The following is a 52,829-nucleotide window of genomic DNA, read 5'->3' on the forward strand; positions in this document are numbered from 1 at the left end:
ACAAGGCGTTCGAGATTTCCGCAGATGGCCTGCCGATCTTCATGGGGGGCGATCATGTGATGGCGGCGGCAAGCGTTGCCGGTCTTTCACGTCGGGCGCAGGAAGAGGGCCGACCGCTTTTCGTGCTTTGGCTCGATGCCCATACGGATTTCCACACGCTCGATACCACCGACAGCGGCAATCTGCACGGCACGCCGGCCGCCTATTTCACCGGCCAGCCGGGTTTCGAGGGTGTGTTTCCGCCGCTCGCCGCGCCGGTCGATCCGAAAAACGTCTGCATGATCGGCATCCGCAGCGTCGATCCGGCCGAACGCGCGACGATCCGCAATGCGGGCGTTACGGTGCATGATATGCGCGCCATCGACGAGAACGGCATTGCCGGGCTGCTGACGGCATTCCTGGAAAAAGTCGAGGCCGAAAACGGCATGCTGCATGTCAGCTTCGACGTCGATTTCCTCGACCCGACGGTCGCGCCGGGGGTCGGCACCACCGTGCCGGGCGGGGCAACCTTCCGCGAGGCGCATCTGGTGATGGAAATACTGCATGACAGCGGTCTCGTGACCAGCCTCGATCTGGTCGAGCTCAATCCGTTTCTCGATGAACGCGGCAAGGCGGCGATCCTGATGACCGAACTGACCGCCAGCCTGTTCGGCAGGCGCGTCATGGACCGCCCGACCCGCAGCTACGGCTGAGGCCGTCCGCAGCACAAAGGCCAAGCCGGTCGCCCCGCCTCAGCCGCTGCCGATGATCATGCCGGCCGCCAGCACCAGGCCGCCGCCGAGCACGACCTGGAAGGCGGCGCGCATGAACGGGGTTTCCATATATTTGTTCTGGATGAAGGCGATCGCCCAGAGTTCGAAGAACACGACGACAATGGCGATGATCGTCGCGGTCCAGAAGTCCGGAATCAGATAGGGCAGCGCGTGGCCGAGCCCGCCAAGCATGGTCATCACGCCGGAGGCGAAGCCGCGCTTGATCGGCGAGCCGCGGCCGGAGAGCTTGCCGTCGTCATGGGCCGCCTCGGTGAAGCCCATGGAAATGCCGGCGCCGACGGCGGCGGAGAGACCGATCAGGAAGGTCTGCCAGGTGTCCTGCGTGGCGAAGGCGGCGGCGAAGATCGGGGCAAGCGTCGAGACCGAGCCGTCCATCAGCCCGGCGAGGCCCGGCTGCACCCAGGTCAGCAGGAACTGGCGGTGTTCCTTGGCGGCCTCTTCGTCGCGCACGTCTTCCGGCGCGTGTTTTTCGGTCAGCGTCTCGGCGAGTTCCTCATGCGCCTCCTCGGCGATGGCGAGATCGCCGAGCAGCTTGCGGGTGTCGGCATCCGAAACCTCGTTCATGGCGGCGCGGTAGAAACGCTGGGCCTGCTCCTCCATCAGCACCGCCTGACGGCGAATCTTCTCCAGCGACAGCGTCTTCATCAGCCAGTCGGGGCGGCGCTCGAGGAAGCCGCGCACATGCTCGCGCCGGACCAGCGGTATGTCATCGCCGAAGCGGCGCTTGAACATGTCGATCAGCATGCGCCGGTGACTGTCCTCAACCTCGGCCATGTCATCGAAAATCCGGGCGCTGTCGGGATATTCGCCGCGCAGATGGGCGGCATAGGCCTTGTAGATGCGCGCATCGTCCTCCTCGGAGGAGATCGCAAGCGCCAGCATTTCGGCTTCGCTCAGGGACGAGAAGTCGCGCTTGGCGCGACCAAAAAGGGGCAGGACCATGGGACTGATTCCGGTTTTAGTTTAGAATAATTCTAAATCTAAATTCGCCGAAGGTCAAATGTGGAATCAGGTTTTCCTGCCAAGGAGCCCCGCAACGAAATCGGGCACGACGGTCGCGGCCGATCCGACGCGACATTCGCCGAAGAGGCTGTTGCCGGTGGCGGCGAGATTGATTTCCACGGCATGTGCGCCGGCAGACGTCGCCGCCGCCACGAAGCCGGCGGCGGGATAGACCGTGCCGGAGGTTCCGATCGCCACGAACAGGGCCGCGTTTTCCAGCGCGACCTCGATCGCGTCCATATCGTAGGGCATCTCGCCGAACCAGACGATATCGGGGCGCAGCGACGGGCGGCTGCAGCTTGAGCAGAAACAGTCCCGATCGAGATCGCCCTCCCAGTGCTGGTGACTGCCGCATTCGTAGCAAAGCGCGGAATCGAGCCGGCCATGCATGTGCAGCATCCGCTTCGAGCCGGCCCGTTCATGCAGGTCGTCGACATTCTGGGTAATCAGCAGGAAATCGCCATCCCAGGCGTTTTCCAGCGCGGCAAGCGCGTTATGGGCGGCATTGGGAGACGCCTTGGCAGCCTCGCGGCGGCGCATATTGTAGAAATCATACACCAGATCGGGATTTCTGTGAAAGCCTTCGGGGGTCGCGACATCCTCGATGCTGTGCCCCTCCCAGAGCCCGCCCTGATCGCGGAATGTCGCAAGGCCCGATTCCGCCGAAATGCCGGCGCCGGTCAGGACAACGATCGGGGAGGAGGTGTCAATCTTCATGTGTCACGCCTTCTCGGGCCCCGGGCGCGCCTCGCCCGAGGTTGATGTCAACGCAACGAGGCGACCGGCAGATCGGTTCCGGTTTCGACCTTGACCCAGCGACCGCTATCGAAGGAGGCCTGACGCTTGAGGAAGGTATAGGGCGTATCCGACCAGGCGAGCACGTCGTCGTTCAGATTGTCGAGGATGAAATCGCCATCATTGGTGCGCAGCGTCAGCACCGCGTGGCCCTCGCCATTGGGCTTGCGGACCACGGTGATGAGAAGATCGGAGGCGGCGATGCCGGCTTGCATCAGGCGGCGGCGCTTTTCCAGCACGAAGTCCTCGCAATCGCCGGCGCCGCTCACGGGATAGGCCCAGACTTCCTCGCGGCCGTAAAGCTCCTCATCGGTCATCGGCTCGATTTCGGCATTGACGGCGGCGTTGATCGAAACCACCGTCTTCCAGCCGAAATTCGTCAGCCGGGCGGCGACCGTGCTTGCATTGTGGGGCGCGCAATCGCGGCGGTGCTGCTCGCAGAACTCGAAATGGCCGATCGGCTGGGAGGTGACCCCGCCAACCGGCATCGCCGATGCGGCAAGCGCCGGCGTCGAAAAGCCGAGGCCCATAATGGCGCAGAAAGCCGAGATGATCAGTCTATCCAAACGAGGCACGCTATACCCATCCGCCCTTGAATTCTTAACAAAGAGTTAAGGAGAAATAGGGCGGTGAGTCAATCAGCGTAGGGGGCCGGCGGACCGAGATCTTAAGAAATGGTTAACCGGCGCGGTGTTCGGCAGCCGTCTCCAGAAGGCCGGAAAGCGCGGTCAGCATGCGGGCAATGTCCTCAGGCCGCGAAAGCCGGTGGTCGCCATCCTGCACCAGTGTCAGCACGACATCGTCGGCCGGCAAATGCGACATCAGCTTCAGCGCGTGCTTATAGGGCACGTCCGGGTCCTGCTTGCCCTGGATGATGTGCACCGGGCAACCGGTCTCGATGATGCCGGTCAGCACCATATTGCGTCGTCCGTCATCGAGAAGGGCCGCGGTATAGATGGTCGGTTCCGGCCCGTAGATCGACTGTTCCTCGAAATAGCCGTTCTCGGCCAGCGCCTTGCACTGGGCGTCCGTCAGGTCCGGCTCGATCAGCTCGCTGGTGAAGTCGGGCGCGGGCGCGAGCAGCAGAAGCCCGTCGATCGCCGGCGCGCCGGCTTTGCCCTTCAGCTCCTGCACCGCGCGAAGCGCCAGCCAGCCGCCCATGGACGAGCCGATGATGATGACCCGTTCGGGCGCGGCATGGGCGATGGCCTTGAGCGCATCGGCGAGCCAGCGGGAAATGGTGCCGTCCTTGAACGCGCCCTCGCTCTCGCCGTGGCCTGTATAGTCGAAGCGCAGCATGGAAAGCCCGTTTTCGCCGGCATAGGCGTCGAGCGCTTCCGCCTTGGAGCCCAGCATGTCGGAGCCGTAGCCGGAGAACCAGACGAGGGTGGGCGCGTCGTCCCGTCCCTTGCGAAGGCGCATGGCGATCTTGAGCGGCCCGTCGCCGTGGTCGATTTCGGTATAGGTCAGCTGGCTCTCGTCGTTCATCGTGCTCTCCATCCTGGTCCCGGGCGCCACCGCGACCCTCAAAACGCCTGCAAATGCGCGCTTTTGGCGATCGGCAGGTGATTTTCTTTTTCCGCTGTGTTATTGACACATCGGCTGTAACAACCATTTGTGTCCAACACGTGCAAGTTTTTGTGCAGTTGGCGCTTACGCAGCCGAATTTCAACAAGTCGTCGAATTTCAACAATTTGAGGAGACAACGACCATTCGCAGACCCCATAGAGCCGCTCCCCCGACCAAAGAAGGTCCCCGCGCCAACCGTGACATCCGCATTCGCGAAGTCCAGTTGATTACCGAGGACGGGGAGAACCAGGGCGTCGTACTGACTGAAGATGCGTTGAGAATGGCTGAGGAAGCCGGGCTTGATCTCGTCGAGATCGCCCCCAACTCGACGCCGCCCGTTTGCAAGATTCTCGATCTGGGCAAGCTGAAATACGCCAACCAGAAGCGCGCCGCCGAGGCACGCAAGAAGCAGAAGATCGTCGAAGTCAAAGAAATCAAGATGCGTCCCAACATCGACACCCATGACTATCAGGTGAAGATGAAGGCGATGAACAAGTTCTTCGAGGAAGGCGACAAGGTGAAGGTCACGCTTCGCTTCCGCGGGCGCGAAATGGCGCACCAGGAACTGGGTATGAAGCTTCTGTCCCAGGTCAAGGAAGACACCGCCGAAATCGCCAAGGTGGAAGCCGAGCCGAAGCTCGAGGGCCGTCAGATGCTGATGGTGCTTGCGCCGAAATAAGCTTTTCGCTGTCGACGAATGATGACGGACCGTCCGGGAATTCCGCCCGCGACGGTCGCTGTCTTTTTGTCGCGACGGAGAGGTTGCACAATAAGGGCAAAGCGCGTATACACGCGCCGTCCGAGCGGGCCGGCAGGGCATGCCGTGTCCGCTCCAAATGCGAAGCCGGGGTTCGTCTCCCGGCGCAATCAATAAAACGGAGTAGCAAAATGCCCAAGATGAAGACGAAATCGTCGGTCAAGAAGCGGTTCAAGGTTACCGCGACCGGCAAGGTGAAGTCGGCAGCCGCCGGCAAGCGCCATGGAATGATCAAGCGTTCCAACAAGTTTATCCGTGATGCGCGCGGCACGATGGTTCTGTCCGATCCGGACGCGAAAATCGTCAAGCAGTTCATGCCTTACAGCAAGTAACGCCCGTAAACACTGCACACAGATAGATTTAAGGAGATCATGATATGGCTCGCGTAAAACGTGGCGTTACCGCACACGCCAAGCACAAGAAGGTCATCAAGAAAGCCAAGGGCTTTTATGGCCGTCGCAAGAACACCATCCGCACGGCCAAGGCCGCTGTCGACAAGTCCATGCAGTACGCCTATCGCGACCGCAAGGTGAACAAGCGCAATTTCCGCGCTCTGTGGGTCCAGCGCATCAACGCCGCCGTGCGTGAACACGGCCTGACCTATGGCCGCTTCATCGACGGTCTGAACAAGGCCGGCATCGAAGTCGACCGCAAGGTTCTGTCCGACATGGCGATCCATGAGCCGGAAGCATTTGCAGCGCTTGTTGCCGCTGCGAAGAAGGGCCTGGAGTACCTCAAGAAGGAAGGTACCGCCAACGAGTTTGAAAGCGCTGTAGCTTAAGCCAGCGCTTCCCGACCTATACGACATTTGGGAAACCCGCGCTGGCAGGACCAGTGCGGGTTTTTCGCATTCAGACGATCACAATTACGGACCGTTATCGGTCCAGGCGGCAGCAGGAAGACGAGAACATGTCCGATCTTGATGATCTGAAGACAAAGCTGATGGACGAGATCGCGGCGGCCTCCGACGAGGCGGCGATCGAGACGGTGCGCGTCAACGCCATCGGCAAGAAGGGCTCGGTGTCGGAGCTTCTGAAGACGCTCGGCAAGATGGACCCGGAGGAGCGCAAGACCCGGGGTGCTGCCATCAACGCGTTGAAGACCGAGGTTTCTGACGCGATTGCTGCCCGCAAGGCCGAACTGAAGGATGCCGCGATCGCTGCCCGGCTTGCCGCCGAGACGGTGGACGTGACCCTGCCGGTGCGCCCCTCGCCCTCGCTTTCCGGCCGCATTCACCCCGTAAGCCAGGTGATCGACGAAATCACCGCCATTTTTGGCGACATGGGCTTTTCGATTGCCGAGGGGCCGGAGATCGAGACCGACTACTACAATTTCACCGCGCTGAATTTCCCGGAAGGCCATCCGGCCCGCGAGATGCACGACACGTTCTTCTTCAATCCGGACGAAAACGGCGAGCGCAAGGTGCTTCGAACCCACACCTCGCCGGTGCAGATCCGCTCGATGGAGAGCCAGGAGCCGCCGATCCGCATCGTCGCGCCCGGCAAGACCTACCGTCAGGACAGCGACGCTACCCACTCGCCGATGTTCCATCAGCTTGAAGGTCTCGTCATCGACAAGACCACCCATGTCGGCCATCTGCGCTGGACGCTGGAGGAATTCTGCAAGGCGTTCTTCGAGGTCGACAGCGTGACGATGCGCTTCCGCCCGTCCTTCTTCCCGTTCACCGAACCGTCCTTCGAGGTCGACATCCAGTGCGACCGCTCCGGCGACCAGGTGAAGTTCGGAACCGGCACCGACTGGATGGAAATTCTCGGCTGCGGCATGGTGCACCCGAACGTGCTGCGTCATTGCGGCCTCGACCCGGATGTCTATCAGGGCTTTGCCTGGGGCATGGGTCTCGACCGCATCGCCATGCTGAAATACGGCATGCCCGATCTCCGCGACTTCTTCGCCGCAGACGAGCGCTGGACCGCGCATTACGGCTTCCGCCCGCTGGATATCCCGACGCTGTTCGGTGGGTTGTCGTCATGACGGAACTTCCGGAACGCTACAGGGATGCCGTCCAGTTCGCGTTCGGCGATACGCCGGCGCTGAAGGACGAGCTTCTGGCGCTGGTGCTTGCCGGCAAGAAGAAGGCGACCTGCACCGCGCTCAGGGATGTGAAGGACGCGCAGGAGCCGATGCCCGAGGTCGGCCGCCGCGACGTGGTGCTCGACGGCGCCGACAAGCCCGCTGCCGTCATCGAGACGACCGAGGTGACGGTGCGCCGGTTTGACGAGGTCGACGAGGATTTCGCACGGGACGAGGGCGAGGGCGACCTGTCGCTCGAATACTGGCGCGAAGGCCATGAGGCCTATTTCGCCCGCAATGGCGGCTTCGAGCCGGACATGGAGCTGATCTGCGAGCGGTTCCGGCTGGTGGAGACGCTGGGTGAATACAAGCGCGGGGCGGAGTCGTGAGGAAGGGATGCCGACGCTCCTGATCTGGCATGGCTACAAGTTTCGGTTTTATGCTCTCGATCAGGGCGAGCCGGCGTATGTTCATGTCGTGAAGGATGGCAAGTCGCTTAAGGTCTGGCTGGAGACAATGGCCGTTGCCCGTAACATTGGGTACAATGAACGCGAGATCGAAAGGCTACGGGCGGTCATCGCCGAACACCAAAACGAGTGGATCGGAGTGTGGAATGACTTCTTTGGAATTTGAGACCGAGGCAATGCGTCCCGTGAAGGCATGGTGCACGAATGGTGAGGTTCATGTGACCCTCGCCGACGGCCGCACCATATCCGCCCCTCTCTGGTGGTATCCGTTTCTGAACGGGCTTGACGCGGATGGACTGAACGATATCGAGCTCATGTATGAGGGTATCTGGTGGACGCGGGTCGATGAGGGGATTTCGGTGAAGAGTATGTTTCTTGGGCAGAAAATGCCGGGAGCCAAGGAACCGGAAGGGGTGGCGTAGGAATGCGATGCCCACGGTTCTTCGAAAATACGGAATTCGTTTCCACTTCTACGGTTCGGACATGGGCGAGCTGCCCCACATTCATGCGTCCGGTCAGGGAGGCAAGGCCAAGGTCTGGCTCCATTCCGGCGAGATGGCGGAATGCAAAGGCTTCAATACCGTCGATGTGAAGCGTATTCTGTCCGTGGTTGAAGAACACAAGGTCGAGTTTTTGGAGGCATGGGATGACTTCTTCGGATCCATATCCTGAACATGAGCGACCGGTCGCAGCATGGTGCGATCCGGCCCACGTTCATGTGCGCCTTGCTGATGATCGCGAAGTGGTGACGCCGCTCTGGTGGTATCCCCGCCTTCTGGCCGCAAGCCCGGCCGAGCGGAACAATGTCGAGCTGATGCTGGATGGCGTTCACTGGCCGGATGTGGATGAAGACCTGTCCGTTCGCGGGATGCTGAGTGGGTGGAAGTATCCGAACGCGGTTGAGCCGAGGGAAGTGGCCTGATGAAATACCACTTGCGTCATGCTCGGGCTTGACCCGAGCATCCAATCACCTCCGAGGCGAGCGGAGGTTGCGGGTCTGGCGCAAACGCCTGGATCCTCGGGTCAAGCCCGAGGATGACGCCCAGAGTGGGGTGAGGTCAGGGAATGAACCGGCCGAGCAACCGTCCGGTAGCGATGTTGTGAGCATATGAGCCTGGGGATGGTCCGGGCGGAATAACAGGAAGACGACAATGAAATTCACACTGTCCTGGTTGAAGGACCATCTGGAGACCGAGGCCTCGCTTGCGGAGATCTGCGAGCGGCTGACGACGATCGGGCTTGAGGTTGAAGACGTCGACGACAAGGCGGCCTACCGGCCGTTCACCATCGCCAAGGTCATCGAGGCGAAGCAGCATCCCGATGCCGACCGGCTGCGGGTGCTGACGGTTGACGGCGGGCCGGCGGTCAATGGCGGCAAGCCGCTTCAGATCGTCTGCGGCGCGCCGAATGCGCGTACCGGGCTTGTGGGTGCGCTGGCGCTTCCGGGGACCTATGTGCCGGGCATCGATGTCACGCTGTCAGTCGGCAAGATCCGCGGCGTCGAAAGCCACGGCATGATGTGCTCGGAAAAAGAGCTCGACATGTCGGACAATCACGATGGCATTATCGACCTGCCGGAGGATGCGCCGGTGGGCGCAAGTTTCGCAGAATATGCCGGGCTCGACGATCCGGTCATCGAGATCAATCTGACGCCGAACCGCCCGGATTGCACCAGCATTTTCGGCATCGCTCGCGATCTGGCCGCTTCCGGCCTCGGCACGCTGAAGACGCGGCCCGCGCCGTCGTTCAAAACCGAGGGTGAAACCCCGGTCGGCCTCAAACTCGATTTCACGGCGGAAGACAGGCATCTCTGCCCCGGCTTCGCGCTGCGTCTGGTGCGCGGCGTCAGGAACGGGCCGAGCCCGAAATGGATGCAGCAGCGCCTGATCGCGATCGGTCTTCGCCCCATCAACGCGCTGGTCGACATCACCAACTACATGACCTTCGATCAGGGCCGGCCGATGCATGTCTTCGACGCCGCCAAGGTCAAGGGCGGGCTCGTGGTGCGCCGTGCGAAGGCGGGGGAGACGCTGCTGGCGCTTGATGAGCGTGACTATGAATTGAATCATGACAATGTCGTGATCGCCGATGACAATGGCGTCGAATCGATCGGCGGCGTCATGGGCGGCGAGCATTCCGGCTGCGACGAGAACACCACCGACGTGCTGATCGAATCGGCGCTGTGGGATCCGATGAACATCGCCCGCACGGGCCGCGACCTCGGCATCATCACCGATGCCCGCTATCGCTTCGAGCGCGGCGTCGATCCGGAATATATGGTGCCGGGGCTGGAGCGCACCACCGAACTGGTGCTGGAGCTGTGCGGCGGCACGGCTGCGGAAAAGAAGGTCGAGGGCTATGAAGGCTACACCGCGAAGGTGATCGACTATCCGTTCTCCGAGGTGAAGCGCCTGAGCGGGCTCGATGTCTCGCCGCGCGAGAGCAGCGATATCCTGACCCGCCTTGGTTTCACCGTCGATGGCGCGGGCGAGCGCGTGTTCGTCACGGTGCCGTCATGGCGGCCGGATATCGAGGGCAAGGCCGATCTGGTGGAAGAGGTCATGCGCATCCATGGCGTCGACAACATCAGACCGGAGCCGTTGCCGTCCGCTGGCGCTGTCAACGAAAAGATCCTGACCCCGCTGCAGATCCGCTCGCGCGCCGCGCGCCGCGAGCTGGCCGCGCGCGGCATGCTGGAGGCGGTCACCTGGTCGTTCATTCCGGAAGATCAGGCGAGGCTTTTCGGCGGCGGCGCGCCTTCGCTGAAGCTCTCGAACCCGATTGCCGCCGACATGTCCGACATGCGGCCCTCACTGTTGCCGGGCCTGCTTTCCGCCGCCCGCCGCAATGCCGCGATTGGCCATGGCGATGTCGCCCTGTTCGAGGTCGCCGCCACCTATGAGAACGACGCGCCGGAAGGCCAGCGCCGGGTCGCGGGCGGCATCCGCCGCGGCACGGCCACGCTTTCGGGCTCCGGCCGGATGTGGTCGAATGCCGAAACGGGCGCCGGTCGCGCGGTCGGCGTGTTCGACGCCAAGGCCGATGCGCTGGCCGTGATCGAGGCCTGCGGCGTGCCGATGGGCAATGTCCAGATCGTTGCCGGCGGGCCGGACTGGTACCATCCCGGCCGTTCCGGCACCATCAAGATGGGACCGAAGATCGTGCTCGGCCATTTTGGCGAATTTCATCCGAAGGCACTGGAAGCGCTGGACGTCTCGGGCAAGCTGGCCGGCTTCGAGATATTCATCGACGCTATGCCGGAGCCGAAGAAGAAGGCGACCCGCACCAAGCCGGCGCTGACGCTGTCGCCGTTCCAGACGGTCACCCGCGACTTCGCCTTCGTGGTCGACCGCACGGTGGAGGCCGGCGCGATCGAGCGCGCGGCGGCCGGCGCCGACCGCAAGCTGATCACCGGCGTCACCGTCTTCGATATTTTCGAGGGCGCATCGCTGGGCGAGGGCAAGAAGTCTGTCGCCATCGAAGTCGCGATCCAGCCGGCCGAGCGCACGTTGACGGATGAGGATTTCGAGGCGCTGACGAAAAAGATCGTCGCCAATGTCGGAAAATCGACGGGCGGCGTGATCCGGGCGTAAGAGGCTGAAATCAGCCCCGTGCGGGAGGCAGGTGCGCGCATCTGTCTTCCGTCAGCACCTTGCCGCATCGCCCCCTCGCCCCTATAACCTTGGGAAACAATCCTGGAGAGACCGATGACCGAGGCTGCCGGCAAGACGACGATCGATGACGCACAGGTCGAGTGGTTCTCGAAGATGGCGGCGGAGTGGTGGAACCCGCACGGCAAGTTCAAGCCGCTGCACAAGTTCAATCCGGTGCGCATCAGCTATATCCGCGAAAAGGCCTGCGGTCATTTCGGCCGCGACGAGAAGCTGGCCCGCCCGCTGGAGGGGCTGCGCGTGCTCGATGTCGGCTGCGGCGGCGGGCTGCTGTCGGAGCCGATGGCGCGCATGGGCGCAAGCGTCGTGGGCATTGACCCCGCGGAAAAGAATATCGGCATCGCCAGGACCCATGCCGCCGAAAGCGGCGCGCCGGTGGATTACCGCGCCGTCACGGCGGAAAAGCTTGCCGAGGAGGGCGAGAGCTTCGATATCGTGCTCAACATGGAAGTGGTCGAGCATGTCGCCGATGTCGATTTCTTCCTCACGACCTGCGCGTCGCTGGTGAAGCCGGGCGGCATGATGTTCGTCGCCACCATCAACCGCACGCTGAAGGCAGGCGCGCTGGCGATTTTCGCCGCCGAGCGGGTGCTGCGCTGGCTGCCGCCCGGCACCCACCAGTATGAGAAGCTGGTCCGCCCGGAGGAGATCGAGACGCCGCTGAAGGCGTCCGGCATGACGCCCGTGGAGCGGCAGGGCGTGTTCTACAGCCCGCTGACCGATAGCTGGAACCGCTCGAAGGATACCGACGTCAACTACATGGTGCTGGCGGTAAAGCCGGAGGCCTGACCGGGCCAGACGGGTTTGCGCCGCGTCAGTTGAAAACTTCGTTCGGATAGACGCCCCAGATATCCTTCTGGTGCATATAGCCCTTGACGCCCTTGACCGAGAGCTCGCACCAGGTACCGTCGCATTCTTCAAGATTCACGATCACGCCGGGTTCCACGCTCGCGACATCGCGCGCCGAATCATCCTTGCCGGCCTTCAGCGCCAGAAAGTTCTTGTCGTCCGCATTGCCGTCGCGCAGCCAGGGCGCGATCATGGCGTTGCGCTGGGAGGAGAGCACGGAGACATGCATCCAGCCCTCGGTGCCGTCGGCATCGCGCACCTGCCGCCAGACGCTGTATTCCTCGGTGATTTCGACGGGAAGGCCGGGACGCTTGTAGATCCATTTGGTGGCGTAGTTGAAGCCGGGACCGACGCGCATGCGGGCGCGATCCGGCTTGATCATGGCAAAACGCGGCAGCGGCCCGCCCGAAGCGCCCTTGCGCTCGGTCTGCGCCATCGCCGGCTCCAGCATGGCGAAGACAAGCAATGTGCAGATCAGCAATCTTGCCAGACGACGCATATGACCTCTTCGAATGCCGTTTTCCCGGCCTTGGTTGTTTGTTTGCGCGGGTTTGCGGCCACACGCCTGCCCTTTCAGCGAGGGATTTACGTGTCCGAAGCGGTTTTCATCACGGGAAGAACCGCTTCAGGTGGAAAAGCGCCCTCATTATGTGCATTATCGCCCGACATGATTAATGAGCTGTTAACCGATGAATAACCCCAGAAAGCCCGTCGTCGTCGTCACCCGCAAGCTGCCCGCTTCGGTGGAGGCGCGGATGGGGGAGCTGTTCAGCGTCGAGCTGAACCATGACGACCGGCCCTTTTCGCGCGAAAGGCTCGCCGAGGCCATGGCCCGCGCCGACGTGCTGGTGCCGACGCTGACCGACACGATCGACGCCCAGCTGATCGAAAAGGCCGGTCCGAGCCTGAAGCTGATCGCGAGCTTTTCCAACGGCATCGACAATGTCGATGTCGATGCCGCCGCCCGCAAGGGCATCACCGTCACCAATACGCCGAATGTGCTGACCGAGGACACCGCCGACATGACCATGGCGCTGGTGCTGGCGGTGCCGCGCAGGCTGGCAGAGGGGGCGCGGCTGCTCGCCGGAAACGCGCCGGACAGCTGGCAGGGCTGGAGCCCGACATGGATGCTCGGACGGCGCATCTGGGGCAAGCGGCTCGGCATTGTCGGCATGGGACGCATCGGCACGGCGGTTGCGCGCCGGGCCAAGGCCTTCGGGCTTTCGGTGAACTACCACAACCGCAACCGCGTCAATCCGCAGACGGAGGCGGAGCTGGAGGCGACCTATTGGGACAGCCTCGACCAGATGCTTGCAAGGGTCGATATCGTGTCGGTCAACTGCCCGTCGACGCCGGCGACCTATCACCTAATCTCGGCCCGCCGGCTGGCGCTGCTGAGGCCCGAGGCCTACATCGTCAACACCGCGCGCGGCGACGTCATCGACGAGGCGGCGATGATCCGCTGCCTGGAAGAGGACCGCATAGCCGGCGCCGGGCTCGATGTGTTCGAGAACGAGCCGGCGATCAATCCGCGGCTTCTTGAGCTGGCCAAGGCCGGTAAGGCCGTGCTGCTGCCGCATATGGGCTCGGCCACGCTCGAAAGCCGGATCGACATGGGCGACAAGGTGATCATCAATATTCGCACCTTCTTCGACGGCCATCGTCCGCCCAACCGGGTGCTGCCGGGGCGTATCTGAGCCACTTCAGCCCATGACCCTCAGCGGCGTACCCGCCCTCAGATGAGGCAGCAACACGCGCATTGCCGCCGGGGCGATCGCCACGCATCCGGCGGTCGGCGAGAAATCCGGGCGGGCGAGGTGGAAGAACACCGCAGAGCCGCGATTGCGGGCACGCGAGCGCATGTTCCAGTCCATCACGATCACGAGGTCGTAAATGCCGTCGTCGCGCTGCAGGCGTTCATGGCGCGCGGCGAAAGGCAGGCGGACGGGGCGGTTGTAATTCGGCGAAGCGGGCGCGTCGCACCAGCCGTCTTCGGCTTTCGTTGCCCTGATGCGAAGACCTGAATGCGGCCAGCGCTGCCGATGCCGGGCGTCGCGATAGCCGTAGAGCAGCGCCATCGCGGCAATCGGAGTCTTGCCGTCGCCCTCGCGCTTCACGGCCGTCATCCCGTTCCGGCCGATCGCCGCGCGGAAGCGGAGCGGCCCGAAGGCAAGGATCGCGTTGTGGGCGGCCCCCGGCGCGCGGCGCACCGTGATCGTACCCCGTTTCTTCGCGGAACGGCTGGTTTTCTTCACTTTTTTTTGCTTTGTGCGTGAAATCATATAGTTTCATAGCAATACGCCCGGCCATGGCGTATCGCAATGGTCTTCGGGGATGCGAGACAGAGGGCAGGTGCGGATGACAGAGCGGACGATACTTCTCGTCGATGACGACGCGGATTTGCGCGAGACGCTGGTGGAACAGCTCGAGCTCTACGACGAGTTCATCCTTCGCTCCGCTGATTGCGCGGCCAAATCGCTGAAGATGCTGCGCGAGGAACAGATCGATCTTCTGATCATGGATGTCGGCCTGCCGGATATGGATGGCCGCGAGGCGGTGAAGATCGCGCGCAAGAACGGCTACAAGGCGCCGATCATCATGCTGACCGGCCACGATACCGACAGCGACACCATTTTAGGGCTCGAGGCGGGCGCCAACGACTATGTCACCAAGCCGTTCCGCTTCGCCGTGCTTCTGGCGCGCATCCGCGCCCAGCTTCGCCAGCACGAGCAGAGCGAGGACGCCACCTTCAATGTCGGGCCCTATGTGTTCAAGCCGGGCCAGAAGCTGTTTCATACCGCAGACGGCCAGAAGATCAGGCTCACCGAAAAGGAAGCCTCGATCATCCGCTATCTTTACCGCGCCGGCCAGAAGGTGGTAACTCGCGACATGCTTCTGGAAGAGGTCTGGGGCTATAATTCCGGGGTCACGACGCACACGCTCGAAACCCACGTCTACCGCCTGCGCCAGAAGATCGAGGAAGACCCGTCGAACGCGCGTATTCTGGTGACCGAAAACGGCGGCTACAAGCTGGTGCCCTGATAGGGCTTTGCCGGTTCGGGGGCAACGCGTTCGGGCGAGGGGGACGATAATAATGGCACTGTCTGACGACATCGCGACGCTGCGCCGCGCGGAGCTTTTTTCCGGTCTTTCGGCCGAGCAACTTCGCCTCATCGCCTTCACCATCGCACGGCTTTCACTTGATGCAGGCGACAGGCTGTTTGACGAGGATCAGGACAGCGCCGGCGCCTATATGCTCGAAAGCGGTCATCTCGATCTTCAGGCGGGCGGGCGCTCCGCCGGCATTGCCGGGCCCGGCAGTCTGCTGGCAGAGGCAGCGCTGATCAGCCCCGTGCCCCATCGTTTCGCCGCCCGCGCCAGCGCGCCATCGGAACTCCTGCTGATCCGCCGCGAGCAATTCCTGCGCCTGATCGAGGAATATCCCGATATCGGCCGGGAAATGGAAAACCGCCTGCGCCAGAGCTTCGCCGACATGGTCGGCGCGCTGAATGCGGTGAAGACGCGGCTTTCTGATTTTTAGGCTTCGTTCCGAAGGCTTCTACACCGGTTCGACGACCAGCTTGCCGCCGTCATTGCCGGTGATGCGCACCGTGGCGCCCTGAGCCGCGTCCGGCCCTTCCGCCGTCCATGTCGTGTCGTCCAGTTTGATGCGGCCCCGACCGTTGACGATCGCCTCGCTGACGATCGCGGTGCGGCCGATGAGGCTCGCCGCGCGCTGGTTCAGCAGCGGCTGGTCGGAGGTCGTGTCCCGGCGCGACAGCACCCGTCGCCCGACAAGGATGCTGACGAAGGCGAGCACGGCAAAGAGCACAAGCTGCAACTGCCACACCCAGAAGCCGAAGCCCTGGAAGGGCAGCGACAACAGGCCGAGGATCAGGGCCGCGATGCCAACCCAGATCAGGAACACGCCCGGCACGATCAGTTCGGCCACCAGCAGCAAGAGGCCGACGATGAACCAGCCCCAGGGACCGGACTCGGCGAAGAAGACGAGCAGCTCCATCGCCGTCAGCTTTCCTTGCTGGAGCGCGGCGGACGCACAGATGGGGTCGAGCGGGGCGCCGGCGGCGTTGCTGCCGCCTTGCCGCCGTCATCGCCGCCGAAGACTTCCTTGGCGATCTGGCCGATGCCGCCCAGCGAACCGATGAGGGAGGAAGCCTCCATCGGCATCAGCACGATCTTGGAATTCGTCGACGTGCCGATGGCTGCCATGGCTTCGGTATATTTCTGCGCCACGAAGTAGTTGATCGCGGTGACGTCCCCTTCGGCGATCGCGGTGGAGACCGAGCGGGTCGCGTTGGCCTCGGCCTCGGCCAGCCGTTCGCGGGCCTCTGCCTCGCGGTAGGCGGCCTCGCGTTCGCCCTCGGCTTCCAGAATGGCGGATTGCTTGGAGCCTTCCGCGCGGAGAATCTGGGCGGCGCGGTGTCCCTCGGCGTCGAGGATCTGCGCGCGCTTTTCGCGCTCGGCCTTCATCTGCCGGCCCATCGCCTCGACCAGATCGGCCGGCGGGCGGATATCCTTGATCTCGATGCGCGTTACCTTCACGCCCCACGGCTCGACCGCCAGATCGACGACGCGCAACAGGCGTTCATTGATGGAATCGCGGTTGGAGAGCAGTTCGTCGAGATCCATCGAGCCCATGACCGAGCGGATATTGGTCATGGTCAGATTGAGGACCGCCATCTCCAGATGGGCGACCTGATAGGCGGCGGAGGCCGGATTGAGGATCTGGTAGAAGCACACGGCATCGGCCTCGACGCTGGCATTGTCGCGGGTGATGACCTCCTGCTCCGGCACATCCAGCACCTGTTCCATAATGCTGATGCGCTTGCCGATCCGGTCGATGAACGGGATGATCAGGTTGAGGCCGGGGGTCAGCGTGCGGGTGTAGCGGCCGAAGCGCTCCACGGTATAGCCATAGCCCTGCGGCACGGTCTTGATCCCGGCGAACAGCGTCAGAAGGATCAGCACCGCCAGAATGATGATCGTGATGGAAAATCCTGTCAGTGCTTCCATGTCGTTTCCTCCTTCGGCCGGTTTCTCCGGCTATTATTCAATTTACCCAGCCCGACAGCTCGCGCGCAACCACGTGGTCGATCACCCGCATGCCCTCGTCGCTGTCGTTGAGACAGGGAATATGGGTGAATTTCTCGCCGCCATGCTCCATGAAGCTTTCGCGGGCCTGTTCGCCGATTTCCTCCAGCGTCTCCAGACAGTCGGAGACAAAGCCGGGGTTCATCACCGCGATCCGCTTGATGCCCTTTTTCGGCAGCGCCTCGACGGTCTTGTCGGTATAGGGCTGCAGCCATTCCTCCGGCCCGAAGCGCGACTGGAAGGTGATCATCAGCCGCTCCTTGGAAAGCCCCAGCCGCTCGCGCAACAGCCGCGCCGTCTTCTGGCACTGGCAGTGATAGGGATCGCCCTTCTTGAAATAGGACTGCGGGATGCCGTGGAACGAGGTGATGATCAGTTCCGGTTCCCAATCAAGCGTGGCGAGGTGGTTCTCGACCGAGTTCGCCAGCGCGTCGATATAGACCGGATCATCGTGATAGGGCGGCACGGTGCGCAGGGCCGGCTGCCAGCGCATGGCGAGCAGCGCCTCGAACGCCTTGTCGTTGACGGTCGCCGTGGTCGACGCCGCATATTGCGGGTAGAGCGGGTAGATCAGGATACGCTCGCAGCCGGCCGCCTTCAGCGCCTCGATGCGCGCGGGGATGGAGGGCTGGCCGTAGCGCATCGCCCAGTCGATCACCAGGTTTGGCGTGTCCGCGTATTGCGCGGCAAGCTTTTCGGCCTGGCTGCGGGTGTAGGTGCGCAGATAGCTCTCATCCAGATCGTTGTTCCAGATCAGCTTGTAGGCTTCGCCGACCTTGGCCGGGCGGCGGTTCAAAACGATGCCGTAGAGGATCGGATACCACAGCGCCCGCGGCCATTCGATCACGCGCTTGTCCTTCAGGAACTCCTCAAGATAGCGCCGCATCGAAGCCTTGTCGGTGCCGTCGGGCGTGCCGAGATTGACGAGCAGGACGCCGACCTTGCCGAAGGCGACGCTGGGGTGTTTGTCCGGCCATGCGGCATGCATTTCTGACATCGGCAGCCTTTCCATTGTTGTCGTTGTCGGTTGTCATATAACAACGCAAACAAGGCTTCGCCAGATTATACGGTGTCGCAGATGGATCGGGGCGGTGCTGGCTGCGCCAGCATGGCAGCCAGCGCATGCGAAGAGTGATTGAGCTTCAGACGCAGAAGGGGCTCTACAAAAGTTCATAAGCGTGAACGACGCACAGCGCCACGTCCCGCGTCCCGGACAGCCAGCCTTTCAGGAGTCATGCTCGTGCTTGACACGAGCATCGAGGCCCCACGGAGAACGTTGCCTGGACCCTCGGGTCAAGCCCGAGGGTGACCCGAAGAAAGGCGGGAGCCGCAAAATGCTGCTGAAGCCCAAGCGGCTCCCGAGACGCTTCTATTACTTCGCCACGTCGGTAATGCGGCCGTCGGTGTAAGGCTCGTAGGGGCTGTTCATGCCGATATATTCGGCAACGGCATCTTCCAGGTTGGGGCCGAAATCATAGGCGTTCATGCCCTTTTCGGCGAACACGGCATAGCCGTCGCCGCCCCCGCGCACATAATTGTTGGTGACGATGCCGTAGGTGGCGGTCTCGTCGATCGGCGTGAAGCCGCCATTGCCGTCGGCGACCTCGACCGAGACGACGCGGCTGCCCGGTTCCTTGCTGGAATCATAGGTGTATTTCATGCCGGCGACCTGCGGATAGCGCCCGGCGCCGTCCTCGATCTGCGACAGACCGTTTTCGAGTGCTGCGATCACGTCGGCGCCCTTGAGCTGGAAGGTCGCGACCGTGTTCTGGAACGGCAGCACGGTCAGCACTTCGCCCATGGTCACCGTCCCGGTGTCGATCGACGCGCGCACGCCGCCGCCGTTCTGGATCGCGAGCGTGATGCCCTGATCGGCGACGCGGGCGAGCATGGCGTCGGCCACGAGATTGCCCATCGAGCACTCCTCGGCGCGGCACACGGTGCGGTCGCCATTGACCTCGCCCGCGGTTTCGCCGACTTCCCGCTTCTTCAGCTCCTCAAGCGGCGCATCGAGTTCGGCGACCCGTGCCGCGAAGGCTTCGTCCGGGGTCACGGACGCATCAAGCAGGATTGGCGCGCCGGAAACGTCGATCACCTTGCCGTCATCATCGAAGGTGACGTTGAGATCGCCGAGATATTTGGAATAGGCATAGGCGGTGACGACCGGAACCTCTTCGCCCGACGGGTTCTTGACCATCGTCGGATAGGGGCCGGCGGCCTTGTCGTCGGTGCTGGAAAGCAGGGTGTGGCTGTGTCCGCCGACGATCACATCAATGCCGTCGACGGCGGCGGCGATCTCCTGGTCGCGCTTGTAGCCGACATGGGACAGAAGGATGATCTTGTTGACGCCCTCTGCCTCGAGTTCGGGAACCGCCTTCTGCAGATACTCGATCTCGTCCTGGAAGGTGATCTTGGGGCCGGGCGATGACGTCTCGTCGGTATCGGTTGCCAGTACCGAAACGACCCCGACCTTCTCACCGTCGAAATCGAAGATCTCATAACCCTCGAACTTGCCGTGAACGATGCTGTCTTCGGCCGCGATCGTGTTGCCCGAGAGAATCGGGAAATCGATGGCGTCGATAAAGGCAAGCAGTTCTTCCGGGCCGTCGTCGAACTCGTGATTGCCGATCGCCATCGCATCGAAGCCGATGTCATTCATGAATTCGGCGATCGGCTCGCCCTTGTAATGGGTGTAGAACAGCGAGCCCTGAAACTGGTCGCCGGCATCGAGAACCAGCAGGTTCTCGCCTTCATTGTCGGCGCGCTTCTGGTCGATGGCGGTCTTGACCCTGGCAATGCCGCCGAAGCATTCGCCGGCGGCATCGTCTTCCGCCGAGCAGGTCGAATCATACTTGTTGATCGATTCGATGCGCGAATGGAGGTCGTTGATATGCAGGATTTCGAGCTCGAAATCGGCAAGGGCGCTGCCGGCTGAAAGGGTCAGCGCGGTTGCCGCGAAGAGGGCGGCTTTCGAAAGGGAATGCATGGCAAACTCCTGGTGCAGAATGAAATCGCGGCACTTGCCGCCCGGCACTTAACTTTACACGGGAATGTGACGACGTTTTAAACGGTTGCGTCAAGTGCCGATTTCAGGAGAGGCCATAAAAGCGGGCCTCCCGACCGTTCCGGCCGGGAAAAGGCGGGCCGCCAGACCGCGTCGTCAGAAACTGGCGCCGGTCTGCGCGCCGGAGAAATTCACCGACGGTGTCGTGGCGGGCATCGATGCCGGCGGCGTCATGGTGTTGGCCGGCATCGCTTGGGCGGGTTGAGCGCTCGCCACCTGCTGGGACAGGTCCGGCAGGGTGAAGCCGACGGGAGCCATGCTCGGCTTGTAGAGCGAGAATTTCGCGCCCTGGCTCGGCGTGCAGTTCATCAGATAGGGAGCCACCAGCGCGCAGTTGACCCTGGACTGGGTCCGGCGCAGCACCGAGGTCAGCTCGATTTCGATCAGATTGCCGGTCTCGGCATAGGTGCCGATGGCGAGCGTGGTGTTGCTGTCGGCCGAAAGCGTCTCGAACCGGCCGCCGGCAAAGCGCGATATGATCCCGTCCTTGTCGCGCCACTCGCCATCAACGGCGGAAACGGGAGCCTGGGGTGCCGACGGCGTCGTGGGCAGCCGGCCGGACTGGGGCGTGGTGGTGCAGGAAGCGGCAAGCACTGTGCAGCAGACGAGGGTCAGGATCGGGATCGTTTTCACGGGCGCGCTCTTTCGCAATCGGTTCGGGTACAAGAAAGGCTTATCTGGCTTCAAAAATCAACTGCAAGAGGGCTGACTTGGTTCCATCCCCGCCGCACCGTTGCATGGAAGGCTCACTGTCCGCGTGCGTGTCAGTGCCACAGAATCAAACCCGGCATATGCCGAAACTTGCCTGTGTTTTCCGCCGTCGCGGACGATGAACCAGTATCCACCGGACCCGAAACTGTTCTATTGAGAGGCAAACGCGAAAAGGAGGCGGCGCATGGCGGAAAAGCCGAGAATCAGAATTGTCTATTGCAGCATGTGCAACTGGCTGATGCGTTCGGCATGGATGGCGCAGGAACTGCTCTCGACCTTCTCGCTTGAAATCGGCGCGGTCACGCTCGAGCCGCGCACTGGCGGCATTTTCGAGATCTGGGTTGATGACGTCCTGATCTGGGAGCGTAAGCGCGATGGCGGCTTTCCCGGCCCCAAGGAGCTCAAGCAGAAGGTCCGCGACATCATCGATCCCGATCGCGATCTCGGCCATGTCGATCGCGCGGGCGAGCCCGGAAAGCAGGACTGAGGCGACAGGCGACAGGCGTGGCCGAGGCGAACAGCTTTTTTGTCGCGAAAACGTCAAATACCCGTTGACTAATGCCGCCACGCCTCTTAAACGAGCCGTCATTGCCCAGATGGCGGAATTGGTAGACGCGCCAGCTTCAGGTGCTGGTACTCGCAAGGGTGTGGAGGTTCGAGTCCTCTTCTGGGCACCAATTCATCTCGATATCCTGATTTTGTTTTGCCTCGCTATTCTAGCGGGAACCGGACGGCTGTTGTCGCGCCGACCGTCATTGATGCCGTATAAGTCGTGCGCTTTGACAGAATTTCCCGGTTCGGTTGTAGTCTACCTTCGGGATTTGAAATAAAACACCCCAATAGTAACAATTTATACAATCATTAGTATTGCCTGTATCAGGTTTTTCAATTATTCATATATTGAAATATACAGCTATTGTGCAACAGGGCGCGCCTCAGAAAATATAAAAGGGAGGTGAAGGAATGCATGATATTAGTGCGGAGAATCAGGAGCGCGCTGGGCGCTGGCTGATTGAAGAATCAAAGAAAACGAGAATGCTGAGGTCCATAGAAACGTCCTTGGATCTTGCCATCAAGCTGGGTTACAGCGCTGCCGCGGTTCGTATGTATGGAGCACTCGAGCTTATACATAATGAAAAGGACCTCGGAGAAGATTAGTGATCGCGTATAACGCGTCGCCGAGTAAAGATCCGGCGGCGCGTTCTGTCGAAGGACTCTAACGTCTTTCCGCCAGCCATTTCTGCGCACCGCCAATATCCATCGGTCTGCCGAACAGGTAGCCCTGGCCCAGATCGACCTTGAGGCGGAGCAGGGTTGCGTATTCCTCTTCGGTTTCCACGCCTTCGGCGATGGTGAGCGCGCCGGTCTGGCGGGCGAAGTCGACCATGCCGAGGACCAGCGCCTGCTTGGCGAGGTTGGAATTGATGTCGCGCACCAGTTCGATATCGAGCTTCAGGATATCGGGGCGCATGCGCAGAAGCGCGATAAGGCCAGAGAACCCGGCGCCGACATCGTCGGCGGCGGTGCGTATGCCCCGCTCACGCAGCGCGTCGAGCGCGGTTGCGAGCTCGTTGAAATCCTCCGCCACGTCGTGCTCGGTAATCTCCACCACAAGACGCTCCGGCGATATATTGCCGATTGCTTCAAGCAGGGCCCCGCTGGCAATGGTCTGCGGCGAAGCATTGAAGCCGATCGCCATCTCCTGCGGGAGTTGATCGAGCAATGCCAGCGATTTGCCCACAGCCGCAATTTCGAGCTCAACCTGTCGGCCAACCTTTCGGGCCTCCTCGAACCAGATATTGGGCGGGCCGCCGCCTTTAAACCGCGACAGAGCCTCGAACTTGATCGGCCGCAGGGTTTCCAGATCCACCACCGGCTGCAGCACGATCCTGAAACCGTCGTCAACCAACGCGCTGTCGAGGCGCGCATTGATGTCGGTGATCTCGGCGCGACGGCGCAAGCCGTCGTTGATCTGGTTCGCGGCAAGCCCGGCAAAGGTCTCCATGACTGCAAGGTCGCGCTCGCCAAGGCTTGGATGCGGCGTGGTGCGCAGGCAGCAGAGCATGCCGTAAACCTGGCCATTGTCGCGGTAGACCGGCAGGCTCAGATGCGCGCCAATCGGCACGTTGCGCGTGATCGGCATGGCCACGGCGAGCGGGTGCTGGCTGGTGTCGGTCATCAGGTTCGGCAACACGCCGTCGAGAATGTGCTGGCAGTAGACCTCGGAAAGCGGGATGACCGATCCCGGGCTGATAAGCGCCTCGAAACCCGGCGCGCTGACCGCGCGGAAAACGGACTGGCCGTCGACGATCTCGGAAAGATAGGCGACCTCCATGTCGAAATGCTTGCGCACCGTCTCAAGGATAATATCGACGGCATCCCTGGGCTGGTCTATCGGGCCCAGGGTCAGGTTCAGGGGTAGGCGACCCATCGTTTTGCGTCCGCTGTTTCGTGCTCGTCGGCATGCTACAGCGGTTCGTGTGTCGACGTCCAGTTTGAAGGTGCGTCGTGCGCAACGGAACGACCGCTTTGGTGTTGAATTTCTTGCCTTTTGTCAAGTCTGGACCCTGAAATGGTCGCCTTCAAGCTTCACCGCGTGGCCGCTCATGGCCGATTGCTGCGCGGCATGGCCCATGGCGACGGCCCACCAGCCATCCTCGAGGCTTACCTCTACCGGGCGCGAACCGGCGATCGCGGCGACGAAGCTTTGATGCTGGTAGAAGGTCGAGCCATTGTGATCACCGGCCATCAAGAGCGTCGGATCGACCGGGACTACGGCTTCGCGCGGCCCCTTGGGATTGCGCGGGGAATAGACCATGCGGGCTTCCGGCGGCGCTCCGAGTTCGGCCGGCCAGAAGCGGGTCGGGCCGGGCACGTGGCATTCGATCTTGCCTTCGGGGCCGATCGCCGAAATCTCCTCCTGAAACCGCGCACCTTCCGCGAACATGCAAAGCTCCAGCGCCGCGCGGCTGCCCGAGGCGAAGTCGACGATCACATAGGCGTGGTCCCAGACATCCGGCCGTTCATGGCCGTCGATCATCTCGTCGCGGTGATTGAAGGCCTGACCGCCGCTTGCCATGATCCTGACCGGATCGCTTTTCATCACCAGCCGCATCAGGTCGAAGAAATGGCAGCATTTCTCCACCAGCGTGCCGCCGGAATAGCGGTTGAAGCGGTTCCAGTTGCCGACCTTGGTGAGAAACGGAAAGCGATGTTCGCGGATGGTCAGCATCCGCACGCCGCCGGTCACGCTGTCTGCCTCGCTCAAAAGGCGGGCGATCGGCGGCATGTAGCGGTATTCCATCGCCACCCAGACAGGGGCCGGATAGTTCGCCTTGAAGGCGCTCACCCGGGCGGTATCGCCGGGATCGGTGAAAAGCGGCTTTTCCACCATCAGCGGCAGCGGCCGCGTGCGGGCGATCTCCTCCATCTGCGACAGGTGCAGGTGGTTGGGGCTGGCGATCAGCAGGCAGGTGATCGCCTCCACCGCAAGCAGGTCGGTGAGGCTGTCGCAGAGCTTTGCCTCAGGCGCAAGCGCTGCCGCTTTCGCGCGCATCTCCGGATCGGGCTCGAAGATCGCGCCGATTTCCGCCTCGGGCAGAAGCGCGATATTGCGCAGATGCTCCTGCCCCATCATACCGCAGCCGATAATGCCGTAGATTGCCTTCACCTCAGCCCCTCCTATTTGAGCCGCGCGACATAACGCACCACCGCCGGGTCAAACCATGTGTATGAAAACTCCGCCTTCTCGCCGTCCCGATCAAACGAGACCCGCTGCACCTCGGGAACCGGCGCGCCGGAGGCAAGGCCGAAATCGTCCGGCGCCCAGTCCGGCGCGTGGCCAAGCCCGATCCGGTCCTCGGCCCGCGTGATCCAGAGCCCCAGTCGGGTGCGGTAATGGAGATAGAGGCTTTCGGAAAGATCGGTGATGGTGAGCGTCTCGGCATAGGCCGCGTCGAGCCAGATTTCCTCAAGCGCCGCAAATTGCTTGCCGACATAGCGGCGGCGGCGGATCCGGTGGGCCTTGGCCGAGGCGCCGAAATTCGGCAGGCTGTCCGGCTTTTCCAGAAGGTCCACCGAAAGCGTTCTCGCCGTCGGCAGGCCGCCGCCTTCGATCAGCTCCAGCCGGAACATGGTGTAGACGCTCGCCGGATCGGCGATCGCGCGCACGTAATTGCCGGAGCCCTGGCGGCGTTCCAGCAGCCCGCGCGTCTCCAGTTCGGTGAGCGCCTTGCGCAGCGTCCCGACCGCGACGTTGAGTTCGGCGGCGAGCTTGCGTTCGGGCGCGAGCTTCTCGCCGTCGACCAGCCGTCCCGCCGCCAGATCGCGCACGATCAGTTCGACGATCTGAAGATAGACCGGAAGGCTGCCGTCATTGCGGGATTTCATCGTCACCTCAAAATTGATACACTATTGATTTACTTAAAATTTGATGATACGCAAGCAGAAAATTGGGAGAAACGCATGACCGTCGTGCCCGTGACATCCGCCGACCTGAACGCTGCCGAAGTGTCGTGGTTTTCCGCGCTGTGTTCGGATGACTACGCCTATCTCGGCGTGCCGGACGGCAGCCTGCGCTCGTCCTTCGACCATTGCTCGGCGATCGTGAAGACGGCGGAGGCGCATGGCTTCCGCAACATCCTGTGTCCGTCCTCCTATCAGGTGGGGCAGGATACGCTGAGCTTCGTGGCGGGATGCGCGCCGATTACGGAAAAAATCAATTTCCTGGCGGCGATCCGCTGCGGCGAGATGCAGCCGATCATGCTGGCGCGCACGGTCGCCACTCTCGATCACATGCTGAAGGGTCGGCTGACGCTGAACGTGATCTCTTCCAATTTTCCGGGCGAAGAGGCCGACAGCGCCTATCGCTATCGCCGCAGCCACGAGGTGGTGGAGATCCTGCGTCAGGCCTGGACCCGCGACGAGATCAATTACGACGGCGAAATCTATCAGTTTCACAAGGTGACGACCGAGCCCGCGCGGCCCTATCAGCAGAATGGCGGGCCGCTGCTCTATTTCGGCGGCTATTCGCCCGATGCGCTGGAGCTGTGCGGCGCGCAATGCGACGTCTATCTGATGTGGCCGGAGACGAAGGACCAGCTCGCCGAGCGGATGAAAGCCGTTCACGCGCGCGCCGCAGCCCATGGCCGCACGCTCGATTACGGCCTGCGGGTCCATGTCGTCGTGCGCGATACCGAGAAGGAAGCGCGCGAATACGCCGATCATCTGGTCTCGAAGCTCGACGATGAATATGGAAGGCTGATCCGCGATCGTGCCCATGATGCCGCCTCGCTCGGCGTCTCGCATCAGGCCCGCGCCCGCGAACTGGCCGACCAGTTCGGCTATGTCGAGCCCAATCTGTGGACGGGGATCGGCCGTGCCCGTTCGGGCTGCGGCGCGGCGCTGGTCGGCTCCACCGATCAGGTGCTGTCGAAGCTTGCCGAATATCGCGACATGGGCATTCGCGCCTTCATCCTCTCCGGCTATCCGCATCTCGACGAGGCCGATCATTTCGGCACGAAAGTTCTGCCGGCGCTTGAGACCTGCTCGCTGCCGCATGTATATGACCGGGTTCCAGAAACCACACCGGCAACGCCGCTCGGCGTTGGAGAGAGGCATTGATGCAACGGGTCGATATCGCGAAGGATTTGAGTTTCAGCCGTCTGGTCTACGGCCTATGGCGCATCGCCGAGGGGGATGCGACGCCGAAAACCGTTCAGGCCAAGGTGGAGGCCTGCCTCGCGCAGGGCATCACCACCATGGACAATGCCGATATCTATGGCGGCTACACGGCTGAAGCCGTACTCGGCGGCGCGCTGAAGGCCTCGCCCGGCCTGCGCGACCGGATCGAGATCGTCACCAAATGCGGCATCGTCGCGCCGATGGGTCGGCATTCGGCCAAGCGGGTGAAGCATTACGACACGTCGGCGCAGCATATCCGCGCCTCGGTCGAGGCCTCGCTTCGGGACATGGGAACAGATCATGTTGATCTTCTTCTGATCCACCGTCCCGACCCGATGATCGACCCGGAGGAGACCGGCCGGGTGCTGGACGATCTGGTGGCCGAGGGCAAGATCCTTACCGCCGGCGTTTCCAATTTCCGCCCGCATGATTTCACCCTGCTGCAGGCCAATATGGAAAGCTGGCTCGCCACCAATCAGATCGAACTCGGCCTGCTGGCGACCGAGCCCTTCACCAATGGCGACCTCGCCTTTCTGCAGGAGCGCAAGCTGCCGGTGATGGCATGGTCTCCGCTCGGCGGGGGGCGGCTGTTCTCCGAAGCCGGCAAGCCACTGCTTTCCGCGCTTGAGACGATCGGCGCACGCTTCGGCGTCGATGCATCGGCGGTGGCGATCGCGTGGCTTCTGGCGCATCCGGCCAATATCCTGCCCGTACTCGGCACCAACAATCTCGACCGGATTGCCGCGATTGCCGATGCGGAAAAGGTCGAACTCGACCGCCAGGACTGGTTCGCCCTGTTCGGGACCGCGCGCGGATACGAGGTTCCTTAAGAAGAATGACATTGCACCGGATGGCGATCGCAAAAGACAATGTTTTCGTGCCCGACCCGGCCGATAGCCGCCGCTATCGCCATGCGCTCGGCGCGTTCTCAACCGGCGTCACCGTGGTCACGCTGCAGGGCGATGCCGGACCGCAGGGTATGACGGTCAACAGCTTCGCCTCGGTCTCGCTCGATCCGCCGCTGGTGCTGTGGTCGCCGGCCAAGTCTTCGCGCCGCCACGACCTGTTTTCCGGCGCGCGCCATTTCGCCATCCATGTGCTGAAGGCCGACCAGCACGACCTTTCCGCCCGCTTCACGCGTGGCGGAGCGGCGTTTGAAGGCCTCGACCATCACCTGAACGAAGAAGGCGTGCCGGTGCTCGCGGGAACGCTGGCGCGGTTCGAATGCGCCCGCGCCAATACCCATGAGGCCGGCGATCACACCATCGTCATCGGCCGGGTGCTACGCGCCGCCCACGGCGAAGGCGAACCGCTGATCTTCTCGCGCGGCGCCTTCGGCCGGTTTGCCCATCACGGCTGAGACGCCGCCCGCCCACCGGTTCGGTCTTCGAAAAGCCAGGGCGCGTCGGGCGTCCAGAAAATGATATCGACGCCAAGATAGTTCTCGGCGAAATCGACGAACTCCGCCCTGGTATAGGGCTTGCCGGTCTCGTCGTTCCTGTATTTCAGCGTGGGCTCCTGAATGGCCATCGCGACCACCGGCAGGCGGTCGTGATAATCGTGGAAGAACGGATAGGCGTTCTTCATCTGCCCCTTTCGATATGGCGCGATGTCGGGACCGCCAAGGCCGATGCCGTCCGCTGCCGCCGTCTCGAACAGCCGCTCCATATAACCGTGGTCGTTGTTCCATTCACAGGGCCAGAAATTCTCATACTGCACCACATTGCTCTCGGCGAAAACGGATCGGGCGTGGCGGAGATTGTCGAGCTCGGCATCGAAATAGGCGTCGCAGGAAAAGCCGGTCGTGTCGGCCTCCATATCGATATCGATCGCGGTTTCCGGGAGGTTGATGCCGGCAATGCGGCCGTCGAACTCCTCGGCGAGCGCCGTCAGCAAGGCCTGGAAGCGCGTCCGCAGCGCGTCGTTCCACTGGATCGCGGCCCAGCCCTGCTGAAAGGCCAGTTCCTCGCCATTGCCGTCCATCTGGGCCACGAGGCCGCCCTCATAGATCGGGTCGGTCAGGATATAGTCGGGGAGGCGACGGGCTTCGTTGGAAAAGAAACGGTCCTGGATCTGGATGAAGAATTGCTTGCCGAGCGCCTCCGTGCGGGCAAGATCCGCCTCGACCTCCGAGAAGTCATATACGCCTTCGCCGGGCTCGAGTTGCCGCCAGCTGTAGATCTGCTGGAGCCCCTCAATATCGGGCCGCTGCAACAGGCGCGTCAGCGTCACCTCATCGGCATCGCCCGAATAGATGAAATTCGCGGGCTCGGCCGCAGCGGCGGAAGCTGCCAGGTATGCCGCCGCCAGTAGAAACCTGAATGTCATCGCTTGTCCTCGACTGCCGGATCTGCCCGACTGCTTTGATGACGAGTATAGCGCCGAATGTGAAGTCCGGACGAAGGGGAAGGGCAGAGAGGAAAAAATGGTTACCGGCCTGTTAACCTCGTTTGGCAAGCGCCCGAAAGCGTTTGAAATTTCCTCGGGGACAACCCGGTCAGCGCCCGGCGACAAGTCCCGGCAGGACGCGCGTCACCGTGCGTTCGATGACGTCGACCAGAACCATGGTTTGGTGGTCGACCTCGATGTTCAGAAGGTCGTCGGGCTTGTAGCGGGAAAACGTGGTCTGGCGCAGGGTTTCCGGGATCAGGTTGATGGTAAACAGATTGTCCTCGACCTCCGCCACCGTCAGGCTGCAGCCGTTGACGGCTAGATAGCCGCGCGGAAAGATATATTTCGCCCATTCCTCCGGCACGCGGAAACGGATGAAGGCCCTTTCCTCCGCGGTGCTGATTGCTTCCACGGTGGCCGTTGTCGCCACATGGCCGGCGATCACGTGGCCGCCGTTTTCATCGGTCATCTTGGCCGAGCGTTCCAGATTGACGCCATCGCCTTTGGCAAGCGCCCCGAGATTGGTGCGCTCCAGAGTGGCATTCATGGCGTCGAAGGTGACGTTGTGGCCGGCAATCCCGGTGACCGACAGGCACACGCCCTCGATATTCACGCTGGCGCCGAGCTTCAGCCCTTCCAGCAATTCATCGGTGAAGGCGACCGTGAAGGTCTTGCCGCCGGGATAGGCGGTAATGTCGGAAAGCGGCCGGACGGCCTGGACGATGCCGGTATACATGGAATTCTCCCGTCGCGCGGGCACGGCGCGACCTTGCTCGAAATCATCGGATCGCCGGCAATATGAGCGGGCTTACGCCTGAAAACAAGTGCGCTGCCGAAGACGGTGCGTTCATGCCTTGGGCGGCAGGGAATAGGCGTTTTCGACGGCGATCGACAGCCATTCGTTGAAGGTCGCGTCCGGGCAGTCGTCGGCGTCGACATGGTAGAACCCGCTCATCTTGCGCCCGCCATGGACCATCGGCTCCGAACGTCCGAGCCGGGCGGCGGCATCGGCGTTTTCCTTGCCGATGCGGAACAGGTAATTGCCCTCGCCGGATTTCCGCCGGCTGACGGCGACCACCATATGGCCGTTCACCAGAAAGCAGAGCCCGCCGAACATCTTCTTCTCGCCGAGCCCCTCAAGGCCTTCGAGGCGGTCGCGCACACGGGCCGCCAGTTCCTCGTCAATGGCCATCGGCGCTCCCGTTGAGATAGGCCTTGAAGGCCTCGCCGTAATCGGGATGCCAGCGCGACAGCGGCGGGCGGTTTTCGACGATGTCGCCGATCGCCCACATCATCCGCTTTTTGTCGGTGGCGCGGTCGACCTCGCCATCGGGGCACAGAATGTAGAAATCGCCCGCCTCCAGGCTTTTCAGCATGAAGTCCACGGTCTGCTTCGGCGTCCACGCGCCCTTCGGCTTTTCATCGCGGCCATTGGCGGTCAACGGCGTGAACACAAAACCCGGGATCAGCAGATGCGCCTCGAGCCTGCAGCCCTCGATATTGCGCAATTCATGCTGCAGCGCCTCGGTGAACGCCTTCACCCCGGCCTTGGCGACATTATAGGCCGGGTTGCCGGGCGGCGTGGTGATGCCCTGCTTGGAGCCGGTGTTGATGATCATCGCCGGCTCGCCATGGGCGCGCATTTCGGGTGCGAAAATGCGGGTGCCGTTGATGACGCCGGTGAGGTTGACGCCGATGATCCGGTCCCATGGCGACTGCTTGCCGAAGATGGCGGTGCCGGGCTGGATGCCGGCATTGTTCATCAGCACGTGGATATTGCAGAAGGCGCGGTGGGCGGCGCGCTCCAGCTCCTCCAGCTCCGACAGATCGGAAACGTCGGTCGCATGCGCCAGCGCCTTCACGCCCTTCTTTTCGGCAAGTTCGGCCAGTTCGTCTCCGGCCCGCTTCAGCTTCTCGCCCTTCAGGTCGGCGATCATGACATTCATGCCGAGGTCGATGAAAGCTTTGGCGGCGGCAAGGCCGATGCCCGATGCACCGCCGGTGATGACAGCGGCGTTGCCCGCTTTCAGTGCAGGATGCTGGCTCATGATTTCCTCCCGTTTTCCGCTTTTTGCCGGGTCGCCGGGCGATCTGGCGCGCGGTTTGGCTTTGCTCATGACTTTTTGGCAGATGAAACTTCGTGTCAATGCGCAATTTGGCCAGACTGCGCGGCGCTTCGCCACGGTTTTCCTTGCGTGGCCGCGCAAAGCCGCTAAAACGGCTCACACATTCAAACACCACATGGACCTGAACTCACATGGCAACGCACAAAGACGTCAAGAAGGTCGTGCTCGCCTATTCCGGCGGACTCGACACCTCGATCATCCTGAAATGGCTGCAGACCGAACTCGGCGCTGAAGTCGTCACCTTCACCGCCGATCTCGGCCAGGGCGAGGAGCTGGAACCGGCGCGCCTGAAGGCCGAACAGGCGGGCGTGAAGGAAATCTTCATCGACGATGTGCGCGAGGAATTCGTCCGTGATTTCGTGTTCCCGATGTTCCGCGCCAATGCCGTCTATGAGGGCGTCTACCTGCTTGGCACCTCGATCGCCCGGCCGCTGATCTCCAAGCACCTGATCGAGATCGCCGAAAAGACCGGCGCCGACGCGATCGCCCATGGCGCAACCGGCAAGGGCAACGACCAGGTCCGTTTCGAAATGTCGGCCTATGCGCTCAACCCCGACATCAAGATCATCGCGCCTTGGCGCGACTGGACGTTCAAGAGCCGGACCGACCTTCTGGAATTCGCGGAAAGCCACCAGATCCAGATCGCCAAGAACAAGCGCGGCGAAGCGCCGTTCTCGGTCGACGCCAACCTGCTGCATTCCTCCTCCGAAGGTCGCGTGCTGGAAGACCCGGCCATCGAGGCCCCGGAATATGTGCATATGCGCACCGTCTCGCCGGAGGCCGCCCCCGACAAGGCGACGATCATCAAGGTCGGGTTTGAGAAGGGCGACGCCGTTTCGATCAATGGCGAGCGTCTGAGCCCGGCGACGATCCTTGCCAAGCTCAACGATTATGGCCGCGACAACGGCATCGGCCGTCTCGATCTGGTCGAAAACCGCTTCGTCGGTATGAAGTCGCGCGGCGTCTACGAGACCCCTGGCGGCACCATCCTGCTGGCCGCGCACCGCGCCATTGAATCCATCACGCTCGACCGGGGTGCGGCGCACCTGAAGGACGAGCTGATGCCGAAATATGCCGAGCTGATCTATTACGGCTTCTGGTTCTCGCCGGAACGGATGATGCTGCAGGCCGCGATCGACAAGAGCCAGGAGCATGTCGAGGGCGAGGTGACGCTGAAGCTCTACAAGGGCAATGTCATGGTCATCGGCCGCGAGAGCCCGAAATCGCTCTATTCCGAAGCCCTCGTCACCTTCGAGGACGACCACGGCGCCTACGACCAGAAGGACGCCGCCGGCTTCATCAAGCTCAATGCGCTGCGCCTGCGCACGCTCGCCAAGCGCGACCGGATGTGAGCAATCTTGCAAGACGAGGCGGCGACCCAGTTGCCTCGTCGACCTCGCCTCCGGGGACCTCACCCCGACGGCGTCAGACGATCTTTTCGAGCGTCAGATAGACCTGGCACAGCGCCACGGCGATATAGACACTGACGAACCAGTTGATGGCGCCGGTGATCGGGATGATGACGAGCCAGTAGAGCCATGTCGCATCGGAGAGTCCGAGCGGGCCGTCAATCTGGCCGAGCGCGAAACCGATGGCGAACACCGCCAGCGACAATAGCGTGAACCGCCATGCAAGCGAGCCGAAACTCGCCTGACCGCGCTTTCGCGCCGCCCGGAATGTCGGGTTTTGGCCATAGACATATGCCGGGAGCCATGTGCCGAAATAGGCAATGCCCCAGACCGCGGAAAGCTCGAGAAGCACGGTACCTCCGTAGATCAGGGCGATGCTGACGTTCACATTCGTCAGGTCGACAAGGGTCACGGCCAGAAGCAGCAGGATTGGAATGGCCACCGACATGGCCACGATGACAAGGTCGCGCCAGACGAAACCGAACAGTTCCGCAGGCGTGATCCCCGCGCCTGGGCTGAAGGGGTTCAAGGAGGCCTGTCGCAGGAGCCGCCTGTAGATGAGAAAGAGAACCGCGCTGCTTGCGACGACCTCCAGCAGGCTCGCGATGGCGGCGGGCGCGAGCGCGGGAAGAACCGCCGTCGCGACGATCACGATCGCAAAGAACCTGACATTGGCCCGCATGAAATCGAGCGCATTGCGCAACATGGCCTGTGTCCCCGGAATCACGATCTCAACCCTAGCGGGCTTACGCGGGAAATACCAGTAAAAGGCGATATGTCCGTTATTTTATCGCTGCGGAGCGCTGGGGGGCCTTGTTCCAGTCATCGCCGGCTGCAGGCGGTTCGGCCGGCTCCCGGATTTCCGGAGATGCCGGCTCTCGCGTTTCGATCAGGCGGAGCCAGAGATAGCAGGCCACCGCGATCGCGCCCATGGCCGGCACCATGATCTGCATGGCCAGCACAGGAGAGCCGAGAAGGGCGGCGATCATGCCGGTGACGAGGCCGGAGCCCATCTGCATGAAGCCCATCATCGCCGAGGCGGAGCCGGCGATATCGGGAAAGGGCAGCAGCGCGGCGTTGGTGATATAGGGCATCAGGAAGGCGATGCCGAAGGCGAAGCAGCCGACCGGCAGCATTACCGAAAGATAGGAGATCGGCAGGATCTCGGTGGAAATGGCCAGCGAGGCCGCTCCAATGCCGACGAAAACCAGGCCGAAGGCCACCTGCGCCTTCGAAGTGAACCAGCGGAGCAGAACGCGAAAAATCACCGAGCCGGAGAAATAGCAGCCGGTCTGCATCAGCATGCCGATGCCGAATTGCGAGGGCGTGAGGCCCGCAAGGTTGATCATCACGAAGGGCAGGATTGAGGCCAGCGCGTAAAGTGACCCGGTCGAGGCGGCGATCACCAGCGAGGACGCCATGAAATGCTGGCTGCGCAACAGCCGGCCATAGGCCTTCATAAGCGGCAGCGGCCGGGCCTTGGCGCGATCCGGTTTGCCGGTCTCGGCCATCAGCAGCAGCACCAGCGCGCCGAGCGTGAGGCCGAAGCCGATCATGGCGACAAAGATCGCCTTCCAGCCAATGAGATAAAGGATGATGCCGCCGAATGTCGGCGCGATCGCCGGTCCAACGGCGAGCATGATGCCGAGCATGTTGAGGATTCGTGACGCCGGCTCGCCGGTGAACTGGTCGCGCACGATAGCGCGGCCGACGGTCAACCCCACCGATGCGCCGATGCCCTGCACCAGCCGGCCCGCCAGCAGCATCGGCACGCTGACCGCGAAGGTGGCGAGAACGCTGCCGAGCAGATAGAGCGCCAGGAACCAGACGACGGTGCGCCGCCGCCCGAACGCGTCCGACAGCGGACCGGTGACCAGCATGGCGAAGGCGAAGCCGCCGAAATAAAGCGAGAGCGAAAGCTTGATCGCGCCATCGGTGGTGCCAAAGGCCTCCGTCAGCGCCGGCATGGCGGGCGTATAGAGCGACAGCGAGATTGGCCCGAGCATGGAGAGCGCCGCGCCCAGCACGCTTGTGCGGCGCTCGCTCATCAACGGTCGGGTTGTGGAATTCTGGCTCATCGTCCCGTCATCTCTCACAGTCGCGCGAAATTGTTGCGCATGGTTCTGAGCGCCCGTGAAAGCGCCTGCCTGTCGCTTTCGGGAAGGTCTGCCTGCAGGCGCGCCAGCAGATCGTCGGAATGCGCGCGGATGGCGGTCACCACGGCGTCGGCTTTCTCGGTCGTGGTCACGCATTTGGCGCGTCCATCTTTCGGGTCGGCGGTGCGCTTTATCAGCCCTGCCTTTTCCAGCCCGTCGACATAGCGCGACAGCGTCATCGGCTCGATGCCGAGCGCCACTGCGATCTCGCTCTGCCGGCCACCGTTGATGGCGGCGATGCGGGCAAGCGCGCGCGCCTCGCCAGGCGTCACGCCGAGCCCGCTTTTCGCGATCTCGCGTTCGAAGGCCGCGCGAAACAGCCGTGCGACGTCGTTCAGCAGGAAACCGATCCTGTCGGTCGGTGCTTGCGTCATTGGGTTTTTCCCGTGGTCGGCAATTTAATAAGCATTGCTTACTATTTTTTAAACGGTCGATCAAGGCCCTTGCCTTGAAGCCGCGTCTGCCGCACACACATGTTACGCCGCCAGGCAGCATGAAAGGACCGATGCGACATGACCAACCAGATCAACAGCGCCCTCATTCGCTGGGAAGGATTTTCCGGCCTGCCCGAATTCGACCGCATCGCGGACGGCGATTTCACTGCTGCCTTCGACTGGGCGATGGCCGACCATGATCGCGAGATCGACGCGATCGCGGCAAACCCGGATGCTCCGGATTTCGTCAACACGGTCGAGGCGCTGGAGGTTTCCGGCGATGCGCTGTCACGGGTCAGCGCCGTGTTCTTCACGCGCGCCGGGGCCGATACCAATCCGGAGGTCCAGAAGATAGAGCGGGAGATTGTTCCGAAGCTCTCCGGCCATTATTCCGCGATCGGCGCCAACAAGGCGCTGTTCCAGCGTATCGACACGCTCTGGCAGGCGCGCGATGGGCTGGGGCTGACCGGCGAGCAGTTGCGCGTTCTGGAGCGCCACTGGAAGGGTTTTGTCCGCTCCGGCGCAAAGCTTGAGGGCGCGGAGCAGGAACGGCTGGCCGCCGTTAATCGCCGGCTCGCCGAACTCGGCGCGGCCTTCGGCCAGAACGTGCTGGCCGACGAGAGCGACTGGGCGATGTTCCTGACGCAAGAAGATGAGCTTGCCGGTTTGCCCGACTTTCTGGTCGATGCGATGGCGGGCGCGGCCAGCGAGCGCGGCCGCGAGGGCCAATATGCCGTCACCCTGTCGCGCTCGATCGTGGAGCCGTTCCTCACGCTTTCGGCCCGCCGCGACCTGCGCGAAAAGGCGTTCCGGGCCTGGACCGCGCGCGGCCTGTCCGGTGGCGAGCACGACAACCGCGACATCATGAAGGAAACGCTGGCGCTCAGGGTCGAAAAGGCCGCACTTCTCGGCTACGAGAATTTCGCCGCGCTGAAGCTCGACAACACCATGGCGAAGACCGCGAACGCCGTCGATGCGCTGCTGATGGATGTCTGGGAAAAGGCCGTGAAGGCAGCGGCCGCCGATGAGGCGGAGCTGCGGGCGCTTGCCGCCGAGGAAGGTTACAACGGCGAGATCGAGGCCTGGGACTGGCGCTATTACTCCGAGAAACTGAAGGCCCGGAAATTTAATTTCTCCGAGAGCGAGGTGAAGCCCTATCTTCAGCTCGAAAAGATCATCGAGGCCTGTTTCTCGGTAGCCGAGCGCCTGTTCGGCATCCGCGCCGTGGCGAAGCCGGATGTGAAGGCCTATCATCCGGATGTGCGGGTCTATGAAATCCGCAATGCCGACGGCGATCTGATCGCGCTGTTCCTCGGCGATTATTTCAACCGCACCTCGAAACGCTCCGGCGCGTGGATGAACGCACTGCAGAGCCAGCACCGGCTGAAGCTGCCCAACGGCGCCGAGGGCGAGATACCGATCATCATCAATGTCTGCAACTTCGCCAAGCCCGCCGCCGGAAAGCCCGCCCTTCTGTCGCTGGACGACGCCCGCACGCTGTTCCATGAGTTCGGCCATGCGCTCCACGGCATGTTGTCGGATGTCACCTATCCGTCCGTCTCGGGCACCGGCGTCGACCGCGATTTCGTCGAACTGCCCTCCCAGCTTTACGAACACTGGCTGACCACGCCGGAGGTGCTGAAAACCTATGCGCTTCACGCCGAAACCGGCGCGCCGATGCCAGAGGCGCTGATGGACAAGGTGCTGGCCACCGCGACCTACGGCCAGGCCTTCGCGACCGTCGAATACACCGCCTGCGCGATCGTCGACATGCGCCTTCACACCGCCGAACACCCGCCGGCCGATCCGGTGGCGTTCCAGGAAGGCGTGCTCAACGCGATCGGCATGCCGAAGGCGATCGCGATGCGCCACGCGATCCCGCATTTTCTGCACATCTTCGCAGGCGACGGCTATTCGGCAGGATATTATTCCTACATGTGGTCCGAAGTGCTCGACGCCGACGCCTTCGAGGCCTTCGAGGAGGCGGGCGACGTCTTCGATCAGAAAACCGCCGGCAAGCTCAAGTCGGAAATCCTCACCAAAGGCGGCTCGGTCGCACCCGAGGCCGCCTATCAGGCCTTCCGCGGCCGCATGCCGGGCCCGGAGGCGATGCTGAAGGGGCGCGGGCTGGTGTAGGAGGTATGCAAATCGTATAGTTTATACAAAAACCGGAAGGTTCGTTAACCTGCCTCCCGTTTCAGGCAGCGAGTCAATCCTCTGCATTGATTTCCCCGGCATCAAGAAGGTTTCCTGTTATTCTTTGTCCTTCTGCTGCCATTTCGACTAAATCCGTCCCTGCCTGCAGAAGCTTCACCGCCGTGATATGTAACTCTCCTATTATATGCTGCTTCTTGTCGCTGGTCATGTCGATTTTTATGAATCGAAAGGACTCATCAGACTGGTCGAAATCGGAAAGCACTCCATGCGCTACATAATGGCGGACTTCGGACAATCCCTCTGATTTTGATATCAATGACAGAGCTTCCTCCTTGAATGGAGCAAGCGAGGAAAGTCGGTTGAAACACTTTCTTAGAAATTTGACTTTCCTAGAAAATTGACGAGGAAGCTCTGGCTCGACTTTATTTCCGCCATGATCGTGATAGGCGATTGCAGCCCACGCATCGAGAGAGTTTTCGACAAACGTCCAATTTGCAATGACCATGCCGACCATCGCGTAGAGATCGGGAATTACCTCTTTGGGTACGGAGCGATGTTTCTTGTCCATCTCAGATACCGACAAAAGGTCAGATCAAAAAAGATGAAGATGATCTGAAGTGGTTGTATGTATGATCCCGGTCAGACCCTAGTCTCATCAATCTGATTTCGTACTTTGAAGCAGCAAGGCTTTCAGCTGCACGTTGCGGATCAGAGCCCGATTTCGTGGGCGAAGGGCGGGTTGGCGCCGGCGCGGGAGACGGTGACGGCGGCGGCCTTTGCGCCGAGCGCAAGGGCGTCGCGGATGGCGTCGGCGGAAAGCGTCTTCACCTTGTCCTTGGTCAGCAGGCCGGCGAGGTCGAGCGAGGCGAGGATGCCGGCATCGAACGTGTCGCCGGCGCCGACGGTGTCGACCACCTCGACCTTTTCGCTTGGCACTTCGACCTTCTCATGCGCGGTATAGCCGATCGTGCTGTCGCTGCCGCGGGTGATGACGACGAGGCTGGCGCCGGCCGCAATCCAGTGGCGCGCCTTGTCGTCGAGCGAACCTTCGAGCCCGAACCAGTCGAGATCCTCATCGGAGAATTTCAGGATATCGGCCTTCGCCGCCATCCGCTCGATCCGGGCGCGGTGCTTGTCGGCGTCGGTGATGAAGCTCGGTCGGATATTCGGGTCGAGCGAAATCACGCGCTTTTCCGCCTCGCGCATCAACAGCGCCTCGTAGGTGGAGCCGCAGGGTTCGGGGATCAGGCTGATCGCGCCGAAATGCATGGCGCTGCAATCATCGCCGATCACCGGCAGGTCGGCTTCGGTGATCATCCGGCCGGCGGTGTTCTCGTCATAAAAGGCGTAGCTCGCCGCGCCGTTCACCAGCTTGACGAAGGCGAGCGTGGTGGGGCGGTCGGAAGTGGCGACATAGGAATGGTCGACATTGGAAGCGTCGAGCTTTTCGCGGATGATGTCGCCCATCAGGTCCGATGACAGGCCGGAGAAGAAGCCGGTCGGCCGGCCGAGCCGGGCAAGGGCGACGGCCGTGTTGCAGACGGCGCCGCCGGCATAGGGCGAAAACGCCGGCTCGCCTTTGGTGGTCTCACGGGGCAGCATGTCGATAAGGGCTTCGCCGCAGCACAGGATCATTATGTTCTCCCAGTTGTTTTCAGCGCGTCTCAGGCGGACAGTCGGTCAACGCCGCCGCGCGCCTTCGACCAGGCCATCGGCTGGTCGAGAAAATCGGCGACGGAATCGAGCGCCTTGTCATCGAACAGTTTCTTCTCCCGCGCCACCGCCAGCACGTTCTGCCAGGTCGCGATATAATGTAGGTCAACGCTGCCATCGGCGAAACGTTTCCCGGCTTCGGCGAAGATATCGTAATAAAACAGCGCCATGCCGTGATTGACGATGCCGCCGGCATTGCGGATCGCGTCGATGAAGTTGAACATCGAACCGCCGGCCGTGGTCAGGTCCTCGATCACCAGCACCCGCGCGCCTTCCGGCATATGGCCCTCGATCTGCGCGTTCTTGCCATAGCCCTTCGGCTTCTTGCGACAGTAGATCATCGGCAGGTCGAGGCGTTCGGCCAGAAAGGCGGCGAACGGAATGCCAGCGGTCTCGCCGCCGGCCACGCAGTCGAACTGCTCGAAGCCGGCCTCGGCCATGATCTTGGCGGCGGCGAAATCCATCAGGGTGGAGCGGATGCGCGGAAACGAGATCAGCCGGCGGCAGTCGATATAGACCGGGCTCACCAGACCGGAGGAGAGCTTGTAGGGCTCGTCGGGCGAAAAATGCACCGCCTCGATTTCCCACAGCATCCGGGCCATCAGATCGGCCATCACCTGCGGCTCGGCAAAACTCGCGCTCGTCATCTCGGTTCCTTTCGTCTGGCGGCCCTGTCTGTGGCTTGTCCGTGCCCTGTCTGGCGGGAAAAATCAATCGTCGGCACGGGAAAGATAGCGCTTTGGTGGCCCGAGGATAAGGAAACGATGCGGTATCGCAATGTCTGTGGGCGGTATCGACGGATTTTCCGAAGGCGAGGTGCTGATGACGGGCTTCGGCATCGCAGCCTTCTGCCCCTCGCCCCGGAGGGGAGAGGGTGGCGCGTATGCGCCGGGTGAGGGGAGACCCCCGGATAATGAAGTGACCCGCAGGTGCTTCAATCGTGGCGATGCTGCTTGCCCTCATCCGGCCTTCGGCCACCTTCTCCCCAAGGGGAGAAGGGGACGACTGAGAGGCCCGGCCATGCGGTTCCTCTCACACCTCCATCGAATATCCGGCACCGCGCACGGTGCGGATGACGTCGGGCATTTGCGAGAAGTTGAGGGCCTTGCGCAGCCGGCCGACATGGACGTCGACGGTGCGTTCGTCGACATAGATGTCATGGCCCCACACACCGTCGAGAAGCTGGGAGCGGGAGAACACCCTTCCGGGCGAGGTCATCAGGAATTCGAGCAGCCGGAACTCGGTCGGGCCGAGGCGGACTTCCTTGGCCTTGCGGTGGACGCGGTGGGTCTCGCGGTCAAGCTCGATATCGCCGCATTTGAGCACGCTGGAAAGCACTTCCGGCCGGGCGCGCCGCAGGATCGCCTTGACTCGGGCCATCAGTTCCGGGGTCGAGAACGGCTTGACGACATAGTCGTCGGCGCCGATCGCAAGCCCGCGCACCCGCTCGCTTTCCTCGCCGCGCGCCGTCAGCATGATGATCGGCAGGCGCTCGGTCTCCGGCCGCATCCTGAGCCTGCGGCAAAGCTCGATGCCGGAGACGCCGGGCAGCATCCAGTCGAGCAGCAGAAGGTCCGGCACCCGCTCCTGCAGCCTGAGTTCGGCCTCGTCGCCGCGCGCGATCGTCTCGACCTCGTAGCCTTCCGATTCGAGATTGTAGCGCAGCAGGACGCTCAGCGCTTCTTCATCTTCGACAACTGCAATCTTCGGAACCATCTCGTGCCTCTGTCAAATGGTTTCAGGATTTGCTTTCGCCGGAGCCGACCGAGGGCGACATGTCGTCCTTCGGGCGTTCTCCCTGCGGCTGCGAGCCGGTGGCGATGTAGTAGATCATTTCCGCAATATTGGTGGCGTGGTCGCCGATGCGCTCGATATTCTTGGCGCAGAACAGAAGATGCGTGCAGGTGGTGATGTTGCGCGGATCTTCCATCATGTAGGTCAGAAGCTCGCGGAACAGCGAGGTGTAGATCGCGTCGATCTCCTCGTCGCGCTCGCGGATCGAATTGGCCTTGTCGGCCTGGCGCGAGGTGTAGGCGTCGAGCACTTCCTTGAGCTGCAGCAGCGCCAGTTCCGACAGGTGCTCGATGCCGTGGGCGAGCTTGCGCGGAACCCCGGTGCCCTGCACCGAGATCACCCGCTTGGCGGTGTTCTTGGCCATGTCGCCGACGCGCTCGAGATCGGCGGCGATGCGGATCGCGCCCATGATCTCGCGCAGGTCCGCCGCCACCGGCTGACGGCGCGCGATGGTGACGATCGCCTTCTCGCCGACCTCGCGCTCGGCCTCGTCCAGCGCCAGATCCTCGGCGATCACCTTTTCGGCGAGTTCGGTATCGGTGTTGACCAGCGCCACGACGGATTGCGAGACCATCTCTTCCGCCATGCCGCCCATTTCGGAAATCCGGCGCTGGAGATATTTCAGCTCCTCGTCGAAGGCCGATATGATATGCGAGTGTGCCATCTGTGCGTCTCCTTAACCGAACCGGCCCATGATGTAGTCCTGGGTGCGCTGGTCCGCGGGATTGGTGAAAATCGTGTCGGTGTCGTCCTCCTCGACCATGTAGCCGAGATGGAACATCGCCGTGCGTTCGGAAACGCGCGCGGCCTGCTGCATCGAATGGGTCACCATCACGATGGTGTAGTTCTGCTTCAACTCGCTGATCAGTTCCTCCACGCGCGCGGTCGCGATCGGGTCGAGCGCCGAGCAGGGTTCGTCCATCAGGATCACCTCGGGGCTCACGGCAATGGCGCGGGCGATGCAGAGCCGCTGCTGCTGGCCGCCGGAAAGGCTGGTGCCGGGCTCGTGCAGCCGGTCCTTGACCTCGTTGAACAGGCCCGCCTTCTGCAGGCTGGTCTCGACGATCCGGTCGAAATCGGCGCGGTGACGGGCAAGGCCATGGATGCGCGGGCCGTAGGCGACGTTCTCGTAGATCGATTTCGGAAACGGGTTCGGGTTCTGGAACACCATGCCGACGCGGGCGCGCAGCTCCACCACATCGATGCCGGAAGTGTATATATCCTCGCCGTCGAGCGTGATCGTGCCGGTGACCCGGCAATTCTCGATCGTGTCGTTCATCCGGTTCAGCGTGCGCAGAAAGGTCGACTTGCCGCAGCCCGACGGGCCGATCAGCGCGGTCACGGCGTTGCGGCGGATGTTCAGGTTGACGTCGAACAGCGCCCGCTTCTGCCCGTAATAGACGGAAACATCCTTGCCGACCATCTTGTAGCTTTGTTCGTTCATGTTTCCGCTCATTGTTCTTTTCGCATCAAGGGTCATCTCCGTCTCCTACCAGCGCCGCTCGAAGCGGCGACGGAGAATGACCGCGGTCAGGTTCATCAGGATCAGGAATACCAGGAGCACGATGATCGCCGCCGAGGTGCGCTCGACAAAGGCGCGCTCGGCCTCGCCCGCCCACATGTAGATCTGCACCGGCAGCGCGGTCGAGGGATCGAGCGGGCTTGCCGGGTAATCCGCCACGAAGGCGACCATGCCGATCAGCAGCAGCGGCGCGGTTTCGCCGAGCGCGCGGGCCAGGCCGATGATCGTGCCGGTCAGGATGCCGGGCATGGCGAGCGGCAGCACGTGGTGGAACACCGCCTGCATTTTCGACGCGCCGACGCCGAGCGCCGCCGAACGGATCGACGGCGGCACGGCCTTCAGCGCCGAGCGGGTGGCGATGATGATTGTCGGCAGCGTCATCAGGGTCAGCACCAGCCCACCGACGAGTGCGGCCGAGCGCGGCAGGCCGAGAAAGCCGATGAACAGCGCCACGCCGAGCAGGCCGAAGACGATCGACGGCACGGCGGCGAGATTGTTGATATTGACCTCGATGACATCGGTGAACCGGTTCTTCGGCGCGAATTCCTCGAGATAGATCGCCGACGCCACGCCGAGCGGCAGGGACAATACCAGCACGATGCCCATCATGTAGAGCGTGCCGACGAAGGCAACGCCGATGCCCGCCGATTCCGGCCGCGAGGATGCGCCATGGGTGAAGAAGCCGGTGTTGAAGCTCTTGTGCAGCCGGCCTTCCGCCTTCAGTTCCGTCATCCACGCGGCTTGTTGATCCGAGACGCGGCGGCTGGTTTCCGGCAGCGAGAGATCGATCTGGCCCTTGTTGGCGGAATCGACATCGGCGGCGGCGAGCAGTTTCACGTCGACGGTCTTGCCGATCACCGACGGATCGTCCATCACCACGTCGCGCAGGTCAACGCGGGCCGAGCGCGAGACGAGCCGCATGGCTTCGCGCATCTCGGCGGCATTGGCGGGATCGAGATCGAGCGTTTTCGCCAGCGCGTCCTGCACCAGAGCCGGATAGTTCGCCGTCAGCAGCAGGCGCGGGTTTTCGTCGCGCAGGCCCTCGGGGTCGACCACCTGCTCCGAAAACGTGATCGGCAGCGTGATCGTGGTCTGCTGGAAGGCGGAAAAGCCCTTGCCGGCGACCGAGAACAGCAGCGCCGCCAGGAAGAACAGGCCGGCGAAGATCGCGAGGAAACCGAACACGCGGAACCGCCTTTCGGCGCGGTGGCGGCGTTTCAGCCCCTTGCGGCGGGTCTCGGTGACCGTGCGGCGGAAATCCCCCGCCTCGTTCGGGTTGGTGAAGGTCTCGCTCATGCGTACTGCTCCCGGTATTTGCGCACGACATAGAGCGCGTAGACATTGAGGCAGAGCGTGATCACGAACAGGGTCAGGCCGAGCGCGAAGGCCACCAGCGTCTGGGGCGTGTTGAATTCGAGGTCGCCGGTGAGCTGGTTGACGATCTTCACCGTCACCGTCGTCATCGGCTCGAACGGGTTGATCTGCAGATTGGCGGCAACGCCGGCGGCCAGCACCACGATCATGGTTTCGCCGATCGCGCGCGAGGCCGTCAAAAGCAGCGCGCCGACAATGCCCGGCAGCGCCGCCGGCAGAACCACGCGCTTGATGGTCTCCGATTGCGTCGCGCCAAGCCCGAGCGAGCCCTTGCGCAGGCTGTCGGGCACGGCGTTGATGATGTCATCGGAGAGCGAAGAAACGAAGGGAATCAGCATGATGCCCATCACCACGCCCGCCGTCAGCACCGACTGCGCCTCGATGAAATTGCGGTAATTGCCGGTGAACAGCCCGTTCAGCTCCACCGAGATATCGCGCAGCAGCGGGCCGACCGTGATCAGCGCGAAAAAGCCGTAGACGATGGTCGGAATGCCGGCGAGAACCTCCAGCAGCGGCTTGGCGATCGAACGCAGCCGGCCGCTGGCATATTCCGACATGTAGATCGCCGCATAGAGCCCGATCGGCACGGCCACCGCCATCGCCACCGCGGAAATATAGATCGTGCCGGCCAGAAGTGGGATCAGGCCGAACTGGCCGGGCGAGGCGGTTTCGCCGGCTGCGGCAAAGCGCGGATCCCATACCGTGCCGAAGAAGAAATCCATCGGCGAGACCTGGGCGAAGAAGCGCAACGATTCCGACAGCATCGACAGCACGATGCCAACGGTCGTCAGGATCGCGATGGTGGAGGCGAGAAGCAGGGCCCCCAGCACCACCTGCTCGACGCGGTTGCGGGCCTGGAACTGCGGCTTGACCGCGCGGAAGGAGAGCGCCAGCGAGACAAACGCGACGGCCAGCACGGCGGCCGCCATGGCGTAGCTGCTTTTCGCCGAAAGCGCGTTCATCCGCTCCGCCGAGGCCAGCACGAAGGGCTGCGGATTGGCGGCCAGCGGAATGCCGCTTCTGGCAAGCACCGCGCGAAGCTGGCTTGAATCTTCCGCCACGCGTTCGCGCGCAGCATCGGGCAGTTGCCGCAGGCCGTAGGCGACGGAAGTGACGGTGTTGAAGGTCAGGCTCTGGGCCGAGGCCGGCTGCTCTTTCACGCTTTCGGGAAAATCCTCCCGGATCTCCGCGCCGATCAGAAGCGGGCTCGCCACCATCCATACCGCCATCAGGAGCACGGCCGGAACGACGGTCGCGATCGTCACGAAGCTTGCGTGATGGCTCGGCCGGGAGTTGATCCTCCCGGCATCGGCTAGCGCATAGGCTTTTGCGCGGGCGGCGAAGAAGCCCCCTGCGCTGAGAAGCACGATGAGCGCCAGTATGATCAAAAACACATGCATATTCGGACCATCCGGGGCCTGGAGCCCCATTGCCCCGCCACCGGCGGGCATTGAATTCACATACGCGCTACTGCGTCTGCTGCAGCGTCACGCCCGCATCGAAAGCGGCCTTGGTTGCCGCGCGTTCCGCTTCCGAAGCCGGCACGAGGCCATATTCGGCAAGCGGGCCATAGGGCCCGGCCATGTCGTCGGAGAGGAAGAAATCGACATATTCCTTGAGGCCCGCGATCGCGCCGACATGGGCATTCTTGACGTAGAAATAGAGCGGCCGCGAGACCGGGTATTCGCCGGAGCCGACGGTCGCGAGCGTCGGCGTGACGCCGTCGATCGTCGCCACGTTCAGCTTGTCGGTATTGTTGTCGTAGAACGACAGGCCGAAGACGCCGAGCGCCGAGCGGTTGGCGGCGACCCGCGCCAGCGTTTCGGTATAGTCGCCGTCAATGCCCGGCGCGCGGCCATCCTTGCGCACGGCAATGCATTTTTGCTCGCCCTGCTTCTCGCCGAATTCCTTCGTGAGAAAATCGACAGCGCCCGACTCTTCGCAGCCGACCGCCAGCACCTTTTCCTCGAACACTTCGCGGGTGCCGTGCTTTTCGCCTGGTATATAGGCGGTGATCTCGACATCGGGCAGCGCCGGATTGACTTGCGCCCAGCGGGTATAGGGGTTTTCCACGAGCTTGCCGTCGATCACCAGTTCAGCGGCGAGCGCCTTATAGAGATCAAGCGGCGTAAGCGCCATCGGTTCCATCGCGGCGTCGGTGGCGAACACGATGCCGTCATAACCGAACACGATCTCGGAAATGCCGGTGACGCCGTTCTTGGCGCAGTTTTCGCGCTCGCCCTCGCGCATTGGCCGCGAGGCATTGGCGATATCGATGGTGCGCGGGCCGACGCCCTTGCAGAATTCCTTGAGCCCGGCCGACGAGCCGCCCGATTCCACGATCGGCGTCTTGTAGTCGGGATAGATCTCACCAAAGGTCTCCGCCACGATCTTGGCATAGGGCAGCACGGTGGAGGAGCCGGCGATCTGGATCTGGCTGCGCGCCAGCGCCGGCGCGGCAAAGGCAAGCGTGGCGGCAAGCGTCACGATCGGCAGGATGAATGGCTTCATGGCTGGCTCGCCTCTTGCGGCTTTGCGGTGCCCTCTCGGGTTGACCCGGTTTTATGTCATTTTTACTTCAGTTTTATGACAGTCTATCCCTATGAAAAACATCAGGATTTGACTTTGACGCCGTCGTCAGAACCGGACGGTGAAGGTTGTGCCATGGCCGACTTCGGATTTCACCGAGAGCCGGGCGCGGTGGCGGGTGAGGATGTGCTTGACGATCGCCAGCCCAAGGCCGGTGCCCTTCTTCGAACGGCTGTCGGCGACCGAGACGCGATAGAAGCGCTCCGTCAGTCGCGGCACGTGTTCGGAGGGGATGCCGGGGCCGTGGTCGACCACGGAAACCTCGGCGCCGGAGGGCGAAAGCGGCTTGAGATAGACCTCGACCTTGCCGCCCTCGGAGCCGTATTTGCAGGCGTTCTCGATCAGGTTTTCGAACACTTCCACCAGCTCGTCCTTGTCGCCGTTCACCGTCACCGGCTCCTCGGGCATGAACAGGTGGATCGATACTTCCAGATCCTCGGCCAGCGGCAGCAGGCTGTCGCGGACATGGCCGAGCAGGGCGTTGAGCGTGACCGTCTGGTCCGGCGGCAGATGCGCCTTGGCCTCGAGCCGCGACAGGCTCATCAGGTCGTCGACCAGGCGGCTCATCCGTGTCGCCTGGTCGAGCATGATCGGCAGGAACCGCTCCTGCGCCTTCACGTCATGCTTGGCCGGGCCCTGCAGCGTTTCGATATAGCCGCGCAGCGAGGCGAGCGGGGTTCTGAGTTCGTGGCTGGCATTGGCGACGAAGTCGGAGCGCATGCGATCGATCCGGCGGGCCTCGGAAACATCGCGCAGCACCAGCATGAACACCGGCCTCTCCGCATCGGAAACCGGCGCGCTGCGCACCAGATAAACGCGCTCTGAAGGCAGCCGCTCGGAATATTCGATCTGGTTGACCCTGCCATTCGCCAGCGTGTCGCGGATGATGTCGAGCACGCCGGGGGCGCGCATGCGCGCCGAGATGTGGGAGCCAAGCGGGAACTTTCCGAATGTGTCGCTCGCCGAGCGGTTCTGGAACAGAACCGTGCCGTCGGGGGCCAGAAGATAGATCGCAAGGTCGATTTCATCGAGCAGGCCGGGAAGGTCGCCGAAATCGAAGGCGAGCACGGTCTCCAGACTGTCGGGAACGCTCTCCTCCTCCGCGGCCAGCCTGGGCCGGATGGCGGCAATGGCGGCAGCGCAGACGATGAGCCAGGCGGAAATGACGGCAAGGGCCGGGAGCGCACCGTCATAGAGCGCAAGCAGCGCCACCGCCGTCGTTGCAAGCAACACGAACCACGCCGCGGCCATGCGCGAGGCAATGCCGCTCAGAATGCCTTCCACACGGTTCACCCGATGCTCCCGAAATCTCCTGAACTGCGCCTACTATACGCATTTTGTAACAGGAATATTGATGACGGGAAAATAATCGGGATGGCGAGTCCACCTTGATTAAGGGGCAATGCATGTGTCCTTCAGCAGGGCCGGAAAGCCGCCTTTTTTCTCGTTCAACCGGAACCCGAACGGCTGCGCTTGATTGAAGTCAAGGCAGGGCAGCCTCGCTCGCATATTGATGAACCATGCCAGCAGCCACGAACAAATCCGAATTGCTCGCGGTCTTTGACAAGGACCTTGCGAAGCTGAGAAAGACGCTCGACGCGGTCGATGAAGACACGTCGACCTTGTCTGCGCCTGATGACGCCGTCACGGTCAAGGGTATCATCGCCCACCGAACACATTGGATGGGCATGTTCCATCGCTGGTATGAAGACGGTGTTGCCGGCCGGGAGGTGTTCGTGCCGGCCAAGGGCTACAAGTGGAATCAGCTCAAGGCCTATAACGCGCCGGTTTATGCGAAGGGCGACGAAACGCCCTGGCCCGACCTGCTGTCGGCGTTCGACGCTGCCTGCGACAGGTTGCGGTCGTTTATCGTCGCTCGTGATCATCACGAACTGTATACTGATGGCGTTTACACCTGGACCGGAAGGTGGACGCTGGGCCGGTATGCCGAAGCCACCGGACCATCCCATTTCCGGTCTGCGAACAGTTATATCCGCAAGGCGTTGAAGGCTGCGCGATAGGCGTCTCGCGTCGCTCGTTGTGCGGGTTTTAAGCCGGCTCGAAAAGCGCCGCGATTTCCATCTCCGGCACCAGCACCAGTCCCTTGTCGGTGATCCGGATTTCGGGGATGACGGACAGCGGGATCAGGTTGAAGCCCATATAGGGGATCGCGCAGCCGGCCTCTTCCCAGGCGAGTTTCAGCACGCGCAGGTCGTCGGCCACGTCGTGAACGCGCTTGTCGGACAGAAGTCCCGCGATCGGCAGTTCCACCATGGCGCGGACCTTGCCATCGGCGACGACGCAGACGCCGCCCTGCTTTTCCTCGATGGCCCTGAGTGCGACCTGCATGTCGGCCTCATTGGTGCCGGCGACGATGATGTTGTGGCTGTCATGGCCAACGGAGGAGGCGACCGCGCCGCGCTTCAGCGAGAAATTCGACAACAGGCCGTGGGCGACATTGCCATCGGATTTGCCGTGACGCTCGACCACGGCGACGAAGCAGAGATCGTGGCGGTCGAAATGGCTCTGCCAGTCATTGGCCGGCTCCAGCTCGATGACCTCGTGAACCGCCATAATTCCCGGCAGTTCGGTGCGGATGCAGTGCGCCTTGACGCGCTCGACCGGCAGGTCGGGGATGAGCTTCACCTCCCTCGGCAGCTTGACGGTGTGATAAGCGGCATCGGGATAGCGCCAGCGTTCCGACAGCGCCTCATCGAGCGCGGCGGTCACTTTGCGGTCCTCGACCATCAGCTCGCCGCCATACCAGGTGTTGATCGGCTGCAGCGTGTCGTCGAGCAGCACCAGATCGGCGCGCCTGCCGCCGCCGAGCCCGCCGATCTCGTCGCCGAGGCCGAAGCGGGTGGCGCCGTGGAGCGAACCCATGGCCCAGGCCTGTTCCGGTTTCATCCCGGCCTTCACCGCCTGGCGCGTCACCCAGTCCTGACCGAACATCAGCAGGTCGTCGGCATCGCGGTCGTCGGTGCAGACAGCGACGCGCTTGTGGGAGGCGCCGAGCTCGGTGATCGCCTTGATCGCTTCCGGCAGCGAATGCCATGGCGTGGTCGGCGGACCGCCGCGCAGGAAGATCCACACGCCGGCCTCCAGCAGGTCGTTGGCGATCTCGCGGTCGATCGCCTCATGGGTGTCGGTCACGCCGGCGGCGGCATAGGCAGCCACGAAATCGCGGCCATAGACATGGCCGGAAACCGGACGGCCGCGTTTCAGCGCCTCGGCGATGATCGCATGCGAGCGCTCGTCGCTCATGGCAACGGGCACGAAATCCATCTTCTCGCCGAGCGCCAGCGCCTCCGGCCATTTGTCGAAGATCGCGGCGATCTTGTCCGGCGTCAGGTCGCCGCCGGCGGTTTCCATCGCGGCGGATGTCGCCGGCACGGTCGAGGGCACGGTCAGGTAGATCGAAAGCGGCGCCTGACGGGCATCCTCCAGCATCGCTTCGACGCCGGCGACATCCATGACATTGCCGATTTCGTGGCTATCGCAGAAGATCGTGGTGGTGCCGTTCAAAAGCGCCGCCTCGGCATAGGCGCAGGCCGTCACCATGCTGCTCTCGATATGCAGATGCGGGTCGACGAGGCCGGGGGCGATGATGCCGCCGTTGACGTCATAGCTTGCGGCGAGGCGCCCCTGATAGCTGCCGGCGGGCTTCACGGCGGCGATCCGTCCGCCGGAAAGCCAGATTTCCCGGTGGTCGAGGATCCGCTCGCTATAGGTCGACAGCACCCGCGCGCCGGCGATCACCAGATCGGGATCGGCGCGACCGGAGGCGACGTCGGCGAGCTTTCGGGTCATGTCGGAAAGGGGGGCAACGGAAAAGCGGGTCAGTGTGCTCATGCTCGGCTCTCATGCTGTTTGAACCCGCGAGGCTATAGGCCCGTTGGCTGACGGTCCAGCCCCTTATCGCGCACGCTCAGATGGCGCGGGCCTTGGCGATGGCTTCTTCAAGAAGCGCGCGGTCGAGAACGCCCGGATAGACCGTCCGTCCGATCACGAAGGACGGCGTGCCGTTGAACTGGAAGGCTTCGGCCTGGTGGTAGTTGCGGTCCAGAAGGGCCCCGATCGCATCCTGGTTTTTCGAGACGCTTGCGGCGATCGCATCGAAATCGAGCCCGGCATCGGTCAGGATTTCCTCGACCTTTTCATGGCTCAGCCTGGTATTGGCCCGCATCAGCGCGTCGAGCGCGGTCTCGTAGTCGCCAAGCGCCGCCGCGCCCTGCACCGCCTGGGCCGCATAGACCGAGACCGGCCCGAAGATCGGCCAGTCCTTCATCACCAGTTTGACATTGCCGTCCTTGGCCACGACATCGCGGATCATCGGATAGTCGCGCTTGCAATAGCTGCACTGGAAATCGAAATACTCGACCACCGTCACGTCGCCCTCGGGATTGCCGAGCACGGGGGCCGCCGGATCGGCGAACACCTCTTCCGGGGATGGCTCATGGGCATGGGCAGTCCGCAGAGGCAAGGCCGAAAGCCCGCCGGCAGCCAGTATTCCCGTCAAAATCGTGCGTCTGTCGATCATCTTCGTCTCCGCGTTATTGCCCCGGCAGTAGACTGCTCGAACTGTGGCAAGGCAAGCGGCGAGGCGGGAAAACAGCGGCCTGTCCGCTCACATTAACGCGAGGGCGCAGGCGAGGTGATCAGCCAGCAAGGCTTTGCGATACTTGGATCGTTCCTGAAAAGCGTGGCGATGCGCGAGCTACGATAAAAATATCTGATTGCCGCATGCGAAATTGAAATTGGACAGGCTTTGCCTAGTTCCGGTTTCCTGCTGGTTGAAATCAATGGGAGCCCTTCTGTGAGCGATAAAAAACTTTATCTCAAATTCGTTGATGCTGATGTTCAGGGCATAATTTCCCTTTATTGGGAAAACGCCCCCGAAACCTGCGCTGCCCTGTGGGGCGCGCTCGAAAAGCCGATCCAGTGGCCGGCGACCCATGCGATTTTCTCCGGGCCGGAAATCATGATGGGCCTGCCCGAGGAAGCGCGCAATTTCGACCCGACCAAATTGCCGCCGGAAAACCAGACCATCCTGCCCGAGCCCGGCGAACTGCTGTGGTTCTATCAGCCGAAGAACTTCTTCAAGATCGATCCCGACGAGTTCTGGGAGATCGGCATGTTCTACGGCGTCGGCGGGCGCACTTTTGGCCCGACCGGGTGGATACCCTGCACCTATTTCGGCAAGATGACGGAAAATCTCGAGGCGGTCGCGGCCCAGTGCCGGCTGATCCGCACCGAGGGCGCAAAGAAAGTGGAGATCGGGCGCCTCGCCTGATGATCCGACAACCAAGAGGAAGGGAATAGCATGAAACTTGTTACAGCAATGCTGGCCGGTGCTTCGGTCCTCACCGCCGTACCTGCCCTGGCCGCGGAAATCACCATTAATTCCTTCGGCGGCGCTTACGAGGAGGCGCACCGCAAATGCGTGATCGATCCGTTCACGGCCGAAACCGGCGCCGACGTCAAGATCGTCACCGCCTATTCGGCGGACGCCTTTGCCCAGCTTCGCGCCCAGAAGGACGCGCCGCAATATGACGTGATCCATTTCTCCGGCGGCCAGGAAATCGTCGGCGCCGAGGAAGGTCTGCTTGCGCCGATCGATGCGGCGAAACTCAGCAATGCGGCCGACCTCTACCCCTTCGCCGGGGCCAATATGGCCAAGGGCGAAGGCCCGGCCTACCAGATCGCCGCCATCGGCCTGCTCTATAACAGCGACGAGCTTTCCGAGGCGCCCACCAAATGGGCCGACCTGATGGAGCCAGACATGGCGGAAGGTCTGGTGCTGACCGATATTTCCAACACCTACGGCCTGTTCGGCTTCCTGATGCTGAACCAGATTGCCGGCGGCGACCTCGACAACATCCAGCCGGGCCTCGACGCGGTCAAGGCGATGCTTGAAAACGGCGCCTTCGTGGTTTCGAAATCGCCGGAAATCCAGCAGGCCTTTGCCCAGGGCGGCACCTTCGTGGCGCCTTACGCTTCCGACTATGCCTATACGCTGAGAAAGGCCGGCCTTCCGGTCAAGTTCCAGCAGGGCGCGGAAGGCACGCCGGCAAGCTACATCACCGCCAATCTGGTGGCCGGCCGCGACAATCAGGACCTGGCGCTGAAGTTCATCGATACCGAGCTTTCGCCGGAGGCCCAGGCCTGCTTTGCCGAGGCGCTGCGCTACACGCCCACCAATTCCAAGACCGAACTGCCGGCAGAGGTTGCCGCCGACGTCGCCTATGGCGAGGAAGGCGTGGCAAGCCTGCTGCGTTTCGACCCCGAAACGATCGAGGCCAACCGCGCCGACTGGGTCGTCGAATGGAACAAGGCAATCGCGCAATAAGGCGGTGCGCCGGCCCCGCATCCCGGCTTGGCCGGGGTGCGGGGTGAATCATGAGCTGGGGTGGCGGATCTGGGTTGGATCGCACACCTTTCAACAACTACTCTCCCGCCTTAAGGGGGATATTGCATTTGGCCCTGCGGCTCGCTCCAAATACTCTCTCCCGCTTGCGGGAGAGATGCCCCGAAAGGGGCAGTGAGGGTGGCGCGGCATTTCAAACCGTGAGGGCGTTCGTGGTGATGGACTCCCCCCTCACTGTCGCTTTCGCGACATCTCTCCCCTCCGGGGCGAGAAGGTTGGCGGGCTGGTTGGGTGCGTTATGATAGACGCTTGCG

58 protein-coding genes and 1 tRNA gene (1 of these 59 only partly in view) are annotated in these 52,829 nt (G+C 62.6%); 26 read left to right on the forward strand and 33 right to left on the reverse strand.

Going from position 1 to position 52,829, the window contains the following annotated elements:
- Positions 1 to 692, forward strand: the 3' portion of a protein-coding gene (gene rocF, locus K7H91_RS09980) for an arginase (RefSeq protein WP_230720082.1). The gene continues 232 nt to the left of window position 1, outside the view; the window shows 692 of its 924 coding nt (coding positions 233-924); its start codon lies beyond the left edge, outside the window; its stop codon occupies positions 690 to 692.
- A 39-nt stretch (positions 693 to 731) separates the two neighbouring features.
- Here rocF and mbfA read toward each other — a convergent pair whose 3' ends face one another.
- From mbfA to K7H91_RS10000, 4 genes are all read right to left on the reverse strand, one after another.
- Complete coding sequence (gene mbfA, locus K7H91_RS09985; protein WP_230720083.1) at positions 732 to 1,715, reverse strand: iron exporter MbfA; 984 nt, start codon at positions 1,713 to 1,715, stop codon at positions 732 to 734.
- 66 nt (positions 1,716 to 1,781) lie between these two features.
- A complete protein-coding gene (locus tag K7H91_RS09990) occupies positions 1,782 to 2,492 on the reverse strand; it encodes an NAD-dependent deacylase (RefSeq protein WP_230720084.1) in 711 nt (236 codons plus the stop codon).
- Between the two features lie 47 nt (positions 2,493 to 2,539).
- Entirely contained in the window at positions 2,540 to 3,100 is a 561-nt protein-coding gene (locus K7H91_RS09995; RefSeq protein ID WP_230720137.1) for a transglutaminase-like cysteine peptidase, read from the reverse strand.
- Between the two features lie 148 nt (positions 3,101 to 3,248).
- Positions 3,249 to 4,058, reverse strand: coding sequence for an alpha/beta hydrolase (locus tag K7H91_RS10000; RefSeq protein WP_230720085.1), 810 nt, complete (start codon positions 4,056 to 4,058; stop codon positions 3,249 to 3,251).
- A gap of 223 nt (positions 4,059 to 4,281) precedes the next feature.
- Between K7H91_RS10000 and infC the strand changes: the two genes are divergently transcribed.
- The 11 genes from infC to ubiG all read left to right on the forward strand — a co-directional run bounded on the left by infC (position 4,282) and on the right by ubiG (position 11,854).
- The gene (infC, locus tag K7H91_RS10005) at positions 4,282 to 4,818 is read left to right on the forward strand and encodes a translation initiation factor IF-3 (RefSeq protein ID WP_230720138.1); all 537 of its coding nucleotides are present in this window, start codon (positions 4,282 to 4,284) and stop codon (positions 4,816 to 4,818) included.
- Positions 4,819 to 5,027: 209 nt separating this feature from the next.
- Positions 5,028 to 5,228, forward strand: a complete 201-nt coding sequence (rpmI, locus tag K7H91_RS10010; protein ID WP_230720086.1) for a 50S ribosomal protein L35 — start codon at positions 5,028 to 5,030, stop codon at positions 5,226 to 5,228.
- A 44-nt stretch (positions 5,229 to 5,272) separates the two neighbouring features.
- Positions 5,273 to 5,677 carry a 50S ribosomal protein L20 gene (rplT, locus tag K7H91_RS10015; RefSeq protein WP_230720087.1) on the forward strand — a complete coding sequence of 135 codons (405 nt, stop codon included), beginning with the start codon at positions 5,273 to 5,275 and terminating at the stop codon, positions 5,675 to 5,677.
- A 128-nt stretch (positions 5,678 to 5,805) separates the two neighbouring features.
- Positions 5,806 to 6,888 (forward strand): phenylalanine--tRNA ligase subunit alpha, encoded by a 1,083-nt coding sequence (gene pheS, locus K7H91_RS10020; RefSeq protein WP_230720088.1) that lies wholly within the window; start codon positions 5,806 to 5,808, stop codon positions 6,886 to 6,888.
- Positions 6,885 to 7,316, forward strand: coding sequence for an ASCH domain-containing protein (locus tag K7H91_RS10025; RefSeq protein WP_230720089.1), 432 nt, complete (start codon positions 6,885 to 6,887; stop codon positions 7,314 to 7,316). Before pheS ends, K7H91_RS10025 begins: the two co-directional genes overlap by 4 nt.
- Positions 7,317 to 7,323: 7 nt before the next feature.
- Positions 7,324 to 7,560 carry a DUF4160 domain-containing protein gene (locus K7H91_RS10030; RefSeq protein ID WP_230720090.1) on the forward strand — a complete coding sequence of 79 codons (237 nt, stop codon included), beginning with the start codon at positions 7,324 to 7,326 and terminating at the stop codon, positions 7,558 to 7,560.
- Positions 7,541 to 7,816 carry a DUF2442 domain-containing protein gene (locus K7H91_RS10035; protein WP_230720091.1) on the forward strand — a complete coding sequence of 92 codons (276 nt, stop codon included), beginning with the start codon at positions 7,541 to 7,543 and terminating at the stop codon, positions 7,814 to 7,816. Before K7H91_RS10030 ends, K7H91_RS10035 begins: the two co-directional genes overlap by 20 nt.
- A 7-nt stretch (positions 7,817 to 7,823) precedes the next feature.
- Complete coding sequence (locus tag K7H91_RS10040) at positions 7,824 to 8,066, forward strand: DUF4160 domain-containing protein (RefSeq protein WP_230720092.1); 243 nt, start codon at positions 7,824 to 7,826, stop codon at positions 8,064 to 8,066.
- Positions 8,041 to 8,316, forward strand: a complete 276-nt coding sequence (locus K7H91_RS10045) for a DUF2442 domain-containing protein (RefSeq protein WP_200335658.1) — start codon at positions 8,041 to 8,043, stop codon at positions 8,314 to 8,316. The genes K7H91_RS10040 and K7H91_RS10045 overlap by 26 nt, the downstream gene beginning before the upstream one ends.
- 229 nt (positions 8,317 to 8,545) lie before the next feature.
- On the forward strand, positions 8,546 to 10,987 hold the full coding sequence (gene pheT, locus K7H91_RS10050; protein WP_230720093.1) for a phenylalanine--tRNA ligase subunit beta: 2,442 nt from the start codon (positions 8,546 to 8,548) through the stop codon (positions 10,985 to 10,987).
- A gap of 114 nt (positions 10,988 to 11,101) precedes the next feature.
- Entirely contained in the window at positions 11,102 to 11,854 is a 753-nt protein-coding gene (gene ubiG, locus K7H91_RS10055) for a bifunctional 2-polyprenyl-6-hydroxyphenol methylase/3-demethylubiquinol 3-O-methyltransferase UbiG (RefSeq protein WP_230720094.1), read from the forward strand.
- A 25-nt stretch (positions 11,855 to 11,879) separates the two neighbouring features.
- Here the strand turns inward: ubiG and K7H91_RS10060 are convergent, their stop codons facing one another.
- Positions 11,880 to 12,413, reverse strand: a complete 534-nt coding sequence (locus K7H91_RS10060; RefSeq protein ID WP_230720095.1) for an SH3 domain-containing protein — start codon at positions 12,411 to 12,413, stop codon at positions 11,880 to 11,882.
- Between the two features lie 190 nt (positions 12,414 to 12,603).
- On the opposite strand from K7H91_RS10060, the gene K7H91_RS10065 reads away from it, so the two are divergent.
- Positions 12,604 to 13,611 (forward strand): 2-hydroxyacid dehydrogenase, encoded by a 1,008-nt coding sequence (locus K7H91_RS10065; RefSeq protein ID WP_230720096.1) that lies wholly within the window; start codon positions 12,604 to 12,606, stop codon positions 13,609 to 13,611.
- Positions 13,612 to 13,617: 6 nt separating this feature from the next.
- On the opposite strand, the gene K7H91_RS10070 is transcribed toward K7H91_RS10065, so the two are convergent.
- A complete protein-coding gene (locus tag K7H91_RS10070; protein ID WP_230720097.1) occupies positions 13,618 to 14,196 on the reverse strand; it encodes a L,D-transpeptidase family protein in 579 nt (192 codons plus the stop codon).
- A gap of 76 nt (positions 14,197 to 14,272) precedes the next feature.
- Between K7H91_RS10070 and K7H91_RS10075 the strand changes: the two genes are divergently transcribed.
- Positions 14,273 to 14,956 carry a response regulator transcription factor gene (locus tag K7H91_RS10075; protein ID WP_230720098.1) on the forward strand — a complete coding sequence of 228 codons (684 nt, stop codon included), beginning with the start codon at positions 14,273 to 14,275 and terminating at the stop codon, positions 14,954 to 14,956.
- Between the two features lie 52 nt (positions 14,957 to 15,008).
- Positions 15,009 to 15,455, forward strand: coding sequence for a Crp/Fnr family transcriptional regulator (locus K7H91_RS10080; protein ID WP_230720099.1), 447 nt, complete (start codon positions 15,009 to 15,011; stop codon positions 15,453 to 15,455).
- Positions 15,456 to 15,473: 18 nt separating this feature from the next.
- Here K7H91_RS10080 and K7H91_RS10085 read toward each other — a convergent pair whose 3' ends face one another.
- The 5 genes from K7H91_RS10085 to K7H91_RS10105 form a co-directional block, all read right to left on the reverse strand.
- Positions 15,474 to 15,935: an NfeD family protein gene (locus K7H91_RS10085; RefSeq protein ID WP_230720100.1), complete on the reverse strand. Its 462-nt coding sequence runs from the start codon at positions 15,933 to 15,935 to the stop codon at positions 15,474 to 15,476.
- 5 nt (positions 15,936 to 15,940) lie between these two features.
- Complete coding sequence (locus tag K7H91_RS10090) at positions 15,941 to 16,948, reverse strand: SPFH domain-containing protein (RefSeq protein WP_230720101.1); 1,008 nt, start codon at positions 16,946 to 16,948, stop codon at positions 15,941 to 15,943.
- Between the two features lie 37 nt (positions 16,949 to 16,985).
- A complete protein-coding gene (gene hemH, locus K7H91_RS10095) occupies positions 16,986 to 18,023 on the reverse strand; it encodes a ferrochelatase (protein WP_230720102.1) in 1,038 nt (345 codons plus the stop codon).
- A gap of 375 nt (positions 18,024 to 18,398) precedes the next feature.
- A complete protein-coding gene (locus tag K7H91_RS10100; protein ID WP_230720103.1) occupies positions 18,399 to 20,012 on the reverse strand; it encodes a bifunctional metallophosphatase/5'-nucleotidase in 1,614 nt (537 codons plus the stop codon).
- Between the two features lie 174 nt (positions 20,013 to 20,186).
- A complete protein-coding gene (locus K7H91_RS10105; protein ID WP_230720104.1) occupies positions 20,187 to 20,723 on the reverse strand; it encodes a hypothetical protein in 537 nt (178 codons plus the stop codon).
- A 262-nt stretch (positions 20,724 to 20,985) separates the two neighbouring features.
- Here K7H91_RS10105 and K7H91_RS10110 point away from each other — a divergent pair, with 262 nt between their 5' ends.
- The 3 genes from K7H91_RS10110 (at position 20,986) to K7H91_RS10120 (ending at position 21,959) form a co-directional block, all read left to right on the forward strand.
- A complete protein-coding gene (locus K7H91_RS10110; RefSeq protein WP_230720105.1) occupies positions 20,986 to 21,288 on the forward strand; it encodes a SelT/SelW/SelH family protein in 303 nt (100 codons plus the stop codon).
- Between the two features lie 103 nt (positions 21,289 to 21,391).
- A tRNA-Leu gene (locus K7H91_RS10115) sits at positions 21,392 to 21,478 on the forward strand.
- 286 nt (positions 21,479 to 21,764) lie between these two features.
- Entirely contained in the window at positions 21,765 to 21,959 is a 195-nt protein-coding gene (locus K7H91_RS10120; RefSeq protein ID WP_230720106.1) for a hypothetical protein, read from the forward strand.
- Between the two features lie 58 nt (positions 21,960 to 22,017).
- Here K7H91_RS10120 and K7H91_RS10125 read toward each other — a convergent pair whose 3' ends face one another.
- From K7H91_RS10125 to K7H91_RS10135, 3 genes are all read right to left on the reverse strand, one after another.
- Positions 22,018 to 23,232, reverse strand: coding sequence for an EAL domain-containing protein (locus K7H91_RS10125; RefSeq protein WP_230720107.1), 1,215 nt, complete (start codon positions 23,230 to 23,232; stop codon positions 22,018 to 22,020).
- Between the two features lie 123 nt (positions 23,233 to 23,355).
- Positions 23,356 to 24,471, reverse strand: a complete 1,116-nt coding sequence (locus tag K7H91_RS10130; protein ID WP_330166000.1) for a Gfo/Idh/MocA family oxidoreductase — start codon at positions 24,469 to 24,471, stop codon at positions 23,356 to 23,358.
- An 11-nt stretch (positions 24,472 to 24,482) separates the two neighbouring features.
- Complete coding sequence (locus K7H91_RS10135) at positions 24,483 to 25,190, reverse strand: GntR family transcriptional regulator (RefSeq protein WP_230720108.1); 708 nt, start codon at positions 25,188 to 25,190, stop codon at positions 24,483 to 24,485.
- Positions 25,191 to 25,265: 75 nt separating this feature from the next.
- On the opposite strand from K7H91_RS10135, the gene K7H91_RS10140 reads away from it, so the two are divergent.
- The 3 genes from K7H91_RS10140 to K7H91_RS10150 are packed head-to-tail and all read left to right on the forward strand — an operon-like array spanning position 25,266 to position 27,843.
- Positions 25,266 to 26,423, forward strand: a complete 1,158-nt coding sequence (locus K7H91_RS10140) for an LLM class flavin-dependent oxidoreductase (protein WP_230720109.1) — start codon at positions 25,266 to 25,268, stop codon at positions 26,421 to 26,423.
- Positions 26,423 to 27,313, forward strand: coding sequence for an aldo/keto reductase (locus K7H91_RS10145; protein ID WP_230720110.1), 891 nt, complete (start codon positions 26,423 to 26,425; stop codon positions 27,311 to 27,313). The genes K7H91_RS10140 and K7H91_RS10145 overlap by 1 nt, the downstream gene beginning before the upstream one ends.
- 20 nt (positions 27,314 to 27,333) lie before the next feature.
- The gene (locus K7H91_RS10150; RefSeq protein WP_419197470.1) at positions 27,334 to 27,843 is read left to right on the forward strand and encodes a flavin reductase family protein; all 510 of its coding nucleotides are present in this window, start codon (positions 27,334 to 27,336) and stop codon (positions 27,841 to 27,843) included.
- Here the strand turns inward: K7H91_RS10150 and K7H91_RS10155 are convergent.
- The 4 genes from K7H91_RS10155 to K7H91_RS10170 all read right to left on the reverse strand — a co-directional run bounded on the left by K7H91_RS10155 (position 27,834) and on the right by K7H91_RS10170 (position 30,922).
- Positions 27,834 to 28,811 carry a hypothetical protein gene (locus K7H91_RS10155; RefSeq protein WP_230720112.1) on the reverse strand — a complete coding sequence of 326 codons (978 nt, stop codon included), beginning with the start codon at positions 28,809 to 28,811 and terminating at the stop codon, positions 27,834 to 27,836. The genes K7H91_RS10150 and K7H91_RS10155 overlap by 10 nt on opposite strands.
- A 169-nt stretch (positions 28,812 to 28,980) precedes the next feature.
- Positions 28,981 to 29,610 carry a riboflavin synthase subunit alpha gene (locus tag K7H91_RS10160; protein ID WP_230720113.1) on the reverse strand — a complete coding sequence of 210 codons (630 nt, stop codon included), beginning with the start codon at positions 29,608 to 29,610 and terminating at the stop codon, positions 28,981 to 28,983.
- A 111-nt stretch (positions 29,611 to 29,721) separates the two neighbouring features.
- Complete coding sequence (locus K7H91_RS10165; protein WP_230720114.1) at positions 29,722 to 30,066, reverse strand: TfoX/Sxy family protein; 345 nt, start codon at positions 30,064 to 30,066, stop codon at positions 29,722 to 29,724.
- Positions 30,056 to 30,922, reverse strand: a complete 867-nt coding sequence (locus tag K7H91_RS10170) for an SDR family NAD(P)-dependent oxidoreductase (RefSeq protein WP_230720115.1) — start codon at positions 30,920 to 30,922, stop codon at positions 30,056 to 30,058. The genes K7H91_RS10165 and K7H91_RS10170 overlap by 11 nt, the downstream gene beginning before the upstream one ends.
- A 209-nt stretch (positions 30,923 to 31,131) precedes the next feature.
- Between K7H91_RS10170 and K7H91_RS10175 the strand changes: the two genes are divergently transcribed.
- Entirely contained in the window at positions 31,132 to 32,352 is a 1,221-nt protein-coding gene (locus K7H91_RS10175; RefSeq protein WP_230720116.1) for an argininosuccinate synthase, read from the forward strand.
- Positions 32,353 to 32,425: 73 nt separating this feature from the next.
- Here the strand turns inward: K7H91_RS10175 and K7H91_RS10180 are convergent, their stop codons facing one another.
- From K7H91_RS10180 to K7H91_RS10190, 3 genes are all read right to left on the reverse strand, one after another.
- Positions 32,426 to 33,115 (reverse strand): hypothetical protein, encoded by a 690-nt coding sequence (locus K7H91_RS10180; protein ID WP_230720117.1) that lies wholly within the window; start codon positions 33,113 to 33,115, stop codon positions 32,426 to 32,428.
- A gap of 76 nt (positions 33,116 to 33,191) precedes the next feature.
- Entirely contained in the window at positions 33,192 to 34,487 is a 1,296-nt protein-coding gene (locus K7H91_RS10185; protein ID WP_230720118.1) for a multidrug effflux MFS transporter, read from the reverse strand.
- 14 nt (positions 34,488 to 34,501) lie between these two features.
- Entirely contained in the window at positions 34,502 to 34,939 is a 438-nt protein-coding gene (locus K7H91_RS10190; RefSeq protein WP_230720119.1) for a MarR family winged helix-turn-helix transcriptional regulator, read from the reverse strand.
- Between the two features lie 138 nt (positions 34,940 to 35,077).
- On the opposite strand from K7H91_RS10190, the gene K7H91_RS10195 reads away from it, so the two are divergent.
- On the forward strand, positions 35,078 to 37,135 hold the full coding sequence (locus K7H91_RS10195; RefSeq protein ID WP_230720120.1) for a M3 family metallopeptidase: 2,058 nt from the start codon (positions 35,078 to 35,080) through the stop codon (positions 37,133 to 37,135).
- A gap of 73 nt (positions 37,136 to 37,208) precedes the next feature.
- On the opposite strand, the gene K7H91_RS10200 is transcribed toward K7H91_RS10195, so the two are convergent.
- The 10 genes from K7H91_RS10200 to phoR form a co-directional block, all read right to left on the reverse strand.
- Positions 37,209 to 37,724, reverse strand: coding sequence for a hypothetical protein (locus K7H91_RS10200; RefSeq protein ID WP_230720121.1), 516 nt, complete (start codon positions 37,722 to 37,724; stop codon positions 37,209 to 37,211).
- 140 nt (positions 37,725 to 37,864) lie between these two features.
- Positions 37,865 to 38,791 carry a carbohydrate kinase family protein gene (locus K7H91_RS10205; RefSeq protein WP_230720122.1) on the reverse strand — a complete coding sequence of 309 codons (927 nt, stop codon included), beginning with the start codon at positions 38,789 to 38,791 and terminating at the stop codon, positions 37,865 to 37,867.
- Between the two features lie 29 nt (positions 38,792 to 38,820).
- Positions 38,821 to 39,516 carry an orotate phosphoribosyltransferase gene (locus K7H91_RS10210; protein ID WP_230720123.1) on the reverse strand — a complete coding sequence of 232 codons (696 nt, stop codon included), beginning with the start codon at positions 39,514 to 39,516 and terminating at the stop codon, positions 38,821 to 38,823.
- A gap of 385 nt (positions 39,517 to 39,901) precedes the next feature.
- Positions 39,902 to 40,585 carry a phosphate regulon transcriptional regulator PhoB gene (phoB, locus tag K7H91_RS10215; protein ID WP_230720124.1) on the reverse strand — a complete coding sequence of 228 codons (684 nt, stop codon included), beginning with the start codon at positions 40,583 to 40,585 and terminating at the stop codon, positions 39,902 to 39,904.
- 22 nt (positions 40,586 to 40,607) lie between these two features.
- On the reverse strand, positions 40,608 to 41,327 hold the full coding sequence (phoU, locus tag K7H91_RS10220) for a phosphate signaling complex protein PhoU (RefSeq protein WP_018065335.1): 720 nt from the start codon (positions 41,325 to 41,327) through the stop codon (positions 40,608 to 40,610).
- A 12-nt stretch (positions 41,328 to 41,339) separates the two neighbouring features.
- On the reverse strand, positions 41,340 to 42,143 hold the full coding sequence (pstB, locus tag K7H91_RS10225) for a phosphate ABC transporter ATP-binding protein PstB (RefSeq protein ID WP_419197471.1): 804 nt from the start codon (positions 42,141 to 42,143) through the stop codon (positions 41,340 to 41,342).
- 9 nt (positions 42,144 to 42,152) lie between these two features.
- Positions 42,153 to 43,481 (reverse strand): phosphate ABC transporter permease PstA, encoded by a 1,329-nt coding sequence (pstA, locus tag K7H91_RS10230; protein WP_230720125.1) that lies wholly within the window; start codon positions 43,479 to 43,481, stop codon positions 42,153 to 42,155.
- Positions 43,478 to 44,959, reverse strand: a complete 1,482-nt coding sequence (gene pstC / locus K7H91_RS10235; RefSeq protein ID WP_230720126.1) for a phosphate ABC transporter permease subunit PstC — start codon at positions 44,957 to 44,959, stop codon at positions 43,478 to 43,480. The genes pstA and pstC overlap by 4 nt, the downstream gene beginning before the upstream one ends.
- Before the next feature lie 67 nt (positions 44,960 to 45,026).
- Complete coding sequence (locus K7H91_RS10240) at positions 45,027 to 46,070, reverse strand: PstS family phosphate ABC transporter substrate-binding protein (protein ID WP_230720127.1); 1,044 nt, start codon at positions 46,068 to 46,070, stop codon at positions 45,027 to 45,029.
- Between the two features lie 126 nt (positions 46,071 to 46,196).
- Positions 46,197 to 47,432 (reverse strand): phosphate regulon sensor histidine kinase PhoR, encoded by a 1,236-nt coding sequence (gene phoR / locus K7H91_RS10245; protein WP_230720141.1) that lies wholly within the window; start codon positions 47,430 to 47,432, stop codon positions 46,197 to 46,199.
- 236 nt (positions 47,433 to 47,668) lie between these two features.
- Here phoR and K7H91_RS10250 point away from each other — a divergent pair, with 236 nt between their 5' ends.
- On the forward strand, positions 47,669 to 48,169 hold the full coding sequence (locus K7H91_RS10250; RefSeq protein WP_230720128.1) for a ClbS/DfsB family four-helix bundle protein: 501 nt from the start codon (positions 47,669 to 47,671) through the stop codon (positions 48,167 to 48,169).
- A gap of 28 nt (positions 48,170 to 48,197) precedes the next feature.
- On the opposite strand, the gene K7H91_RS10255 is transcribed toward K7H91_RS10250, so the two are convergent.
- Positions 48,198 to 50,000, reverse strand: coding sequence for an adenine deaminase (locus K7H91_RS10255; RefSeq protein ID WP_230720129.1), 1,803 nt, complete (start codon positions 49,998 to 50,000; stop codon positions 48,198 to 48,200).
- A gap of 76 nt (positions 50,001 to 50,076) precedes the next feature.
- The gene (locus tag K7H91_RS10260; RefSeq protein WP_230720130.1) at positions 50,077 to 50,688 is read right to left on the reverse strand and encodes a DsbA family protein; all 612 of its coding nucleotides are present in this window, start codon (positions 50,686 to 50,688) and stop codon (positions 50,077 to 50,079) included.
- Between the two features lie 276 nt (positions 50,689 to 50,964).
- Here K7H91_RS10260 and K7H91_RS10265 point away from each other — a divergent pair, with 276 nt between their 5' ends.
- Together K7H91_RS10265 and K7H91_RS10270 are read left to right on the forward strand one after the other, a co-directional pair.
- Positions 50,965 to 51,441, forward strand: a complete 477-nt coding sequence (locus K7H91_RS10265) for a DUF3830 family protein (protein ID WP_230720131.1) — start codon at positions 50,965 to 50,967, stop codon at positions 51,439 to 51,441.
- 30 nt (positions 51,442 to 51,471) lie between these two features.
- Complete coding sequence (locus tag K7H91_RS10270) at positions 51,472 to 52,497, forward strand: ABC transporter substrate-binding protein (protein WP_230720132.1); 1,026 nt, start codon at positions 51,472 to 51,474, stop codon at positions 52,495 to 52,497.
- The last annotated feature ends 332 nt before the right edge of the window (positions 52,498 to 52,829 follow it).

Source organism: Martelella mediterranea (assembly GCF_021021415.1).
Classification (GTDB): domain Bacteria; phylum Pseudomonadota; class Alphaproteobacteria; order Rhizobiales; family Rhizobiaceae; genus Martelella; species Martelella mediterranea_C.

Bases quoted from the DNA above. Each gene is read 5' to 3' on its own strand.
- mbfA (WP_230720083.1), bottom strand. From the start codon at position 1,715: ATGGTCCTGCCCCTTTTTGGTCGCGCCAAGCGCGACTTCTCGTCCCTG.
- K7H91_RS09990 (WP_230720084.1), bottom strand. From the start codon at position 2,492: ATGAAGATTGACACCTCCTCCCCGATCGTTGTCCTGACCGGCGCCGGC.
- K7H91_RS09995 (WP_230720137.1), bottom strand. From the start codon at position 3,100: ATGGGCCTCGGCTTTTCGACGCCGGCGCTTGCCGCATCGGCGATGCCG.
- K7H91_RS10000 (WP_230720085.1), bottom strand. From the start codon at position 4,058: ATGAACGACGAGAGCCAGCTGACCTATACCGAAATCGACCACGGCGAC.
- rpmI (WP_230720086.1), top strand. From the start codon at position 5,028: ATGCCCAAGATGAAGACGAAATCGTCGGTCAAGAAGCGGTTCAAGGTT.
- rplT (WP_230720087.1), top strand. From the start codon at position 5,273: ATGGCTCGCGTAAAACGTGGCGTTACCGCACACGCCAAGCACAAGAAG.
- pheS (WP_230720088.1), top strand. From the start codon at position 5,806: ATGTCCGATCTTGATGATCTGAAGACAAAGCTGATGGACGAGATCGCG.
- K7H91_RS10025 (WP_230720089.1), top strand. From the start codon at position 6,885: ATGACGGAACTTCCGGAACGCTACAGGGATGCCGTCCAGTTCGCGTTC.
- K7H91_RS10030 (WP_230720090.1), top strand. From the start codon at position 7,324: ATGCCGACGCTCCTGATCTGGCATGGCTACAAGTTTCGGTTTTATGCT.
- K7H91_RS10035 (WP_230720091.1), top strand. From the start codon at position 7,541: ATGACTTCTTTGGAATTTGAGACCGAGGCAATGCGTCCCGTGAAGGCA.
- K7H91_RS10040 (WP_230720092.1), top strand. From the start codon at position 7,824: ATGCCCACGGTTCTTCGAAAATACGGAATTCGTTTCCACTTCTACGGT.
- K7H91_RS10045 (WP_200335658.1), top strand. From the start codon at position 8,041: ATGACTTCTTCGGATCCATATCCTGAACATGAGCGACCGGTCGCAGCA.
- pheT (WP_230720093.1), top strand. From the start codon at position 8,546: ATGAAATTCACACTGTCCTGGTTGAAGGACCATCTGGAGACCGAGGCC.
- ubiG (WP_230720094.1), top strand. From the start codon at position 11,102: ATGACCGAGGCTGCCGGCAAGACGACGATCGATGACGCACAGGTCGAG.
- K7H91_RS10060 (WP_230720095.1), bottom strand. From the start codon at position 12,413: ATGCGTCGTCTGGCAAGATTGCTGATCTGCACATTGCTTGTCTTCGCC.
- K7H91_RS10065 (WP_230720096.1), top strand. From the start codon at position 12,604: ATGAATAACCCCAGAAAGCCCGTCGTCGTCGTCACCCGCAAGCTGCCC.
- K7H91_RS10070 (WP_230720097.1), bottom strand. From the start codon at position 14,196: ATGATTTCACGCACAAAGCAAAAAAAAGTGAAGAAAACCAGCCGTTCC.
- K7H91_RS10075 (WP_230720098.1), top strand. From the start codon at position 14,273: ATGACAGAGCGGACGATACTTCTCGTCGATGACGACGCGGATTTGCGC.
- K7H91_RS10080 (WP_230720099.1), top strand. From the start codon at position 15,009: ATGGCACTGTCTGACGACATCGCGACGCTGCGCCGCGCGGAGCTTTTT.
- K7H91_RS10085 (WP_230720100.1), bottom strand. From the start codon at position 15,935: ATGGAGCTGCTCGTCTTCTTCGCCGAGTCCGGTCCCTGGGGCTGGTTC.
- K7H91_RS10090 (WP_230720101.1), bottom strand. From the start codon at position 16,948: ATGGAAGCACTGACAGGATTTTCCATCACGATCATCATTCTGGCGGTG.
- hemH (WP_230720102.1), bottom strand. From the start codon at position 18,023: ATGTCAGAAATGCATGCCGCATGGCCGGACAAACACCCCAGCGTCGCC.
- K7H91_RS10100 (WP_230720103.1), bottom strand. From the start codon at position 20,012: ATGCATTCCCTTTCGAAAGCCGCCCTCTTCGCGGCAACCGCGCTGACC.
- K7H91_RS10110 (WP_230720105.1), top strand. From the start codon at position 20,986: ATGGCGGAAAAGCCGAGAATCAGAATTGTCTATTGCAGCATGTGCAAC.
- K7H91_RS10120 (WP_230720106.1), top strand. From the start codon at position 21,765: ATGCATGATATTAGTGCGGAGAATCAGGAGCGCGCTGGGCGCTGGCTG.
- K7H91_RS10125 (WP_230720107.1), bottom strand. From the start codon at position 23,232: ATGGGTCGCCTACCCCTGAACCTGACCCTGGGCCCGATAGACCAGCCC.
- K7H91_RS10135 (WP_230720108.1), bottom strand. From the start codon at position 25,190: ATGAAATCCCGCAATGACGGCAGCCTTCCGGTCTATCTTCAGATCGTC.
- K7H91_RS10140 (WP_230720109.1), top strand. From the start codon at position 25,266: ATGACCGTCGTGCCCGTGACATCCGCCGACCTGAACGCTGCCGAAGTG.
- K7H91_RS10145 (WP_230720110.1), top strand. From the start codon at position 26,423: ATGCAACGGGTCGATATCGCGAAGGATTTGAGTTTCAGCCGTCTGGTC.
- K7H91_RS10150 (WP_419197470.1), top strand. From the start codon at position 27,334: ATGGCGATCGCAAAAGACAATGTTTTCGTGCCCGACCCGGCCGATAGC.
- K7H91_RS10155 (WP_230720112.1), bottom strand. From the start codon at position 28,811: ATGACATTCAGGTTTCTACTGGCGGCGGCATACCTGGCAGCTTCCGCC.
- K7H91_RS10160 (WP_230720113.1), bottom strand. From the start codon at position 29,610: ATGTATACCGGCATCGTCCAGGCCGTCCGGCCGCTTTCCGACATTACC.
- K7H91_RS10165 (WP_230720114.1), bottom strand. From the start codon at position 30,066: ATGGCCATTGACGAGGAACTGGCGGCCCGTGTGCGCGACCGCCTCGAA.
- K7H91_RS10170 (WP_230720115.1), bottom strand. From the start codon at position 30,922: ATGAGCCAGCATCCTGCACTGAAAGCGGGCAACGCCGCTGTCATCACC.
- K7H91_RS10175 (WP_230720116.1), top strand. From the start codon at position 31,132: ATGGCAACGCACAAAGACGTCAAGAAGGTCGTGCTCGCCTATTCCGGC.
- K7H91_RS10180 (WP_230720117.1), bottom strand. From the start codon at position 33,115: ATGTTGCGCAATGCGCTCGATTTCATGCGGGCCAATGTCAGGTTCTTT.
- K7H91_RS10185 (WP_230720118.1), bottom strand. From the start codon at position 34,487: ATGAGCCAGAATTCCACAACCCGACCGTTGATGAGCGAGCGCCGCACA.
- K7H91_RS10190 (WP_230720119.1), bottom strand. From the start codon at position 34,939: ATGACGCAAGCACCGACCGACAGGATCGGTTTCCTGCTGAACGACGTC.
- K7H91_RS10195 (WP_230720120.1), top strand. From the start codon at position 35,078: ATGACCAACCAGATCAACAGCGCCCTCATTCGCTGGGAAGGATTTTCC.
- K7H91_RS10200 (WP_230720121.1), bottom strand. From the start codon at position 37,724: ATGGACAAGAAACATCGCTCCGTACCCAAAGAGGTAATTCCCGATCTC.
- K7H91_RS10205 (WP_230720122.1), bottom strand. From the start codon at position 38,791: ATGATCCTGTGCTGCGGCGAAGCCCTTATCGACATGCTGCCCCGTGAG.
- K7H91_RS10210 (WP_230720123.1), bottom strand. From the start codon at position 39,516: ATGACGAGCGCGAGTTTTGCCGAGCCGCAGGTGATGGCCGATCTGATG.
- phoB (WP_230720124.1), bottom strand. From the start codon at position 40,585: ATGGTTCCGAAGATTGCAGTTGTCGAAGATGAAGAAGCGCTGAGCGTC.
- phoU (WP_018065335.1), bottom strand. From the start codon at position 41,327: ATGGCACACTCGCATATCATATCGGCCTTCGACGAGGAGCTGAAATAT.
- pstB (WP_419197471.1), bottom strand. From the start codon at position 42,143: ATGACCCTTGATGCGAAAAGAACAATGAGCGGAAACATGAACGAACAA.
- pstA (WP_230720125.1), bottom strand. From the start codon at position 43,481: ATGAGCGAGACCTTCACCAACCCGAACGAGGCGGGGGATTTCCGCCGC.
- pstC (WP_230720126.1), bottom strand. From the start codon at position 44,959: ATGCATGTGTTTTTGATCATACTGGCGCTCATCGTGCTTCTCAGCGCA.
- K7H91_RS10240 (WP_230720127.1), bottom strand. From the start codon at position 46,070: ATGAAGCCATTCATCCTGCCGATCGTGACGCTTGCCGCCACGCTTGCC.
- K7H91_RS10250 (WP_230720128.1), top strand. From the start codon at position 47,669: ATGCCAGCAGCCACGAACAAATCCGAATTGCTCGCGGTCTTTGACAAG.
- K7H91_RS10255 (WP_230720129.1), bottom strand. From the start codon at position 50,000: ATGAGCACACTGACCCGCTTTTCCGTTGCCCCCCTTTCCGACATGACC.
- K7H91_RS10260 (WP_230720130.1), bottom strand. From the start codon at position 50,688: ATGATCGACAGACGCACGATTTTGACGGGAATACTGGCTGCCGGCGGG.
- K7H91_RS10270 (WP_230720132.1), top strand. From the start codon at position 51,472: ATGAAACTTGTTACAGCAATGCTGGCCGGTGCTTCGGTCCTCACCGCC.